We start from the raw sequence: 55,821 nt of genomic DNA, 5'->3' as shown, positions 1-55,821 counted from the left end.
GCCGACTTCTCCGGCTCGGATCTGCTGGCCCCGTTCGCAGAGCGCATCGGTCGCACCGTGCGGTTCGGCTTCGCGACCTCAGGCGACAGCAATGACGACGGACGGATCGGGGTCGGCTGGCGGCTGATCGCGGAGAACCTGGAGTCCCGCGCCAGCGGTGAGATCAGGCTCAAGGACCAGAGCAGTCCGGACGGGATCCGGCTCGCCATCACGACACCATCCCTCAGCCGGTTGACCGGACAGACGAGCGGAGCGGCGGCAGCCTATGCGGGGGTCTTCCGCGGCGATGCCTCGCGTTGGCGGCTGGACGGATCCGTGGACCTGATCGACGCCGAGCTGTTGAGCTATCGGGCCCAACGACTCAGCGGATCGCTCAACGTCCGGGTCCGACCGGGGCGCATGGATCTCGACGGAGACCTTCGCGCCCGTGGCGGCTCAACGGCCGGGATAGTCGGCAGCCTGATGGGAGCGACACCGCGCCTCTCGTTCGAGGCCCTGCGACCGGCCGACGGTGCTGTTCTTCTCGAGCGGGTCAGTCTGACCGGCCAGGCGGTGACCCTGACGGGGTCGGGCGGGCGCACGCTCGTCGGGGGGCTCGGCTTCCGCGGTCGTGCCGACATCACCGATGCCGCACGGCTCAACCCGAAAGCCGGGGGCCGGTTCGGCGGTGCCGTTTCGGCGTCCATGGCCCGCAATGGTGCCGCCTGGCAGCTCAGGTTCGACGGGCGTGGGCGCGGTCTGACGACCGGCATGGAGGAACTGGACCGTTTGCTGGGGTCCGTGCCGCGCCTGCAACTGACAGGGACACTGGATAAAGGTCAGGTCGCGGTTGAGCGGGCCCAGCTGACCGGAGCCCGGGCGACGGCTGCGGCCCGGGGTCTGATTGCGGGTGACGGGGTCATGCGGATCGCAATGGACTGGAACGCCACCGGACCTTTCGGCGTGGGCCCGGTCGCCATTGACGGAACAATGACGGGCGCGGGCACCCTGACCGGAACCCTGGCCGAACCGCGCGCGGACCTGAACGCCCGTTTCGCCAGGGTGAGCGCCGGCTCACTGATGCTGACTGACGCCGAGATGATCCTCAGCCTTCGGCGGGGAGACGACGGCTCGGACGGTCGCATCGCCCTGACCGCCGGTTCAAACTACGGCCCGGCAAGAGCCAGCGGGAATTTCTTCCTCGGGGGGGACAGTCTGCGGCTGACCGGGGTGAGTCTGGACGCCGGCGGAATCACCGCCGAGGGCGCGCTCGCCTTGTCGGGCAATATCCCGTCAAGCGCCGACCTCTCCTTCACGGCGCGCGCCGGAGCCTTCCTCACCTCGGGCACGGCAGATGGTCGAATCCGTCTGACAGATGGGACCGGAGCCGATACCGCGATCCTGGACGTCACCGGGCAAAACGTGCGGCTGGCGGGTTCTGACTGGGTCCTCCGCACCTTCGAACTCAACGGTCGCGGCAAGCTGGATCGCCTGCCGTTTGCGCTCAAGGCTGACGTCGGGGGGGACACACCGGTGTCATTCGAGGGAAGCGGAGTCTATTCCCGCAGCGGCCCCTCACAGACCGTCGTCCTCGAGGGCGGCGGACGTGTGCGTGAAATCGCCTTCAATACCCGTAATCCCGCCGTCATAGCCCTGTCGGGCGATGGCCGTATCGCGCGGCTCGATCTGGGCATCGGTGGCGGCGTGCTCCTGGCCGAACTTCGGCAGGATTCCCGGGCGGCCATCATCGAAGCCAATCTGACCAGCATCGACCTCGGCTCCCTGATTCAGGACATGCGCGGCCGGGTCACCGGCCGGCTGTCGCTGCGCGGGGCCGGCGATGACCTGTCCGGCTCGGCCAATGTGTCACTCGACGATATCCGCAGCATCGACGCACCCGGAGGCATCGCAGTCGACGGTACAATGAGCGCCCTGCTCGTCAACAACACCCTTCGCGTCCAGGCCAATGCGGCAGACGGGGACGCGGTGCGGGCCGTGGCGGACATCACCCTGCCTGTCGAGGCGTCCGCTGCGCCTCTCCGGTTGGCGATCGTTCGCACGCGCCCAATGTCCGGCGATGTCTCCATCGAGGGACAGATCCAGCCGATCTGGGACCTTCTGGCCGGTGGCGAGCGATCCCTCTCGGGGCAGATCAATGCCCGCGCCGCGATCGCCGGTTCAATCGCGGAGCCGCGCCTCAACGGCCGTCTGGATCTGCAACAGGGCAGTTTTCGCGACAGCGCGACGGGTGTTCGGCTGGACAATGTCACCTTCGCAAGCCGCTTCGACGATACGACGGGCCTGGTGGAGCGTTTCAGCGCCGTCGACGGCGCAGGAGGATCCGTCAGCGGCAACGGCAGGATCGGCCTGAAAGAGGGCTCGGGATCCAGCTTCCAGCTGCTGCTCAACCGGTTCCGCATCATCGACAACGATGTCGCCGAAGCCCGGGCCTCCGGGCTTCTGACCGTGACCCGCGGCACCGAGGGCAACATCACCCTGGCCGGCGAGATGGACATCGACCAGGCGCGGATAGAGGCCAATCCGCCCGGCTCGACCGGTATCGTGAGCATGGATGTCATCGAGATCAACCGCCCCGGCGGCGACGTCCCCGAGGCGGACCAGAACCAGCAGCGCGGCCTTCAATTCGGACTGGATATCGCCCTGCGATCCCCGGGGGGCGACGTGCGGGTCATCGGACGCGGGCTGAACGTCGAAATGAACGTCGACGCCCGCGTGACCGGGACCCTCGCCCGGCCGACCCTGAGCGGCACGGCCCGTGTGGTCCGGGGAGACTATGACTTCGCCGGCAAGCGATTCGTCTTCGACCAGCGCGGCGTAGTGACCCTTTCGACCAATCCGGAGCAGATCCGGTTGAACCTGACGGCGACCCGCGAAGACCCGGCCCTGACGGCTTCCATCCGGGTCACGGGGACGGCAGCGCGGCCGGATATCGTCCTGACCTCGACCCCGGCCCTGCCACAGGACGAAATCCTGTCCCGGGTCCTGTTCGGACGCTCGGCGTCCCAGCTGTCACCCCTCGAGGCCGCGCAACTGGCGGCCGGCGTCGCGGCCCTGGCCGGAGGCGGCGGATTCGATGTGATCGGAAACCTGAAGACCCTGGCCGGACTGGACCGGCTGTCGTTCGGCGGCCAGGCGTCAAGCCTGACGGTCGCCGGCGGACGCTACATCACCGACGACGTCTATCTGGAGATCATCGGCGGCGGCGAGACCGGTGCGGAGGTCAATGTCGAGTGGCAGGTGCGCCGGAACCTGACGGTGAGTTCAAAATTCGGCGGACAGGGCGAGGCCAGTCTTTCGATCCGCTGGCGCCGGCAGAGCCGCGAACCGGGCACCGGTCGCGAGGACCGACGCCCGGGTCTTTGATCCGGCCTTACTGGGCGGCTGCCAGGCGGATCCGGTCAAGCGCACGCGCGCCCCGGATGCCGGCGATGTGCAGGTCCAGCTGGATAACCAAAATCACGAGCCCGACATACAACTGCCAGCCCGGTGCAGCCGCTTCAGCCACGCCTTCCTGCCCCGACATCACCATGCTGAAAAGCCCGGAGAGCAGGCTGAACGCCACCAGGATCGCGAAGATGATCGGGATGACGACATTCGGCTTGGCCCATTGCACCAGACCCAACACCAGTTGGATGACGCACAGACCGATCGCGCTCCAGATGGCGATCTGCACTGCGATTTCTCCCATCCCTGCCATCTCGGGCGCATCGGCGGCCGCTGCGGCCATTGCGGCCTCCATCTCGGCGGAACCGCCGGACACCAGAAAATAGACGCCGACGGCGCCCCAGATCACACCGAGAAAGATCGCCAGCGCACTGGCACGCGAAGCGCCTATCGCCTCGGCCTCGGTCGTGATCGACGCCATCGGATTCACAGCCTTGATCCAGTCAGTCATTGGGTAGTCCCTCCTCAAAGTTGGGTTGAGCCTAGCTCGCTCGTCGCCGAGGGGAAACCCGCAGCTCGCCTTCACCTTTCATCTGCGGACCGCTAGGGTTGGGATGCATGCGTATTCTACCCCCCGACCAGATCGTGCTCGACCATGTCGCAGCGCGCGAGCCCGCCATCATCGGCCGCGCCGTCGACTGGGCGAATGTGAATTCCGGCAGCCGCAATGCGGATGGTCTGGCCCGGGTCCTGGCGCTGCTTGAGGTCGAGGCCCGGAACCTGCCGGCCGAGGTCGTGCGCATCCCGACACAGGCGTCCACGACCGTCACAGACGACGGTGCGGTGCGCAGCGAGGCCCATGCCGATGCGCTGAGGATCACCGCCCGCCCCGACGCGCCGATCCAGGTCGTGCTGACCGGCCACTATGACACCGTCTTCCCTGCCGGGAGCCCCTTCCAGACCGTGACGACCCGTTCCGATGGCGCCCTGAACGGCCCGGGCATCGCGGACATGAAGGGCGGGATTTCTGTCCTTCTGGCCGCACTGGAAGCGTTCGAGACCCATCCGGACCGGGCGCGTGTCGGCTGGACCGTCCTGTTGTCACCGGATGAGGAAATCGGCTCGCCCGCCTCGGCCGCCCTTCTGGCCGAACTGGGCGCGCGCGGTCATGTCGGCATGACCTATGAGCCGGCGCTGTCCGACGGGACCCTGGCCGGTGCGCGCAAGGGCAGCGGCAACTACCACCTGATCGTCACGGGCAAGGCCGCCCACGCCGGCCGGGCCTTCCACGAAGGGGCCAATGCAGTCGCCGGCGCGGCCATGATCGCCGCCCGCCTGCACGGTCTGAACGGCCAGCGTGAAGGCGTTACCGTCAACGTCGCGAAAATCAGCGGCGGCGGGGCCCTGAACGTCGTGGCTGACAATGCCGTCGTCCGCTTCAACGTCCGCGTCCCTGACGCCCAGTCATCGGCCTGGATCGCCGAAACGGTCCGCCAGATCGCAACCGAGCCCCCCTTCCCCGGCCTGACGCTGGACCTGCACGGCGGCATGACCCGCGCACCCAAACCGATGGACGCCAGCCAGACCGCCCTGTTCGAGGCCGTCCGCGAGACCGGTGCCCTGCTGGGCCAGCCGATCGCCTGGAAGCCCTCGGGCGGCGTCTGCGAAGGCAACAACCTGCACGCAGCAGGCCTGCCAAACATCGACACCCTCGGCGTCCTCGGCGGCGACATCCATTCGGATCAGGAGTTCGCCTGGCCCGCCAGCTTCGTCGAACGCGCCCAACTCAGCGCCCTGATCCTGTGCAAGATCGCCTCGGGCGAGATCGATGCGCTGAAACTCAAAGCCCTGCGTCTGGAGACGATGTAAGCCCATGCTCGTCGTCCGTCCCGCCGGCCCCGCCGACCTCGACTTCCTGCTGGAGCTGGCCATCCTGTCCGGGCCGGGCTTCACCAGCCTGCCAGAGGATCCCGACCAGCTGGCCGAGCGGCTGGACCTGAGCCGCGACAGCTTTGCCGGCAAGATCGGACCAAGCCATCGCTGGTACACCCTGATGCTGGAGGAGACCGAGACCGGCGATGTCGACGGCATCGGCTCGGTCAAGGCGGCCGTCGGGCTGAACCGGCCGTTCTTCTCCTTCCGGGTGGTGACCAACACCCAGTCGTCGCCGTCACTCGGCATCAAGCTGGAACAGAAGACCCTGGTGCTGGTCAACGAATGCACGGGCTGGAGCGAGGTCGGCTCGCTGTTCCTCAAGGCCGACCGGCGCAAGGGCGGCGCCGGACGACTGCTGAGCCAGTCACGCTATATGCTGATCGGGGCCGAGCCTGACTTGTTCGCCGACACGGTGCTGGCCGAGCTGCGCGGGGTCTTCACGCCGGACGGGGCCTGTCCGTTCTGGGACCATGTCGCGCACAAATTCTTCCCGATGGATTTCGACGAGGCCGACCGGATGACCGGCTCGACCGACAAACAGTTCATCCTCGATCTGGCCCCGCGCCACCCGATCTATATGGACCTGCTGCCCGAGCCCGCCCGCGCCGTGATCGGCAAGGTCCATCCGCAGGGCGTGCCCGCCATGGCCCTGCTGGAGAGCGAAGGCTTCCGCCCCAACGGCCTGATCGACATCTTCGACGCCGGCCCGACCGTGACCTGCGATCGCGACAACATTCGCACCGTCCGCGATGCCCGAAGCCTGAGGGTGGCGGTGGCGCAGGAGGTGGAGGCTGAACTGCCGGCCCTGATCTCCACCTCCAGCGTCGGCGGCTTCCGCTCGGTGCGCCAGCGCGCGGCGATCGAGGGGGATGTCGTAACCCTGACAGCCGAGACCGCGGACGTCCTGCGGGTGAAGACGGGCGACATCGTGCGGGTGAAGACGTGAGTGACCAAATGACGGCTTTCAAATCCATCGACCCCGCCACCGGCGAAACCGTCTGGGAGGGTGCCGCCGCCTCGGCTGCCGAGGCTCAGGCCGCCTCCGACCGCGCCCGCGCCGCCTTCCCCGACTGGGCGGACCGCTCGCGTCAGGACCGGATCGATGCGGTCAAACGCTATCAGACGGTGCTGAAGGCCCGCGCCCCGGCCATGGCTGAGGCGATCTCCAGAGAGACCGGAAAGGCCCTGTGGGAGACCACGGCCGAGCTCGGCGCCATGGCGGGCAAGGTCGACATCTCGATCCGCGCCTATGACGAGCGCACCGGCGAGCGCACGGCCGAGACCGGCTTCGGCCACGCAACCCTGCGCCACCGGCCGCATGGCGTGGCGGCGGTGCTGGGGCCGTTCAACTTCCCCGGCCACCTGCCCAACGGCCATATCGTCCCGGCCCTGCTGGCCGGCGACACGGTGGTGTTCAAGCCGTCGGAAGAGACGCCCCTCATCGGCCAGCTGATGGCCGAGGCCTTCGCCGAGGCGGACCTGCCGGCCGGCGTGGTCAATGTCGTCCAGGGCGGACGCGACACGGGCGCGGCCCTGCTGGACAGCGGCATCGACGCCCTGATGTTCACCGGCTCGGGCGCGGCGGGTGCCCATTTCCGGCGGAAATTCGCCGATGATCCGCATGTCATTCTCGCCCTCGAACTGGGCGGCAACAATCCGCTGGTGGTCTGGGATGCGGCGGATGCCGAGGCCGTGGCCGGGATCGTGGTCCAGTCCGCCTTTGTCACCACGGGCCAGCGCTGTTCCTGCGCCCGCCGCCTGATCGTGCCGGAAGGGCCGCAGGGCGATGCCATCGTCGAGGCGGTCAACGCCATGGTCGAGCGGCTGATCCTCGCTCCGTGGAATTCGACGCCCGAGCCTTACGCGGGACCGCTGATCTCGGCGAAGGCAGCGGAAGCCGCGCTGAAGGCCCTGCAGGACCGGATCGACACGGGCGCGAAGGTGATCCGCGCCTCCGGCCCCGTCGGCAACCTGCCCGGTGCCTTTGTTGCGCCCGCCATCATCGACGTCACCGGCGTGGATGTGCCCGACGAGGAGATGTTCGCCCCCTTCCTGTCGGTGACCCGGGTCGCCAGCTTCGACGCCGCGATCGCCGCGGCCAACGCCACCCGCTACGGCCTGTCCGCCGGTCTGGTCAGCGACGATCCGGCGAACTGGGACCGCTTCATCCGCCGCATCCGCGCGGGCGTCGTGAATTTCAACCGCCCGACCACGGGCGCCGCCGGCGACATGCCCTTCGGAGGCCTCGGCGCCAGCGGCAATCACCGCCCCAGCGCCTACTACGCCGCCGACTACTGCGCCTATCCGGTGGCCAGTTTCGAGGCCGGGGCGGTGAAGAATATTGAAGGTGAGATCAAGGGGTTGCGGGGATGAACCTCCAACTCCGCGACAAGCGCCGAATTGGTCCGGAGCCCCTTTCAGAACGTCTGAAGGATCCCCTTCGCTTTGTGGCTGTCTGGATCCCGATTTTTGTTGTCGCGTCGGCATTCATCACAGTTGTCAAAGCTTGGGGCGGCAACTGGAGCATGGGCACCTTGATCCTTGTTTGGTGCGCCATATTCGGCGGACTGGTCGCCGTCATCTCAATCTCAGGCCTCTTTGGCCCTGGACGAGAGCGTTCCCTAGCCTTCGGAGTTGCCGGCTTGGCGTTGGCGGCCCTGGTCTGGTTTTGGGGCCTCCCGATGCTGGTGACCCTCGGTCTCGTCAAAGTCCTGCCAATCACACCGATCGCGCCATGACCTCCACCCTCGAAGCCAATGCCGACGGCCTGATCGGCCCGACCCACTCCTATGCGGGTCTGTCGCCGGGCAACCTCGCCTCCAGCCTGAACAAGGGCGAGGCGTCCAACCCGCGCGCGGCGGTCCTGCAGGGCCTCGACAAGATGAAGACGCTGGCCGACCTCGGCCTGCCGCAATATGTCCTGCCGCCGCATGAGCGGCCCAACATCCCCTTCCTGCGCAGCCTCGGCTTCACCGGCTCCGACGCCCGGGTGCTGGAACAGGCCTGGAAGGACGCGCCGACCTTTGCCGCCGCCGCCTGTTCGGCCTCGCCCATGTGGGCTGCCAATGCAGCCACGGTGACGCCGTCCGCAGACGCCGCCGACGGACGGGTGCATTTCACCCCCGCCAATCTGGTCACCAACCTGCATCGCTCGCTGGAGCACGAACAGACGAAGCGGTCGCTGGACGCCCTCTTCCCCGACCCGGACCGGTTCGCCGTTCACGACGCCCTGGCCTCCGTCGCCCACCTCGCCGACGAGGGCGCGGCCAACCACGTGCGCCTGTGCGCCGACCACGGCGAGCCCGGCGTCAATCTGCTGGTCTGGGGTCGCGAGGCCTTCGAACCCTGGGCCGACGCCTTCCCCGCCCGCCAGACGCGTGAGGCCTCGCAGGCGGTGGCCAGCCGCCACGGCGCGTCCGGCGTTGTGCTGGCCCGCCAGTCCCGCGCCGCCATCGCCGGCGGGACCTTCCACAATGACGTGGTCTGCGTCGGGGCGCTGGAGACCCTGTTCTTCCACGACCTCGCCTTCGAGGACACGGCCGGCACCAAGGCCGCCATCCGCGCCGCCGCCGGGGACCGGTTCGAACCGGCCTTCGTCGAGGTCTCCTCCGCCGACCTGCCGCTGGCAGACGCCATCTCCAGCTATCTGTTCAACTCCATGCTTGTGCGGATCCCCGGCGAGGACCGCCTGACCCTGATCTGCCCGACCGAGACCCGCGACAACGCCCGCAGCCATGCCTTGGCCGAACGCCTCGCGGCTTCGAACGGCCCGATCGGCAGGGTCGAATACGTCGATGTGCGCCAGTCGATGCGCAACGGCGGCGGCCCCGCCTGCCTGCGTCTGCGCGTGGTGCTGACCGAGGCCGAACAGGCCGCGACCAACCCGGCCATGCGGTTGACCGACGAACTGCACGCCCGGCTGTCGGCCTGGGGTGCCAGACACTACCGTGACCGGCTGACGCCCGCCGACCTCGCCAGTCCCGACCTGCTGGAGGAGAGCCGCGTCGCGCTGGATGAACTGACCGGCCTGCTGGGTCTCGGCGGCGGCTTCTATCCGTTCCAGCGAAACTGAGGCGCACACGGTGGCGAGCAACCCGTTCCTGATCGCCGGCGGGGTCCTGAGTGCCCTCGCCGCCCCCGCTAACTGTCCGTACAGACTGTTGTCAGGGCCGTGACGGTCAGGACCGGCCTTACGCCGCGAAACGCCCACCCCGCGCCGCATAGGCCTGGGTGCCGCGGGTGAAGACCCGGTCGGACGGCAGTATGGCGTCGATCGCAATATCGTCCGCGCCCCTCAGACGACCGTATATCGGGCCAAAATCCTGCAGGGTCTCTCGCTTCAACTGTTCGATCGAATCGATGACGAAATAGACCTGCTGGAAGTCGTCGATCCGGTAGAGGGTCCGCATCACCCGCTCGAGATCAAAGCCGAGCCGGTTGGGGGACACGTCCTCCAGCGAGAAGACGCTCTCGGTCGCCGAGGAGACAATGCCCGCCCCGTAGATGCGCAGGCCGTCCGCGTCCTGCATCAGGCCGAACTCGACCGTATACCAGTACAGCCGGGCCAGGTTCTGCAGCACACCCAGCGAGGCCGCGCGCTGCCCGCCCTTGCCATAGGCCTCCATATAGGCGGCGAAATCGGGATCGCTGAGCATCGGCACGTGGCCGAAGACATCATGGAAAATGTCGGGCTCCTGCAGATAGTCCAGCTGATCCGGCTTGCGGATGAACTGGCCCGAGGGAAAGCGACGGTTGGCCAGGTGGTCGAAAAAGACATCATCCGGCACCAGGCCGGGCACACAGACCACGGTCCAGCCGGTCAGGGCCTGGAGCTTGGGGTTCATCACCGAGAAATCGGGAATACCGCCAGTGTTGAGATCCAGCGCCTTCAAGCCCTGAAGGAAGACATCGGCGGCGCGGCCGGGCAGGATCTTCATCTGCCGGGCATAGAGGACATCCCAGGTCTGATGCTCCACCTCGGTGTAGGACGCCCAGTCCTGGGGGATGGTCCAGTCGGCGGCCGCGCCCTCAGGAGGCTTGTCGAACACATGTTCGAAGTCGGACATGGACCTTCTCCTGCAGCCTGCGGGCTCTCACGGACCCTTGCAGGCAATCTAGGCCCCTGACATCGCCCGCGCCAGCGGCGGAGCGGCAGACGTTGATGATGAAAACGCAATGACCGGACCGCGCCGCTTCCATGCCCGGTCCGCCCGGGGCCCAAATCGCCACCGGTTCGAGGATCATGGCGAAGAATGCCTGGCCCCTCCCGGACCTTATCCGCTTCAAGCCTTCGTTTTCCTGACAGATGCGCTTGGCTTGGGGGTTTCCACAGTCCTAGAGTAGGCGGGACGGGCGCCGCTTCGGACCGCCCACCAGGAAAGTTCGGCCCATGCCGGAGACCGACCGCACGCCACCAGGGCGTGACGACCGGTCCCGGCCCCGACGGTCCGACGGGCAGCGCGCCAGGAACGGCGCCGCCGGCGACCCAGGGGCTTCAGGTCGGGATGCGCCTCTCTATGGCGCACTCGATCTCGGGACCAACAACTGCCGGCTGCTGATCGCAAAGCCGGCGCGAGACGGCTTTCGGGTCGTCGATTCCTTCAGTCGAATCGTCCGCCTTGGGGAAGGCCTGTCCCGCACGGGCCGTCTCGACGACAGGGCCATGGACCGGGCCTATGACGCCCTCGTGCTTTGCGGCGAACGGGTTGCCAAAAGGGGCGTCGACGCCTCGCGACTCATGGCGGTGGCCACCCAGGCCTGCCGCCAGGCCGAGAATGGCCCGGCCTTTATCGAGCGGGTGCGGGCCGGTACGGGTCTGCACCTGCGCATCATCGACCCGATGGAAGAGGCCCGGCTGGCGGTCAGGGGTTGTCTGAACCTGTTCGACCCGTCGGCGGATGCCGTCCTGGTGGTCGATGTCGGCGGCGGCTCGACCGAGCTGAACTGGCTGTCCAAACGCGAGGGCTCATTTGTGCTTGAGGGCTGGATGTCGGCACCGGTGGGGGTCGTTACCCTGGCCGAGCGGCATCCCGAGCCGACCAGCGGTCTCGACGACTGGTATGAGGCCATGGTCGCCGACATGAGCACGGCGATCGCTGGGGCACCGGTCGATCCGGCCCTGCGCCGTGTTTTCATGGCCGGCCGGGCCCATATGGTCGGTACCTCCGGCGCCATCACCAGTCTGGCGGGCATCCATCTCGGCTTGCGGCGCTATCAGCGCAGCCTGGTCGACGGCCTGTGGATGAGTCGCAGCGAATGCGAGGCCGCCGCCGAGACGCTCAAACGGCTGGGTGCAGCCGGACGCGCAGCGGAACCCTGTATCGGCCCCGACCGTGCTGACCTGGTTCTGGCCGGTGCGGCCATCATGGAAGCGGTCCAGCGGGCATGGCCCTCCGACCGGGTTCGGGTCGCCGACCGCGGCCTGCGCGAGGGCCTGCTGCTGCAGCAGATGCGCGAGGACAGAAAACCGACCCGCAGACGCCGACGCGGTCGCTCCTAGTTGCTCACCTCAACCGGCAGGGTGACGTCGCAGACCGAGAAATCAACAAACGCCGTAACTGTCTGCTTAAAAACGCTTTCTGGGCTCTCTTCAAATCTGGTTTCTACCGCGTTTCTCCACAAAGAAATGTCGGCATGCCAAAGAGGCTTTGGGCCTTCGAGATCGCAATCTTTCAGAGCGGCGGCGGGTCCCTGCCGCGTTCGCGAACTGGCAAATACGTTAGCACATTCACGCTTGGGCCAACCGTGACATTCTTGCCGTCAAGCAAAAACTAAAGCGAAATCAGTCGTCAAGCAAAAAATGATCGCGCTTGCCACGGCCCGACTCTTCGTAGAAATCGACGGTCGCCCTGAAACGAGGTGACCATGAAAGACCGCATTGAGTTCGTAGCCAGCATCCGCCCTGACAGCGGAGGCGGCTTCCCGATGACCCACATCGACCTCGATCCAAAATCCCTCGCGGACAAGGATCGGGGCTACGGTGCCGTGAGCGTCCCCATCAACGCTGACCTCCGACAATGGATCGCCCAGATGATGGTCGAATGGCTCGAAGAGACATCGAGGTCTGCTTTCTGACGGTCCCCCAAGGTTCGCCAGAAGGCGACCGAGTTTTGGTCTTTGACATCGTTGATTCACCTGGAGTGAGGCAGTCACGCGCCGCCGAAGATTGCCCTCCAGGCATTGTCATTACCGTTCGCCCGGCGGTCTCGATGCGGCGAACGGATGCCCCCATTCTATGTCTTCGGTCACTTGGAGATGATCTTGGAAACCGTGCTGTTCTCCGTCATTTGGATATTTCGTGCAGCTTCGGTTTGGACAACATCTTCACTATTCTCCATCATTTGGATATTTCGTGTGGCCTCCGTTGGACAATATCTTCCCTTTGCGGGGGGATCACTCCACCCACAAAGGTCTTCTCCAAATTCGAACGTCTGCGGTTTCGGTGCCAGCGAGGGCGCCCCTGAAACACCTCAGAGTCCGTCGCGGCTCTCGGCTGAGTGCCACTGGTCAGACCACACCATCTCCCGGTCGTCCGAGCGCATGTGCTGGCCCTTCATCATGTAATTCACCGCTTCGTGGTGATCATCGATCCTCGTCAAGCAATAACTCCCAGACGGCACGACCGCGTTCCAGATGCCGCCTCGCTCGCCTGGGAACAACGAGCCCAGGAGTTTGATCTTCTCCAAGCTTGGCATCCGCCACAGTCCATGGACGTGGATGTTCGTCTCGACCTTCTCGAAGACGAACATCGCCCGCGCCCGTTCGTTCGCGGGGTGCTGGTGAAATCGTCTGCCGAGAAACGCCGCATCGACGCGGGCAAGCAGCTTTCCGAGATGACCCTTCGCTGCACTCAGAGGAACATCGCGGTTCCAGGCGAGCGTGATGGCGTAGTTCATCCCGAGCTTGAACGCCCATTCGGCGTAGGCCGCCTTGAACTTCGTAAGGTTCGAAACCTGAAATTTTGTTTCGTCTTGGATGTTGCCCATATCTCTATTTAACACGACTGAACTGGCGGACGTTAATTCTATCTACTGTGCCGAATACTTGGCTTGACGGCACCTGTGGCCCGCGCCACAAGCAGCCCATGCAGCCATCCACGCCCCTCTCCAGCCGAACGTTAGCCGCGCTTTCGACAAGCGCACGGCACATCGGCACTCGGAGATCGCATGGACAACTTCCCGCTCAACATCGTCACGGACCACTCCACGCCGAGGGCTGAAACTCGCCGCTCCTTGTCTCCTTTCGACGGATGGTGCCTCGGCCTCGTCGGCGACATCGAGACCCTGGCACCTGGATTTCTTCTCCACGTTTTGAAGTCGTCGCCCAAGTGGCGCCAGAGCCTGTTTACGGCCTTGGCCTTCGGCATCCTTGATCGTCCGGACGACTTCGTTTTGAAGGCGACAGCCAGGACGTGCGAGGACTTGGACTGGCGAAGTGTCGTGCGTGTCCTTGCGGACGCGCTGCGCTCGATGTCCGCCCGAGACATAATCACAGCTACCCTGGGCGTAGCCCCGCACGCCCTGGCGGGGTCTCTCAGCAAGATCGGCATGCAGCCGCTCCGCTCTGCCGACTGTTACCGAAAGCTCGTCACAGTCCTGGTAGCATCAGACGCGGACTCACGCGCTCGGGCAAAGACGCTGATGCAGTTGAACCGGCTCGACTCCGAACTTCTGGAGGTCGTGCTGTTGATCGACAGCATCGCCCTGTTCCCCGAGATCATCATGCGTGTCCGCTGCCGCGCTGATGCGCGGTTTCTGACCGGCATCATCGCCGCGATCCGGGTTGTCAGCGACGTAACAGATGAGGCCATTCGTCAGTCGCTGGATGCCCGAAAGATCGGATTCCGTAGCCACGAATTTGCAGACGCTTGGTTGTCCAAAGCCCATCGATTGCCGCCGGTCAGCGATGCCTTGCAGCAGCACTCCGAGTTCACGCGCGTCACGCCCGCAAGTGCAGAAGAAGTCGGGCGGGCCTTCAACAACTGCATGCGGACTAAAATGAACCTGTTGGTGACGGGAGTTTGGTCTGCGTGGGTGTGGGCTCCCGGAGATGTCATCGCCGCCCTGACCAAATTCGACGAAGGAATCGTGCTGTCGGGCATCCATGGCCGGTCGAACGGTGACGTTCCCCCGGCAGTGGCCCACCGGCTTCGCGAGACTCTATCGGCCTTGGGTGTCCTGTGCTTGACACGATCCGAAGTGCCCGAAGTGCTTCGCCCCCTGACCATGGGTCGTTGGGACAGTTTCGAGTTGGATGAGCTTGAGTTCGGATAGCGAAGCCATGAGGGGTATTGCCGGTCGCGACCGTGACCCTCTTCAACCTATGGCTTGACCCGCCCCTGCTGTCGCTTCAACCAAGCGAACTACAGGGAGGCGATCAGTGGCTAAACTTACCCAGGCCGAACTTGAACGGCACCTCTGGCAAGCGGCGGACATCCTGCGCGGGACCGTCGATGCCGGGGACTACAAGCAATACATCTTCGCCCTGCTGTTCTACCGGCGCCTCTGCGACGTGTGGGACGAGGAGTTTGAGAAGCTCCTGGCCGAGACGGGCGACCGCGAGGAAGCCGCCGATCCCGACGAACATCGCTTCCACGTCCCGCCCGAGCACCGCTGGGATGCCCTGCGGAAACGCTCGACCCAGATCGGCCAGCATCTCAACAACGCCTTCGCCGCCATCGAAGACGCGAACCTGCGGCTGAAGGGAATCTTCGGCGACGTGGACTTCGCCAACCAGGAACGCTTCCCCGACGCACAACTCGAAAAGCTGCTCGCCCACTTCGAGAAGCACCGGCTGCGAAACGCCGACGTGCCCGCCGACATGTTGGGCGATGCCTACATGTATCTCATCAAGCAGTTTGCGGAAGGCTCGGGCAAGAAGGGCGGGGAGTTCTACACGCCCCGTCAAGTCGTCCGGCTGATCGTCGCCTGTCTCGATCCCCAGCCCGGCATGTCTATCTATGACCCGACCGGCGGGTCCGGGGGCATGCTGCTGGAGGCGGTCCAGCACCTGAAGGAAAGGGGCCAGGACCCCAAGAGCCTCGCTCTCTACGGCCAGGAGAAGAACCTCGGCACCTGGGCAATCGCCCAGATCAACCTGTTCCTGCACGACATCGACGACGCATTCATCGCCAAGGGCGACACGATCCTGAACCCCAAGCGATATGACCCCAAGGCACGGGAGTTCGTGGACGGCCTCGGTGCCTACGACCGAGTGATGGCCAACCCGCCGTTCTCGGAAAAGGTCTGGGGCTACGAGGTCTGGTCGAACGGCGACCACTATGGCCGCGACCAGTATGGCTGTCCGCCGAAGGGCTACGGCGATCTCGCCTTCGTCCAGCATATGATCGCCTCCCTCAAGGACGACGGTATGTTGGGCGTGGTGGTCCCGCACGGGGTGCTGTTCCGAGGTGGCGCCGAGGGCCGCATCCGCGAAGCCATGCTGCGGGCCGACATCATTGAGGCGGTGATCGGGCTGGCTCCCAACCTCTTCTACGGCGCGGGCATCCCGGCGGCGATCCTGGTGATTCGCAAAAAGAAGCCGCAGTCCCGCAAGGGCTCGGTCCTGGTGATCAACGGTGACGCGACCTACCAAGCAGGAAAGGCCCAGAATACGCTGACGGACCAGAACGTAGAGATCATGGCGGGTGCCTTCCACGGCTTCTCCGACATCGACAAGCTGGCCCGCGTCGTCCCGATTTCGGAGATCGAGGCCAACGGGTTCAACCTCAACATCAGCCGTTACGTCCAGACCGGTGCCGATGCCGAGAGTGTCGATGTCGCCGCAGAGGTCGCCAAGCTCCAGGACTTGATCGCGAAGCGGAATGAGGCCGAAGCGGTGATGTTTGGTCACCTGTCCAGGCTCGGCTATGTTTCGGAGTAATATCCCGCCGCAGCACCTGCCAGACGGGTGGCGGCCCGCACAGCTATCGGAAATTGCGACAGTCCATGGCGGCGGTCGCCTTAAACTAAACAAGAGCCACTATGCTGAGGCTGGGGCGAGGGCCTACAGCGCGGCTGGGCCAGACGGCTTCGTTGAACAGGTAGAGGGAGAAGCTCCCACTATCGTGCTTTCGTCTATCGGGGCACGCTGCGGCAAATCATTCCTAACTGATGGCCCTTGGACAACATTGGCCAACACCCAGGTAATCACTCCCCGTCCGGCGTTGGCGAGTGCAGCTTTCTTGCATGCAATTCTGGATGATGAAGACTACTGGAATCGATCCGGCTCAGCACAGCCATTCATCAAGCCTTCCGACGTGAAGGGAGCCTGGGTCACTCTTCCACCGCTCGACGAGCAGCGGCGAATTGCTCAGGTGCTGCGGTCGATGGATGAAGCCATTTCATCGGCCAAGTCCGCACATTCAAAGGCCGAAGCGGTCTTGTCCCAATCTCGCGAGGTGGCGACCGGACTGAGTATGGAACCTCCTGATTGGGAGCGAAGGCCGTTGCTGGACTTCTTCCAACTACAGCGCGGTCACGATCTCCCCGTCCAGGATCGAAAGGGCGGGGATGTTCCCGTCATCGCGTCGAACGGAACCGTTGGTTTTCACAACGTCTCTGCTGCGACAAGGCCAGCGGTTGTCACTGGCCGGTCGGGCACCATTGGCAAGGTCAACTATTTCGATGGCCCGTGCTGGCCTTTGAACACCACGCTTTACGTGAAGAATTTCAAGGGTTCATGTCCACGATATGTCTATCATTTCCTCTCTGCCTTCCCGCTCGCGGATTACGCCACGGGAACCGGCGTGCCGACGCTGAACAGAAATGATGTGCACGTGGTCGAGGTGCCTTGGCCTGAGGTTGCTGAACAAAGATCAATCGCTGCTGCACTCGATGCGATTGAGGAAACGGTTCGTGTGGCGGAGCGAGAAGTCCTGGCTCTAATCGCCCTCAAATCTAGTGTAGCCGACGACCTCCTCACAGGCCGCGTCCGTGTGCCCGCATGAGCGAATACCGTCTCGCCGAGAAGCCGACCGTCGAGGCTCTCGCCGCGATGGGCTACACGCCGCTGTCGCCCGAGGCGGCCCTGGCGATGCGGGGCGAAGAGAACCGGGTGATCCTGCGGCCAGTTATGGTCGCGGCGTTGCAGACCCTGAATGGGATCAGCGCGGCGGATGCCGAGGCGATCTGCAACGACCTGTCGATCTTGTCCGACAACGAGGAATGGCAGAGGCGGCTTCGCGGCGGCTACACCCGCAAGCTGGCCGGGGAGGCCCAGGGCCGGTCGATTGACCTGATCGACTTCCTGCATCCCGAGCGAAACAGCTTCCACGTTGTCCAGCAGTTCAAGGTCCAATCGCAGCGGTCGCGGATCGCAGACATCGTGGTGTTCGTGAACGGCATCCCGCTGGTCGTCATTGAGGCGAAATCGCCATTGAAGGCCAGCAATACCGCCGAGGAAGCATTCGAGCAGATCAAGCAATACGAGCGCGACATCCCGCGCCTGTTCGAGCCGAACGCCTTCAACATCGTCACCGATGGGGTCCAGACCCTCTATGGAGCGACGAAGGCCAAGGCCCAGTTCTTCGCCCCCTGGGCGGATGCGTGGCCACGCCAGCGTGACGAGTTCCCCAACGATCTGACCAAGGACCTGTGGTGTCTGTTGGAGCCGTCGCGGCTGCTCGATCTGCTGGCCCACTTCATCGTCTTCGAGGTCGATCCCGACACCAAGGCCAAGATCAAGAAGGTCTGCCGCTACCAGCAGTTCCGGGCGGTCAACAAGGCGGTCCAGCGGGTCGCGGACGGCAAGCTCAAGAAGGGGCTGATCTGGCACACCCAGGGTTCGGGCAAGAGCCTGACGATGGTGTTCCTGGCCCTGAAGCTGAAGACCCACCTGACGCTGGCCGCCGAGACGCTGGAGAACCCCAACATCCTGGTCCTGACCGACCGGATCGATCTCGACACCCAGATTTCCGGGACGTTCGTCGCATGCGGCCTACCGAACCCGACACAGGCCACCTCGGTCGCTGTGCTGCGCGATGCCGTCGCAAAGGGTGGCAATGGCCAGATTTTGCTCTCTACGATCTTCAAGTTTGCCGGGTCACAGACCCCGATCCCGAACTCGGACAACTGGATCGTCCTGGTCGATGAGTGCCACCGGACACAGGAAAAAGACCTCGGAGCCTACCTCCAGGCGACGCTGCCCGATGCCCGATTCTTCGGATTCACCGGCACACCGATCAAGAGCACCGATAAGGACACCTACGCCCGGTTCAGCGTCGAGGGCGAAGGCTATCTGGACAAATACGGCATCGACGACGCGGTGCGTGACGGTGCCACGGTCCCGATCCTCTACGAGGGCCGCAAGACCGACTGGTCGATCAATGAGGCCGAACTCGACATCCTGTTCGACCGCTGGTTCGTCGATCTGCCGGACGACAAGCTCCAGGACCTGAAGAGCAAGGGCCTGACCCTTGCGACCCTGGCCAAGCACCCCGAACGGGTCCGGCTGATCGCACTGGATATCTGGGAGCACTTCAAGCAGGTCTGCCAGCCGGACGGCTTCAAGGCCCAGATCGTGGTCGTGGACCGCGAGGCCATCGTGCTGATGCGGTCTGCCTTGGCGACCGTTATCGCCGCTGATCTGACCAAGCAGGGAATCGAGGATTCTCAGGCCCAGGCCGACGCGATGATCGCCTGTGTGTTCTCCAAGTCCCAGGAGGACGGCAAGCCATCTGAAGACGCACACGTCACCGAAGTTCGGGAGAATCTGGAAGCCTATTACGTCGATGACTCCGCCGAGAAGGCGGTCAAGGCCGCCTTCAAGAAGGTGGGCCAGCAGCCGAGTTTCCTGATCGTCTGCGACAAGCTGCTGACGGGGTTCGACGCGCCTATCGAGGCGGTGATGTATCTCGACAAGCCGCTGAAGGAACACAACCTCCTCCAGGCCATCGCCAGGACCAACCGAACCTGCTCGATCAAGAGCCCGGATGGCGGCGAGATCACGAAGCCGCATGGCCGCATCGTCGATTACATGGGGGTGACGAACCACCTCGACGAAGCCCTGAAATCCTATCGGGCCGAGGACGTGGCCAACGCCCTGAACGACATCTCGACCCTGCGGAATGACCTGCGCGAGGCCCACGCCCGTTACATGCGGCAGAAGCGCGACATGAAGCTGACCGGCCTGGACGAGAAGGCCGCCGCTTATCGAGTGAAGGACATCATCGCCGAAGGCCGAGAGGACGACTGGTTCGAACTCCAGCGGCTGACCCGTGGCTTCATCAAGGTCTATGGCGAGCTATCGCCCGATCCTGCGATTCTGGAGTTCACCGTAGAGGTCAAATGGGCGGCGGGATTCCTGAAGGTCGCCGCCCAGGTGATCGACAAGGACCAGAGCGTCGATCACCGCAGCTACACCGGCAAGATCAGGGACATGCTGGAAGAGCACGTCCACGCCACGGGTCTCTCAACGACCATCAAGCTGCGGTCGATCACCGACCCGGACTTCGCCGGGGATTTCCAGACCGAGGGCAAGGATGAGGCCGATCTCCAGGAAGCCTTCATCCGCAAGTCCGCCGAACTCAAGCGGGTCACCCGCGAACTCGTGGACAAGAACCCTGCCCAGTATGGCCGGTTCAGCGAAAGGGTCCTGGAGATCATCCGCCGGTTCGAGGAAGGCCAGATCGCCGCCGCCGAGGGCCTGAAGGAATACGAAGACCTGACCGGCGGCATCAACGCCGAACAGGGTGCCCATGCCGAACTCGGCATGGATGAGCGGGCCTTCTCGATTCTGCGGATCATGGAAGGCATCGTCGGCGAAGAGGTCGATCACCCGACACTCCAGAAGGCCGCTATCGCCGCTGGGGACCTCTATGGTGCCGCCCAGGCTTCCCAGCCCGCGTTCTTCTACATGGAGCAGTATCGGCGGGAACTGAAGCAGCGGGTCCGGCGAATTCTCAGTGACCTCGACATCCCCCAGGCCAAGGATATCCGCGACGCAATCGACGAGTTCGCCGCCCATGCCTATGCGGGCCATCATTGATGCCGGTGCTTCAGGTCGGCGAAACTGCCATCCCCTATGATCTGCGTCGCAGTGCGACGATCCGCGAGCGGCGGATCACTGTCACGCCGGGCGGCGTAGAGGTATTGGCACCGCTGAGCGACCAGGACGATGATCTCGCAGCCTTCCTCGACCGGAAACGTCAGTGGGTATTCGACAGCTTCCAGGAACTGAAGGAACTGGCCGCAAGCCGCCCGGTCGTTCCCCGGTTCATGACGGGATCAAAGGTGCCATTCAGGGGGCGGATGTCGCGACTGACGGTTCGCCGGACTGATGGCCCCCACATCGAGATTACGCACCGCAACGGCTTCCTGGTCGATCTTCCTGCTTGGGTCACCAAGGAGGGCGCCGAGGGAATCGTCGCCACTGAGATCAAGCTCTGGCTCAAGCGTCGCGTCCGCCGCGACGTGAGCGAAATCGCTACCGCCTACAGCAAGCGGTTCGGTTTGAAGGCACGAGCGATCAGGGTCGCGGACATGAAGTCTGGATGGGGCTCGTGCGGCGAGAATGGCACCGTCCTGATCAACTGGCACCTCATATTCGCACCCAAGAAGGTCCTCGAATACGTCGTCGTCCACGAACTCGCCCATCTCAAGATTCGATCTCACGGGCCGGAATTCTGGGCCTACCTCGAAACGCTGCTGCCCGACTACGAGAGGCCAAAGGGTTGGCTGAGCTTGAAGCAGAGTAGTCTCGACGCTTCATTTTTGGAGGGACCCAAGGGCCTATACCTCAACAAACCGTAATACGTTTGTATTGCGTTTTCGTCGATCCGCGCCATAACAATTTGCCATGACCAACGTCAACGCTAACCTGAAACGCCGATGCGTGGCCCTCTACAGGGTCTCGACGACCCGACAAGGGTTGAGCGGATTGGGGCTCGAAGCCCAACAAGACGCAGTTCGGACGTTTCTCGGAGAAGAGTGGAAACTTGTAGAAGAAGTTGTTGAAGTCGCCTCAGGGAGAAAGCAGCATCGCGAAGGGTTGGACCGTGCTCTCAGCCTGTGCAGGGCACACAACGCAGTCCTAATTATTGCTCGTTTGTGTCGTCTAAGTCGTGACCCAATCCTGTTGATGCAGCTTGAACGGTCCGGCATCGAGTTCGTCGCCGTGGACATGCCGACAGCCAACCAACTTACGATTCGACTCATGGCAGTGCTGGCCGCCGAAGAGGCACGGCTCATCTCGGAAAGGACCAAGGCATCGTTGGCGATGCGAAAGGACCGAGGTCTCACTATGGGTGGCAACAACCCCCGGATTGGGGATCACGCTCACCGCGCCGCAAGCAGGAGTGCCGTGGTTCGGCGAGAAAAAGCGTCATCCCGCGCAGCCGACCTTCATCCGATCCTGGCCTCCCTTAGAAGCGAAGGGTTCAGCAGCCTTGCCCAACTGGCCTCAGGTCTCAATGATCGGGGGGTTCGGAGACCGCGTGGCGGCCAGTGGTCACCTCAGGCCGTTTGGAACCTCCTCCAAGTCCAACAGACCGGGGCCGAATAGATGGCCAAATCGCCAATGGTGCCTGTGAACCTCAGGCTCCCCCTCGCTGTCCTGGCAGCCATCGACCGAGCCGGTGAGTTAGCTGGTGAAGACCGCAGCACTTGGATTCGGCGTGCGATTGAGGACCGCCTATCAGTCGAGGGTTCTGACGTTTGGACCAAGAAGGTAGCAGCCTTGGAGCGGCGCGTTGGTCGGCTTGAGAAAGCCCAAAAAGCCGATCCGACGAACGCTTGATCGTAGTCGGCCTCGCTTTCTCTGAGCACATGTTTCCGTGTTTTCGAGCGCACCATTCCAGTTGACCGCCGCTAACATAAAGAAAGTCGTCAAGTAAAAACTAAAACACCGTTATGCCACTTGCGCTTTGACACCGACTTCGGCAGAAGGCGGCGTAAGTTCAAGAGTTGTTCTAATGAAGCCTACTGATGACGACGTGTGGTGGCGCCGGGAAAGAGCCGCCCGTTACCTCGACCTGTCACCCAAAACCCTCGCCAACATGGCGTGTGCGGGTCGAGGCCCGCGTTGCCAGCGGTTCAGTGGCGGAAAGCGCGGTGGAAGTGTCCGCTACCGCAAGGAATGGCTTGATGCCTACGTGATGTCGTCGGGCTTGGACCGATAGACGGCCCCCCTCAGCATTCACTCTACGCGGTTAGGTGGTCGAACATGTCTCAACGCGGGCATCGAAGGTCGCGACTCGTTAAACTCCAAATAGCATTCCGGAGTTGACGTTACCGATCCGAGATATGTTAGCGTCGCCCAAGAGCTTCGAGGACCGCCCCCTCCACGGCCTCCCGATGCCACCAGAATGAGGGGACTCCGATGCCGATCACCCGACATGCCCTTGCGGCATCTCTCGCCCTCATCATGGCTGCTGGCGGGTCCGCTACTCCTGTCTGGGCTCAGGACGTTTCTGGCTTTCGCTTGGAAGCCCTGAACGGAATCTGCTCGGACGTTCGAACCGAAAACTACCAACGATATCAGAACAAAATCGTCGAGGCGGCGGGTGTTCAATCCGGCGATACCGAGGCTGAACGACGGGCACGAACAGCCGCCCTTTTTTCTCAGTTCATGCCTCACTGCGAAGGATTCAACGTCCGCCGAGGCAACATTCTCAAGTATGCGGTCAATCAGAATGCATCTGCATTCATTTACGCCGCCATTAACGATTGGGACGCGGACCTTGATCAGGTCGATGCGGCAGATGGACGAACGGTTTTAGACTACGTGATCAATGAGATCGTGAAGAATCGGGGCACTTCTCAGGAAGCGGTCTTTGACTTGTATCGAGCGGTGCTTGTTCGCGGAGGTGCAAGAACTCGCGCCCAAGCGGAAGCCGAAGGTCGCACCTATCCCGGCATCCCATCCATCGCAGAACTTGCCGCGCAGGTGAGGCAATGACGGTGAGAGCGTTCCACTTCGTCAGCGCGGCGACAGCCCTGCTTCTGACGACCGCCGTGTGTAGCTTCTCGCTTCCGGCACAGGCCCAAGACGCATCGGGTTTTCGGCTGGAAGCCCTGAACGGAATCTGCTCGGATGTTCGAGCGGCCAACGTCAGCAGATACGAGGCGAAAATTGCTGAGGCAGCGGGGGTTCGTCCCGACGATACGCCCGCTCAAAGACGTGCTCGGATCGCTGCGCTGTTTTCCCAGTTTATGCCCCACTGTGATGGCTTCAACGTCAGGCAAGGCAACATTCTCAAGTATGCGGTCAGCCAGAACGCTTCGAGCTTCATCTATGCCGCAATCCACACGTGGGGCGTGGACCTGAATCAGGTAGACGCTTCCGATGGGAGGACGGTTCTCGACTACGTCAATGCTGGGATCGCTCGGAACGTCGGCAGCATTCGCGACCGGCTCATCGGCTACGGAGACGAGTTGGTGAGGGGCGGTGCCAAGACCCGTGCCCAAGCGGAAGCCGAAGGTCGCACCTATCCCGGCATCCCATCCATCGCAGAAATTGAAGCACAGGCGAGGCCCCAACAGTGAGAGCGTTTCACCTCGTCAGCGCGGCAGCGGCCTTGGTGCTGATGACCGCCGTGAGCGGCTTTCCGACAACCGGTCAAGCCCAGGACGCTTCTGGCTTTCGGCTGGAAGCCCTGAACGGCATCTGCGGCGACGTTCGAACCGGGAATTCTAACCGGTGGGAAGCGAAGGTCTACGCAGCAGCAGGTGTCTCTCCCAGTGATCCGCCCGAGCAGATTCAGGTGCGCGTCCGTGCGCTGTTCGATCAACATATGCCGCACTGCGATGGCTTCGATGTTCGTCGAGGTAATTTGCTCAAATATGCGATCAACCAGGGAACGACCGCCTTCATATACACTGCCACTTGGGTTTGGCGGATTGACCTAAATCAGGTGGACGTGTCTGACGGTAAAACGGTTCTCGATTACGCCTACGCGGGTATCCAAAGATGGCGTGGCACCCCAGAAGAGAGCCTCTATCAAAACTACTTTGATGAGCTTAGCCGTGGGGGAGCCAAGACCCGCGTCCAGCTAGAAGCCGAGGGCCGCCGCTTCCCCGGCATCCCGATGCCCGCGCAATGAGGGGACTCCAATGACGATCACCCGCCATGCCCTCATGGCATCCCTCGCCCTCATCATGGCTGCTGGCGGGTTCGGTGCTCCTGCTTGGGCTCAGGACGCTTCCGGCTTTCGACCCGAGGCCCTGAACGGCGTTTGCACGGACGTGAGAACGGGAAATTCCCAGCGTTATGAAGCGAAGGTCTTGGCAGCGGCAGGTGTAAGCCCCGAAGACTCCCCCGAGGTTATGCGATCCAAAGTGCGTGCATTGTTCGACCAACATAGGCCCTACTGCGAAGGCTTCGACGTTCGTAGAGGCAGCTTGCTCAAATATGCCGTAAATCACGGCACGTCGGCCTTCATCTATTCGGCGATAAACGTTTGGAATATCGACCTAAATCAGGTCGATGTGTCCGATGGGCAAACTGTCCTAGATTATCTCAATGCGGCAATCGGACGGAACGCGGGCAATCCGGGCCGCCGCTCACTTTATGAGAGCTATCATGCGGAGCTAGTTCGGGGCGGAGCCAAAACTCGCGCCGAGCTTGAAGCCGAGGGCCGCCGCTTCCCCGGCATCCCGATCCCCGCACAATAGGTGGCTCACCACGAGGGTGCGTTTGTCCGGTTGGTGTTCGCCCCCTCACAGGACGATGGCTCCGCGAGTTCAGGGAGAAATGGTTTCGGATTGGCCGCTGATCGGGTGGCCTGATAATACCGGTCGAAGGCCGCATCGGTGACCAACACGCTCTGGGCCACCTGGGTCCCTTTGGCCTTGATGTAGTGGGCAAGGGTGATCTGGGGCCGCGCATGGCCAACGTTCTCACTGACCATCTGGAGCGTCGCATTGAACGCGGCGGAGCCCTGTCCCTCAGCGGCTTCTAGGCTGTGGTTGATGTAGGCGGAGCGGAAGTTGTAGGGCCGGACTTCAAAACCGATCTTCTTCGAAAGACGGCGGCAGAAGGTGTTCATGCAGCGGACGGGCTTGCCTCGGCGAGCCGGTTGCGGCGACGGGAAGACCCATGGGCCGGTGTAGCCCGTCGCGTCGCGAAGAGCTTGGGCTCGGTCCAGAATCGCGATGCCACGCGGCCCTACGGTGATGATGCGGGGGCGACCGGTGCGGAGCCACATCTTGTGGCGGTCTTTGGTGACGCGGCGGACCCCAGGTTGGCCCGCCACGGTCTCTATTTCGTCCCAACGCAGTGTCGTGATCTCAGACGGGCGGGCACCCGTCAGAAGGCAAAGGTTCGATGCCATGGCGTTCGCCAGTCCGTTCTTCGCCTTGGGCTGTTCGTAGGTCCACTCGATTGCTCTCAGGATTTGGCGGAACTGGTCGTCTTCCCAGTTCACCGCATGACCAGTCTGGGTGCGGTCCCGGATAGCGTCGATGCGACTGGCAAGCCCATGGCAAGCATTCTTGTAGCCGGGTGGGAGGATGATCCCCGTGTCTTCCCGCAAGGCCCAGTTGATGACCGCGTTGAGGTTTAAGAGCATCCCCTTACAGGCACCACCTCGGTTCGGCCTGTCGTCGGTCGCCGCATACTCCTCTTCACACCACGCCTTGAGAGCGAAGCGGGTCAGGTCACCCAGGTTGGTTTTTCCGAACTTCGCCTTCAACGGCTTAACGTTCGCTTTGACGGTCGCGGTGTTTCGGTTCGGGTGGGCGGTCAGCCAAGCGTCTATGGCCTCAGTCACCGTGGTCGCCGTCTTGGGCTGATAGGCGACCATCCTGGGGTCGCGTTTATCGACCTTCACCATCCGCTGGAGACGGGCGGCTTCCACCTTGGCTTCTTCGTAGCCGATCAGCGGGAACTCGCCGATAGTCATCAAGTTGTTGCGGCGGTGGCCATGGTCGAAGCGGAATTTCCAGAACCGGCGCCCGGAAGATGAAACCGAAAGGCAGAGACCGTTGCCGGTCTTGTCAGGGAAAAGATGCGTCTTCTTCCCCTCCGGGCAAGCCAGAGTTGCTGCAACGCGATCCGAAATTTTCTGTGTCGATTTGGCCAAAGAGTCGGCTCCCAAGGGGGTCTCCGACTCGCCGTAGACGGGTCCGTTCGCTTCTACAACGCTTCTACAGCCGGGAGGGAAACTCGGGTCTAAGCGGGAAAACGGGGGATGGCCCTACGAGGGTCCGTCAAGCAAAAACTCTTTTGCCAGAACAGCTTAGTCCGCCATCCATGGCTTACCCCGTCACCTGAACCGGCAGGTTAATGTCGCAGACCGAGAAATCAGCCCCGCGAGAAACCCGCAACGCGTCCACCATGGCCCTGAAGCGGGACGAGTTGGTCGCCAGCACCCGAACCGCCGGCCGTTCGGCCTCTGCGATGTCGGAGGCGACACGGACCCGGGTCATGCGATCCGGCTCGCCTGTAACCATTCCATTGGCACCCTCGCCGACTCGCAGGCTTCGGACGACATCGAGGCCGGACACCGTCATCCCCCAGACCGTGTAACGCTTGTCCAGAGCGGGATAGGCCTGACGCATCAGGAAGAACTGGCTGTTGGCGGTATCATTGCCATCGTCCCGGGCCATACCGGCCACGCCCGGGCAATAGACGCCCCAGCCGTGCACCTTGCCGTCGCCGGTCAGGGCGAAGGCCGCGTCAGGCTGGGTCTGGATCGGCAGGGAGCGAACAAAGCCCAGGCGCGCGCCGGCGGGCTCGGCCACGACGGTGAAGGGCATGGTCGGATCGCGGCGGAAGGTGAACTCGGCTTCCAGGTCCGGGAAAGGGCTCTGACCCTCACCATTGCCCAGCGGATCGCCGGTCTGGGCCATGAACCAGTCGATGACCCTGTGCCAGGGCACATTGTCGTAGAACCCCCGGCGCGCCAGAAGCTTGATCCGCTCCACGTGCAGCGGAGCCACCTCCGGCGTCAGTTCGATGAGAATACGCCCCCTGGTGGTGTCGATCACGAGCAGGTTCTCAGCGGGCACCGCCCGCCATTCCGACATATCGGCGGTCGTCCGGGACGCAGGCGGGGGCGCCGGGGGCGGCGGGCCGCCGACGTCCTGAGCCAAGGCGGGACCCGCAAGCAGGACGGACAGGGCCGCCAGACCGGCTATCGCGTTCATGGCATTATCCCCCTGTGACTTCGACGATCGGCTGAAGATCGCAAACCGTGAACCGGGCCCCACGCTCGGCCCGCACCTGCTCCACCATGGCAGCGAAAGCCGGGCTGGAGGGAGGCCTGACCCGGACGACCGGACGCTGCCGCTCAGGCAGGGCGGCGGCCGTGCGCGCCCGCGTCATCACATCAGGGTCATCAACCTGGCCGTTGGCCGCCTCGGCGCCCGGCTTGAGCGTCCGGACCACATCAAGCCCGGCAAGAACCCGGCCGAACGGCGCATACAGGCCGTTCAGACCTTCATTGACCCCGGTCATGATGAAGAACTGGCTGTTGGCGCTGTGGGGGTTCTGGTTCCGGGCCATGCCCACGACACCCGGGCAGAAGAGAGCCTGGGCCGCCGTCTTGAAATCCGCCGTCACCATCATTTGCGCGTCCGGCTGGGTGAAGACCGGCATGGACCCTGCAAAGCCAAGCAGACCGGCCTGGCCGGTGGCAATGTTGAAGAACCCCAGATCGCGCCCCCGGCGGAACTGGAACTCGCCCTCAATGTCGGGCAGTTCGCTGCCCCCCTCTCCGGTACCCTGGGGATCACCGGTCTGGGCCATGAAATTCGTCAGCACACGATGGAATTTCAGCCCGTCATAAAAGCCCTGGTCGGCCAGGGTTCGAACGCGTTCCACGGACAGAGGTGCCATCCGCGGCTCCAGCTCAACGAGGATGCGCCCCTTGGCCGTGTCGATAACCAGCAGGTTTTCCGGTGCGACGGTACGCCATTCCGGGGTTGTCGACTGGGCCAGGGCAGGCCCGGACACGGCAAGAAGCCCCAAGGAAAGCGCCCCGGCGATGATGGTATTGAGGTTCATGCTAGACCTTGACCTTGGCCCGCACCATCTCGGCGACGGCGGGGCTGACGAAACTGTCGATCGCGCCGTCCAGACGGGCGATCTCCTTGACCAGACGCGAGGCGATGGCCTGGTGCCGCGGATCGGCCATCAGAAAGACCGTCTCGATGTCGGCATTGAGGCGCTGGTTCATCGCCGTCATCTGGAACTCATATTCAAAGTCAGCGACGGCGCGGAGGCCCCGAACGATGATGCCGGCCTCCATCTCCTCGGCAAAATGCATCAACAGGGTTGAGAACGGCCGCACTTCAACCTTCGACCCCAGATGGGCGACTTCGGCGCGGACCATTTCAACCCTCTGGTCCGTCGTGAACATCGGACCCTTTTCATCATTGCGGGCGACGCCGATGATCAGCCGGTCGACCAGCTTCACCGCACGTCCGATGATGTCCATATGCCCGTTGGTGACGGGGTCGAACGTGCCCGGATACAGGCCGATACGCATCGCTTTCCTCCCTGTCGCTCCAGTGGTTTAGCAGGTGCGAAACCGCCGGCCTAGATCGGCTGCACCGGGTTCGAGACCCAGGCCCCCCGCAGGCGTTCGATCAGACCCGGCCTCATCGCAAAGCTGTGCTCGCCAATCGCCGCAATGGCGCAGGCGGGGGTTGCGCTGTTGCAGAGGAAAGCCGCGTCGAACCGCGCAAGGTCAGCGACCCGGAGCGGCTCTGTTCGCCCGGTCAGACCGGCATCGGCCAGCCCTCGCTGCAAAAGGGCCTGGGCCACTCCGGCAAGCATCGGGGACTGGGGCCAGACCACTTGATCGCCCCTGACGAAGCCGACGTTCCAGAGGCTGCCTTCCGAAATCAGGCCCTCGCCATCCACGAACAAGGCATCGTCGAAACCGGCCAGACGCGCCATGCGGCGGGCGCGGATCAGGCCGAAGGTTGCCACATGTTTCAGATGGGCCGCCTCGCGGACATAGGTCTGGATTTGCAGGCGCGGCGTATCGGCGAGGGCCACAGGCGGCGGCGAGACGGCGATCATCACCCGGGGCACGCCTTGCCAGTCCGGCGTCCTTGGGCTGATTTCGGACGCGAACAGGCTGACCCGCAGCCAGCAGGCCTCCCGCCCCCCCACTGCGCTACGCATCAGACCACGCAGGTGGCTGTCGCCCGGCGCCGCGCCGAACAGTTCGACCGCCTCGGCCTCCAGCCTTGCCAGATGCAGGTCGAGCCCGCGCACGCCGCCCTGCTCCACCCGAAACGAGGTGTAGGCCCCGTAGTTGACCAGGGCCACATGGGTCAGGTCGTCGAGCGTGGCCGGAGCGCCGTCGATGCTGACTTCAACGGCACCCGACATGAATCAGGCTTCGCCGCTCCCGGCGTCAGATCCGGTGCCTGCACCGTCTCCGTCCACCACCGCCTCATCGCCTCCGCCGCTGTCCGGCAGACGCTCGACCGAGACGACCTTTTCGCCGTCGGCCGTGCGGAAGATGGTCACGCCCTGGCTGGACCGGCCGACGATGCGGACCTGGTCGACCGGGGTACGGATCATCTGGCCGCCCGAGGTCACCAGCAGGAGTTCGTCACCGTCCTCGACCGGGAAAGAGGCCGTCAGTCGGTCGCCGGCACGGCCACCCAGACCATGCGCGGTCAGCCCCTGCCCGCCCCGGCCCGTTCGCCGGTATTCATAGGCCGAGGAGCGTTTGCCGAAGCCGGTCTCCGTGACGGTGAGGATGAATTGCTCGGCCGCGCCCAGTTCCGCGATTCGCTCAACGCTGAGGACCGCGTCACCGGCGATGTCTTCCTCGGCATCGACGGCGACCACTTCCTCTTCGCTCTCGCCGGTCGCCCGACGCATGGCGGTTGCGTGTTTGACATAGGCAGCGCGCTCGTCCGGCGTGGCATCGACCCGGCCCAGTACGGCCATGGAGATGACCGCGTCATCCTTCTGCAGGCGAACGCCGCGGACGCCGGTCGAATCCCGGCCCTTGAAGACCCGGACATCATCGGCCTTGAAGCGGATGGCGCGGCCCAGGGCGGTCGTCAGCATGACGTCGTCCTCGGCGGTGCACAGGGCGACCCCCACCATGTGGTCACCGTCCTCCAGCTTCATGGCGATCTTGCCGGCCCGGTTGACGGTCGCGAAATCGCTGAGCTTGTTCCGCCGCACGTCGCCCGAGCGGGTCGCGAACATGATGTCGTAATTGCCCCACTCCGCCTCGTTCTCGGGCAGGGGCAGGACGTTCATGATCGAATCGCCCGGCTCGATCGGCAGCAGATTGACGAAGGCCTTGCCGCGCGACTGCGGATTGCCCAGCGGCAGGCGCCAGGTCTTGAGCTTGTAGGCCTTGCCGTTGGTGGCGAAGAACAGCACCGGCGTGTGGGTCGAGGCCGAGAAGACCCCGACGACGGCGTCATCCTCCTTCATCGCCACGCCTGAGCGGCCCTTGCCGCCGCGATGCTGGGTCCGGTAGGCGTTGAGGGCCACGCGCTTGACGTAACCGCCGTGGGTAACGGTGACGACCATGTCCTCGCGCGGGATCAGGTCCTCGTCTTCCAGCTCATAGTCGCCCTCGCCGATCAGGGTCCGGCGTGGCACGGCAAACTCCCCGCGCACGACCAGCAGGTCCTCGCGGATCACAGCGAGGATGTTGGCGCGATCGCTGAGCAGGGTCAGATGGCCCTGGATGGTGTCCGCCAGGCCGCGCGCCTCCCCGAAGATGTCGTCGCGGCCGAGGCCGGTCAGACGGCTCAGGGTCAGGCCGAGGATGGCGCGGGCCTGTTCGTCGGTCAGGTTCAGCTTGTCGCCGTCGACCAGCATGGAGCGCGGGTCGGCGATCAGCTCGATCAGGGCGATCATGTCGCCGACGGGCCAGCTCTTGGCCTGCAGCCGCTCGCGCGCCTCGGCCGGATCGGCCGAACTGCGGATGATGTGGATGACCTCGTCGATATTGGCCACGGCCACAGCGAGACCGACCAGCACATGGCCGCGGTCGCGGGCCTTGGCCAGTTCGAATTTGATGCGGCGGACGACCACTTCCTCACGGAACTCGAGGAAGGCTTCCAGCAGCTGGCGCAGGCCCATCTGGACCGGACGGCCATGGTTCAACGCCAGCATGTTGACGCCGAACGAGCTCTGCATCGCCGTGAAGCGCCACAGCTGGTTCAGCACCACATCGGCCGAGGCGTCGCGCTTCAGCTCGATCACCATCCGCATGCCGTCGCGGTCGGATTCGTCGCGGACGTCGGAGATGCCCTCGATCCGCTTTTCGCGGACCATTTCGACGATGCGCTCGATCAGGGTCTGTTTGTTGACCTGATAGGGCAGCTGGGTGACGACGATGGCCTCGCGATCCTTGCGGATCGTCTCGATGGTGGCCTGGCCGCGCACGATGACCGAGCCGCGACCGTCGCGCAGGGCGTTGCGGGGCGCCGTGCGGCCCATGATCTCGCCGCCGGTCGGAAAGTCGGGACCGGGAACGATGTCCAGCAGGGCGTCGTCGCTGATGTCCGGGTCGTCCAGCAGGGCGACACAGGCATCGATGATCTCGCCCAGATTATGAGGCGGGATGTTGGTGGCCATGCCGACGGCAATGCCGCCCGCACCATTGACCAGCAGGTTCGGGATCCGCGCCGGAAGGACGACGGGCTCCAGTTCCTTCTCGTCGTAGTTCGGCTGGAAATCGACGGTGTCCTTGTCGATATCGGTCAGCAGGGCCGAAGCGGCCGGGGCCATCCGGGCCTCGGTGTATCGCATCGAGGCCGGCATATCGCCGTCGACCGAGCCGAAATTGCCCTGTCCGTCGACCAGCATCAGCCCCATCGAAAAGGGCTGGGCCATGCGCACCAAGGCCATATAGACCGAGGCGTCACCGTGCGGGTGAAAACGGCCCAGCACATCGCCCACGACCCGCGCACATTTCGAATAGGCCCGATCCGGCGTCATCTTCAGGTCGTGCATCGAGTAGAGGATGCGACGATGCACCGGCTTCAGCCCGTCGCGCGCATCCGGCAAGGCCCGGGACACGATCACGCTCATGGCGTAGTCGAGATACGAGCGCCTCAGCTCGTCCTCGATGGTGATGGTAGAGATGTCGCCGCCGCCGCCGCCCGGGATCGGGGGAAGCGCGTCGTTATGGCTGTCGTCAGTCAAGGAAATCAGGCTTTAAATGGCCGGAATCGGAACGTGATCCGCGAACGTGTTTTCTAGCATCCGGGGACGTCGGTGGCAAAGAAAAGCCCCCCCGGAATCCCTCTGTCCACATAAGGATATCTCATCATGCGCCCGAGCCGTTTCCTCGCTTGCCTAGCCATACCTCTCACCGTCGCATTCACGACGGCACAGGCGCAGACGCCACCGCCTTCCGCGCCCGCTCCGGCACCCGTGGCCACCGCGGTGCTGAAGGCGACCGACGGATCTGATGCGGGGATCGTTACCGCCTATCGCGGCCCATTGGGCATTTTGCTCAGGGTGGAGGGCCGGGGCTGGCCCGCAGGCTGGCACGGCGTCCACCTTCACGCGGTGGGCCGCTGCGACACGCCCGGGTTCACTTCCGCTGGAGCCCATGTAAACCACGCCGAAGCCCGGCCGCACGGCCTCCTGAATCACGCCGGTGGCCCCGACCTCGGCGACCTCCAGAACATCTGGGCAGGTCCCGACGGCACAGCCAATGCCGAGGTTTATCTGGCAGGGTCGGGCCTCGGGATGCACGGCATGGATCTGCTGGACAGCGACGGCCTGTCCTTCCTGGTCCACGCCAATGCTGACGACCATATAACCCAGCCCATAGGCGGTGCAGGCGCACGCATCGCCTGTGGCGTGTTCGAAGCCGCCGCCAGGTCTACTCCGCCTGAGTGAGCGGCCGGGTCAGGTCGAACTCAACCCGCAGATATCGGTTCGGACGGCGAAGCTCATAGGCGTAGAGCCGACCCGGATGCACCTCGACGGCCCAGACGTTCGTGGTCGAGACCGAGGCGTTTCCGGCGTTGAACAGTTCGATCGAGAAATCATCGACCGGGAACGTCTGACGGTTCGCCGTCCCGGCCGAGGTCGTGTCGCCGCCATACCAGTGCAGGCCGTCGGGATTTCCCTGCGGGTCGCGGTGGTCGTGCTTCAGCGTCAGCCCGCCGTCCTCATTGCGGCTGATGACCCAGGTGCGCGACCTGTCCTCCCCGACCCAGAAAGGAATGCGAACCTCGTCGGCCGAGCAGTCGCGCACATGCATGACCAGGCGCGCGGCGGCGAAATCGGCATCGGCGGCGTCGGTCGTCACAACCCGGCCGAGGAAGCGTTGGCCGCACAGGGCGTTGAGATTGGCCATGAAGGCGTCCTGTTGCGGTGCCGGTGCCGGGACGGTGGCACAGGCGGACAGGGCAAGAACGGCGGCGGCGAGAGCGGCAATGGGTTTCATGGGCAGAGCCTAGCCCGAAGTCCCGGCCTCGCCTAATGTGCCGCCATGGTCGCAACCGTGACGCTTCGCCTCATCATCGACGACCCCGTCCCGGGCGTGCGCTACAGCCTGCAGAAGGACGATATGCCGTTCGAGCCCTGCACAGCGGGCGACGGACCGCTCGCCTTCGAACTGCCTGTTACCCTGCATCCGGACGGTCGCATGACGGGACCCTTCGTCCGTCGGGAAGGACCGCGGCGACGCTTTGTCTATATCCGCATCGGCACCTCGGCAGGCGATCACGCCAGCGCCTGGAGCCGGCGCGCCAAGGTCGACATCCACACGATTCCGGCGGCGCTCTTGGTTCCGGGTGCCCTGCTGGAAGTGCATCTGCCGGGGCGAGCCAGGGACGGATCCCCCGCCTGCGCAACGGTTCGCCCGGTCATGGAATGGCGGCCTGTCTGACCGGCGTTGACTTTGGAGCGCGCCTGAGTATGTTCCGCGCCTCTCATTTCAGCGGCTTTCGCCGTCGCAAAGGTAATTCCGATGGCCAAGCCGGCTTCAATCAAGATCCGCCTGAACTCGTCCGCTGACACCGGCTTCTTCTATGTGACCAAGAAGAACGCCCGGACCATGACCGAGAAGATGGTCGTCAAGAAGTACGACCCGGTCGTTCGCAAGCACGTCGAGTTCAAGGAAGGCAAGATCAAGTAGGATCTCGCTCCTGACCGTTTTTTGAAACGCCCGGCCGAAAGGTCGGGCGTTTTGCTTTGGAGCCCGGAGGCCGCTTCGCGGGCCCGGTGAATCCGGCTGACGCCAGCGCGCAGGGCCGCCATAATCCTTCGCGGGCCGTCAGAGGGCCTGTTGACGGCTCCGTCCATGTTGAACTGGTTGAAGACACAGACCGCACGCCGCACCGCCGGGCAACAGGGGTCGCGAAACGCCGCGGATGAGTCTTTCGAGGAGGCGATGGCGGTCTGCCCGCCACAGGCCGCGGCCCGACTGATGTCCGCAATCCGGAGTACCGCCTCCGCCCTTGGGTCAGAGCCCTGGCAAGGCCCGCTCCGCCGCCATCGCGGCCGGATCATCGTCATTCTGGCCCGGCAGCTCGCAGACGCCGATCAACGGCTGGGTTCCAGCTACTGGACCGGTGCCGACGGGCACAACGTCGGTCGGGATGTCTATCAGGCCTATGGCATCGCCCTGGGTGTCGCCCGCAGGGCCAGGTCGCTCGAAGACCTGATGGCGACCCTCATCGCGGCCTCGGCGACCTACCGCAGCGGTCCGGGCGATCCGGACGGCTACGGCTCGGCGACCCTCGGAGAGATCGAACGCGATTTGAAGGCGCTGTCGGACCAGATCGCCTGAAGCCGCTCTTTGCCCGCACAGCCGCCTTGCGGGCGTGCTAACCTGCCCGGATGAGTGTCCCGACCGACGGCCCGCCGATCCCGCCCGAAAGCCCGGTTCAACGGGCGCTCCGTCTCAAGCAGGAAGCCATCGCCGCACGGGAAAAGCCGCCTCGCGGTGGCCGTTTCCAGCGTGAACAGGCGGCCCGCATCGCGACCGGCAAGTCCAAGCCATGGATGAGCCGTTAGCCGGCTTCAGGCCGCCCGCGCGATGACCTGGTTCCGGCCGCGCGCCTTGGCCTCATAGACACCTTCGTCGGCCCGCTTCAGCAGGGCGTCCGGCGTATCGGAGGCTCCGGTACTGGCGGCGACGCCCACCGAAACGGTTACGGTCAGGGCCTCAGTGCCCCCCATGATCGGAAACGGCTGGGCCCCGACGTCGCGCCGGATCCGGTCGGCGACCTGGGCCGCGTCTTCCAGGCTAGCCCCCGGCATGACGACGACGAACTCCTCACCGCCCAGGCGACACGGCAGGTCTATGGCGCGGACATTGGTCGCCAGGCGCACCGCAAACTCCCGCAGCACCTCATCCCCGGCGTCGTGACCGAACCCGTCATTGACCAGTTTGAAGTGATCGATATCGAGGACCAGAACAGCCACCGGATCCCCCCCGTGCCCGGCCCGGCTCATCAGAGCCTGAAGCTGGCCCGCCATGTAGCGACGGTTGTGCAGGCCGGTCAGGGCATCGGTGACGGCCATCTCCAGGCTGTAGTCCAGCTTTTGCTTGAGGAAGTCTGCGTAGCGCTTCCGCTTGATCTGGGTTCGGGCGCGCGCCTCGAGCTCCTCGGAGTCAACCGGGCGCAGCAGGATATCATTGACGCCCAGTTCCAGTGCCTTCAGCAACCGGCCGCGATCGGCCGGGTCGACCACGGCGAGGATCGGAATGCGTCGGGCCGCCTCGGTCGATCGCGTCTGGGCGACAAAACGCAGGCCGTCGAACTCGGCGCTGGAAACATTGACGATCATGAGATCGATGGGTCCGCGCGCGGCGATCATCGCCGCCGCCGGGTTGCCCTCGACCATTGGTCGATGCTCGCCCGACAGATGATCGACCATCTTCTGCACCTGACGCGCATTGTCGTCCACAATCAGAATACGTCCGCCCGAGCCGCGCAGACGTCCGGCGCCGTCGGTCTCGACGCCGAGCCGACGGCCACTTTCCTCGCGCTCGCGCAACTCATCCATCACCGACTTCAACCGCAGCAGGGAGCGCACCCGGGCGAACAGGATGACGTCGTCAATCGGCTTGGTCACGAAGTCGTCGGCCCCCGCATCGAGGCCCTTCAGCTTGTCCTCACGCCCGTCGAGTGCCGTCACCAGCACGACCGGGATGTGACGCGTCACCGGATCCGCCTTTAGCCGGCGGCAGGTCTCGAACCCGTCCATACCCGGCATCATGACGTCGAGCAGGATGATGTCCGGGCGCTCTTCATAAGCGACCTGCAGGGCCGAGGAGCCGTCCCCGGCGGTCAGCACTTCATAATACTCGAGCGTCAGCTTGGCCTCGAGCAGGCGGACGTTCGCTTCGACGTCATCAACGACAAGAATACGAGCGGTCATTCGGTCCCTAACCCAGATGTTCCCGCACGACGTCGAGGAAATGCATCACTGAGATGGGCTTGGAGATATAGGCTTCACATCCGCCGCTGCGGATCCGCTCCTCGTCGCCCTTCATTGCGAAGGCGGTGACCGCGACGACAGGAATATGGCTCAGTTCCTCGTCGTCCTTCAGCCATTTTGTGACTTCCAGACCACTGATCTCGGGCAGCTGGATGTCCATCAGGATCAGGTCGGGCTTGTGGAGCCGCGCGAGCGCCAGAGCCTGCAAGCCCTCGCGGGTCTGCAGCGTTTCGTAGCCCTGCGAGTCGAGCAGATCATGAAAGAGCTTCATGTTCAGCTCGTTATCCTCGACGATGAGGACTTTCTTGGACATCATCACCCTGGCCTGATCGTCTCCCGGTGCGGCTGCCCGGAGGCTCGGCACCTTCTTCGTGCACATTGACCGGACGGGTCTTAAGTTGGGGTGAAGCCAGCCTTGGAACTCCCGTGTCGATCCGCGCTATCTGCCGTGACTGCCTCCATACCGGCGACCAAGGGGTCGAACGGTGCCCGGCCTGCGGCTCGCGCCGGCTTGTCTGCCACGACGAGCTGGACCAGCTGACCATCGCCCATCTGGACTGCGACGCCTTCTATGCCTCGGTGGAAAAGCGCGACCGGCCCGAGCTGCGGGACCGGCCCGTCATCGTCGGTGGCGGCAAAAGGGGCGTGGTCTCGACCTGCTGCTACATCGCCCGCCAGTATGGCGTTCACTCGGCCATGCCGATGTTCAAGGCGCTGAAGGCCTGCCCCGAGGCCGTGGTCATCAAGCCGGACTTCCGCAAATACATGGCGGCCAGCGAGGCCATATTCGGCGCGGTCGGCAAACTGACCCCCCTCGTCCAGACCCTGTCGCTGGATGAGGCCTGGATCGGCCTCGCCGGCACCGAGAGGTTGAACGGCGGCTCGCCGGCCTTTCAGCTGATCCGGCTGCAGAAGCAGATTGAGGCAGACACCGGCCTGACCGTCTCGATCGGCCTGGCTCCAAATCGCTTTCTCGCCAAGGTGGCGTCCGAACTGGACAAGCCGCGCGGCTTCTCGGTGCTGGGATCCGAGGCACCGGCCGTGCTCGCGCCGCGCCCGGTCTCCATCCTTCCCGGCGTCGGTCCGGTGTTCCGCAAGACGCTGCAGAGCGACGGCTACGCGACCGTCGGCGATCTGGCCGCAGCCGATGTCCGGGATCTGGTGCGGCGCTATGGCGAGACCGGTCTGCGCCTGCATGATCTCGCTCATGGTCGTGATGCCCGCGCCGTCAATCCCGGCCATGAGCGCAAGGGAATGAGTGCCGAAACGACCTTCGATACAGACCTGACAACGGCCGGGGATCTTGAGGCCGAGCTTTGGCCCCTGTGCGAAAAGCTGGCCTCCAAGGCCCGGCAAGACGGCGTCGCCAGCCGGGTCCTGGTGCTCAAGCTCCGTCGTACCGACTTCAAGATCGTGACCCGGCGAATCAGCCTGCCCGAGCCGGTGCAGACCGCCCGCGCCCTGTTCGCCGCCGGGCGGACGCTCATGGCCCCCGAACTGGGCCGCCCCTACCGTCTGATCGGCATCGGCATGGGTGAAGTCATCGATGCCCCCGATTCCCATGCCCTGTTTGAGACGGCCGAGACCCGGGCCCTCAGAACCGAAACGGCGATCGATGTCCTGCGCGCGAAATTCGGAGCGAAGGCGGTGGTAGCTGGACGCGCGCTGAGGAACGGACAGACCGCGAGATGAACAGGCGGCGTCACAGAACCATGATGACCGCGGCCGCCGCGCCGGTCATAAGCGCCGAAGCATTATCGGAGCCTCCCATGCGCCCCCATCGTCGTGACCTGATCGCCGGCTCCGCCGCCGCCTTTGCCTTTACCGGCCTGGCCCACAGTGTTTCGGCCCAGGCGGCCTCCTCGGAAGAGACCTATGTCAATGAGGTCCACGGCTATGGCCCGCTGATCCCGGACCCCAACCGCCTGCTCGATCTGCCGGAGGGCTTTTCCTACGAGGTCATCTCCCAGAGCGGCGACACCATGGACGATGGTCTCTTCGTGCCGGGTCAGTTCGACGGCATGGGGTGTTTCCAGCTTGACGGCACGCGCGTCGCCCTGGTGCGCAATCACGAACTCAAGGGGTCAAGCGGCCTGCACCGCAATCTCGGCCCCGGTGGGTTCCATCAGGAGCGTATCGCACTGCTGGACCCGGCCAAGGGCTATGACACTTACAAGAATGGTCGGCCGCTGCCGGGCGGCACGACGACCCTGGTTTACGATCTCGAGACCCGTCAGGTCGTCCGACAGTTCCTGTCCCTGTCGGGCACCAGCACCAACTGCTGCGGTGGGCAAACCCCGTGGGGCAGCTGGCTGACCTGCGAGGAGACCGAAGAGACCTCGGCTTCGGCGGACGTCACCAAGGACCATGGCTATGTCTTCGAGGTCCCGGCGAACGCCACCGGCCTGGCCGACCCGGTCCCGCTGAAGGCCATGGGCCGTTTTGAGCACGAGGCGGTCTGCGTCGATCCCCGTACCGGCATTGTCTATCTGACCGAGGACAAGTCCGACGGCCTGTTCTACCGCTTTATCCCTACGACACCGGGTAAACTGGTCGAGGGCGGCCGACTGCAGGCGATGGCCTTCCGCGACGCCCGCGGGTCGGACAGTTCAAACACCAGAAATCGTATCTGGTCCGTCGGCGACTGGCGGGAGGTCGTCTGGATCGACATGGAGGATGTCGAGAGCCCGGCCGGCGACCTGCGCAAACGCGGTCACGCCGCCGGCGCGACCCTGGTCGCCCGGGGTGAAGGGATCTTCTGGGGTGACGAAGAACTGTATCTGACCGCGACCTCCGGCGGTCCGATCGAGCGGGGGCAAATCCTGCGTTATGTCCCGTCCCGCTTCGAAGGCTCGGCAGGAGAACGGCTGAGCCCGGGTCGAATTCAGCTTTTTGTCGAGAGCACGGACGAGAAAACCATCAATATGGGCGACAATCTGTGTGTCGCGCCCTGGGGCCATCTGGTCGTTTGCGAGGACAACTATTCCTCATCCATCCGCAACCATGTGAAGGGCGTCACGCCGGACGGTAAGCTCTATACGATCGCCCGGAATGTCTTCACCGGTAACAGCGAATTCGCAGGATCCGTGTTTTCGCCGGACGGGGAAGTCCTTTTCGTCAACATCCAGTATCCCGGGATCACCTTCGCGATCAGAGGCCCCTGGCTCTCGATCCGGACGTAAACAGCCTGGCCTGGGAGCGGCGCACAAGCCACAGGTTGAGCGTCGACGTGGCCAGCACCAGCGCCGCTCCGGCCTGGTGCAGGGCCCCCAGCCAAAGGGGTGTGGCGCTCATGAGCGTCGCAATCCCCAGCAAGGCCTGCAGCCAGAGGGCCCCCGCGACCGCAAAGGCTGCCGCCCCGAGTCCCTCGGCCAGCCGCCAGCGCCAGGCCTGTACCGCATAGAGGGTTCCACCGATCAGCAGCACATAGGCCCAGATGCGGTGATTGAACTGCACCAGCGCCTGGTCATGCAGGAAGGCCAGACCGCCCAGGCCCCAATCCACCGGTGCCAGCACCGCCCCGTTCATCAGGGGCCAGTCCGTATAGATGAACCCGGCCTTGGCCCCGGCGACCAGTCCGCCCAGCAGACACTGGAAGAAGACGGCGCCGAGGAGCACCGCCGCGCTGCGACTCCAGACCACCGGCGGACGGCTGTGCGATGCGCCGTTCCATGCCTCCATACCGGTCCAGATCAGACCCATGAAGATCAGCAGGGCCAGACCGAGATGGGTCGCCAGCCGCTCGGGGGCGACATCGACCCGCTCGGACAGGCCGCTGGACACCATCCACCAGCCGATCAGGCCCTGCAGGCCGCCGAGGGCCAACAGGATGGTGCAGCGCAAGACCAGCCGTCGCGGGATCTGGCGCAAGATCAGGAAAACAGCGAACGGCAGGGCGAAAGCCGCACCAATCACCCGCCCCAGCAACCGATGGGCCCATTCCCACCAGAAGATTTCCTTGAACTCAGCCAGACTCATGCCGGCGTTGACCTGGGTGTACTGCGGAATGGCCCGGTATTTCTCGAAAGCCTCTTGCCAGTCGGCCGCGTTCATCGGCGGCAGCGCCCCCATGATCGGCTTCCACTCGGTGATCGACAGGCCTGATCCGGTCAGGCGGGTAATGCCCCCGACCACGACCATGATGAACACCAGGGCGGCACAGCCGAAAAGCCATATCGCGACCGCGCGGTTTTGTTCGCTACCGATGAAACGCTTCATTCGACGTCTGCCGTCCTGACCGTTACAGTGCCCCTGCGATCCTGGATCACGTTGGCCCCGCGGGTATGCCCCCGCTGTGCCGCGATATCGAGTCGCTTTACGGCGTCCGATCGCCGCAAGTCTGGAGAGGCGGGTTGCCCTACGTCGAAATCATCCTCGCTGCCCTCGGGGCATTCGCCCTGTCATGGCTGGCCGACCTGGTCAGCGGCCGCCGGGGTCTGTTTGCCACATCCCTGGTCTCGGCGGTCGCCGCCGTGGCGGGCTGGTTCCTGGCGGTTCGTGTATTCGGCGTCAGCACGATGAACGAATGGACCTGGGTCCTCTGGTCACTGGCCGCCGCGACCCTTGCCCTCGGAGCCTTCTTCCTTTTTCGGAGCAAGCGCTGAAATGGGCCCCCGGACCCGCCGTTTCATCGCCGCCATCGGTGCTGTCGGTTTCCTCGCATTCTACGTCTGGGCCGTGATTGCGATCGGCGACCGCCTGCCCGACTCGGTATGGCTCGACATGGTCTTCTACGGAGTCGCGGGGATCGCCTGGGGCATTCCCCTGCTTCCCCTGCTCAGCTGGGCGGAAGGTCCGAAGAAATAGACGCCGGAATTGCAAAGGGGCCGCCCGAAAGCGGCCCCCTGACCAACCGTCTTCAATAGGGAAGATGGTCGGAGCGACAGGATTCGAACCTGCGACCCCTTGACCCCCAGTCAAGTGCGCTACCAGGCTGCGCCACGCTCCGAGAGGCGCTCCGTATAGACGGGGTTCGCGGTGCCGCAAACCGAAAAAGCAGTCGGCGAAGACCGATCGGTCGAGACGGCACGCTCCACGATTCCATCGACACCGCGAATCGGGCTCCCGCATGAAGCTGAAGCGAAATCGGGGTCGTGCCGGAGCGCGGCCGGCAAGGCCGACCTTGCTCTAGGCGCTTCTCGACAGGACGACCTCAAGCCGGGCCCGTGCGCCTTCCAGTTCGGCCAATACCTGACGCAGGCGGATCGACGACAGGCCTGCCGCCGCCGGAGGCGCAGTCGGTGCCGGATCGGAACCCTCAGGATCGAACGTCACCGTACCGTCAGGGTCGCCATAGTGGGCCAGACGCCTGGTCCCCTGGTCCTTGTGCAGCCGCAGGACGCCCTTGATGGTCAGACCGTCCTCATGCAACAGCCGTCTCACCGCCTTCAACAGGACCACATCCTGCGGTCGGTAGAAGCGGCGCCCGCCCGCTCTTTTCAGGGGCGTCAGAAAGGGAAATTTCGTTTCCCAGAAGCGCAACACATGCTGCGGCACACCGACCTCTGTGGCCGCTTCTGAAATGGTCCGGAAGGCGTTGGGGCTCTTGGCCACAGGCGTCAGACGCTCACGACCGCATCGTGAACCCGGCCCTTCATGATCTGCGAGGCGCGGAAGCTGATGACGCGACGGGGATGGATGGCCGCAGGCTGGCCGGTCTTGGGATTTCGGCCCATGCGGGCGCGCTTTTCGCGGACCTGAAAGACGCCGAAGCCGGACAGTTTTACCGTCTCGCCCCGTTCCAGGGATTCAATGATCAGCTCGAGCGTGCGCTCGACCAGGGTCGAGCACTCCTGGCGGGACAGCCCCACCTCCTCGTGCACGGCTTCGCAAAGGTCCGCGCGCGTCAGGGTCTGGTGTTCGGCCAAAGGTCCACTCCCCTCAAAGGTCGGTTGCCCCACATAAAAGGCCAAGCGTCGTCAAATGGAAAGCCGGAAATCGTCCTAAAGGCGAAACGCGCAGGCCCCCCAGGTCAACCCGCCGCCCATGGCTTCCAGCAGGACGAGATCCCCGCGCTTGATCCGACCGTCCTGAATCGCCGCATCAAGGGCCAGCGGAATCGAGGCCGCTGAAGTATTGGCATGCAGGGCCACAGTCGAGATGACCTTGTTTTCGTCCAGGCCGAGGCGATCGCCGACGCCCTTGATGATCCGCTGATTGGCCTGATGCGGTACGAACCAGTCGACATCCGCCACCTCGATATTCGAGGCGACGCAGGCCGCGGTGACAGCCTCTGCAATATTGACCACGGCGTGGCGGAAGACCTGGTTCCCGGCCATGCGAAGATGGCCGACGGTTCCGGTCGTTGCGGGGCCGCCATCAACATAAAGCAGGTCGGTCTTGGTGCCGTCGCAGCGCAGGGCGAACCCCAGCACGCCCTGATCAGCCTTGGTCCCCTGCCCTTCGCGCGGTTCGACCACCACACAACCGGCCCCGTCTCCGAACAGGACGCAGGTGGACCGGTCAGTCCAGTCCATCAGCCGGGTCATCTCCTCGGCCCCGATGACCAGTGCGCATCTCGCCTGCCCACGGGCAACGAAGCCGTCAGCGATGCTCAGGGCATAGACAAAACCCGAGCAGACCGCCTGGACGTCAAAGGCAATACAGACCGGCACGCCCAGCTTGCGCTGAACAATCGAGGCGACCGACGGGAAGGTCATGTCGGGCGTCGTGGTCGCCACAATGATCAGATCGACATCAGCCTCGGTCCGGCCGGCGTCGACGAGAGCCCTTCTGGCAGCTTCCGTGGCCAGATCGCTGGTCGGCTGGTCGTCGTGCGCGCGATGCCGCTGTTTGATGCCGGTCCGTTCCTGGATCCACGCGTCCGATGTGTCGACGATTTCTGCGAGATCGGCGTTGGTGACGACCTGTTCCGGCAGAAAGGAGCCGACGCCGGTCACGGCGCTTCTGACGACGCTCACTGGGTATTCTCCCCGACGGGCTCTTCCGCCGAACTGACATCGGGCCGCGCAAGCAGGGCGGTCAGCCGCTGCAGATTGGCCCCTACCTGTTCCATATAGTCGCTACGCCCCAGTTCGACGGCGACCCGGATGGCGGCACCGAAACCGCCCGGGGTGGCCCCGCCGTGGCTTTTCACCACCACACCGTTCAGTCCGAGCAGAGGGCCGCCGTTGATGGCGTTGGGGTCGATCTTCTGGCTCATCCTCTTCAAGGCCGACATGGCCAGCAGGGCACCCAGTTTTGCGATGAGGCTGGAAGTCAGGGCCTCCTTCATCAGCGCGGCAATGAATTTGGCCAGCCCCTCAGCCGTCTTGAGCGCGATATTGCCGGTGAAGCCGTCGGTCACAACCACATCCACCGTGCCCTTGGAGATGTCTGTGCCCTCGACGAATCCGTAGTAGTCCAGCCCGAAGCCACCCTCGCGCATCAGACGGGCTGCCTCGCGCACCGCCTCATGGCCCTTCATGTCCTCGGAACCGACGTTCAGAATGCCGATGGTCGGGTTCGCAACCCCGTGCACGGCGGTCATGAAGGCCTCGCCCATGATGGCGAACTCGACCAGCTGGGCAGCGTCGCTCTCGATATTGGCACCGACGTCGAGCACGGCCGTATAGCCCTTCGGGGTGGGCCAACTGGCGACGATGGCCGGACGCTCAAGCCCCGGCGCGGACATGCGCAACAGCAGTTTGGAAATGGCCATGAGGGCGCCGGTGTTGCCCGCGGAGACCACGGCAGCGGCCTCGCCCGACTTGACCGCCTCAATGGCATTCCAGAGGCTGGACCCCTTGCCCCTGCGCATGGCCTGGGCGGGCTTTTCGTCCATGGCCACGACCTTTTCGGTGTGGCGCACGATACAGACCGCATCAGTCAGGCCGGCCTTGGCCATTTCGGCGCGGATCGCTGTCTCGTTGCCGTGCAGGATGAAGCGCACACCCTCGCCGCCATGACGGTTTCGGTAATCACGTACACCGGGGACTACGACAGACGGACCGTAGTCGCCGCCCATGGCATCGAGCGAAATCAGGATTGGGGATGACAAGTCGTTTCGACTCCGTCGCGCCGTCAGCCCGGCGCTTGTCAGTTTTGGCGACGATAGCGCCGCATCGGGGGGATGCAACCACGCCGCCCTTACGTCAACCTTCGTCAGAAGCCCGCAGTTGCTTCAATACCGCGAACGGCGAAATTTCAGCAGGTTCGGGAGGTTGGACGAACTCGGCACCCGGTTTGCGCGGGAAGGGATCGAGCCGGAGCGCCAATTGTTCAACGGCATACTGGCCCAGATCGATTTGACCGTTCTCGATCAGGTCGGGCGATTCGTCGTCGAGGGTGATGATGATCTCTTCAGAGTCCTCCTCCACCGACTCGGCCAGGGTCAGGGCGAACGGCGCATCGATCTCGATCGGAAGCGGCTCAAGTGTGATGCCGCAAGTCTGGGCGAGGCTGGCCCGAATCCGGCCCGAAAGGCGCCAGCCCGCCGCCGTCGGCACCAGTTCCATCTCCGCTGTAAAGGCCTCCAGTGAGGCAAGATCCAGTGCCCTGACAATCCTCGCCCGGGTCGAAGCATCGGGCTCCAGGGTCCGCTTCACCCCGCTGCCCAGCTGGTGCAGGCGGACAGGCTCGCTGTAAGGCAGGTCGGGAAGGGTCATGCGGTTATCTCCGCCCAGGCCGGGGCCCTGACGACGGCGTCAAGGGTCTGTTCCGCCAGTCGGGCGCGGCTGGACAGGGCGAAGGCAGCCAGCGCCGTTCCGGTCGTGGCGATCTCGCTCTCATAGACATTGCGGGCCAGGCTTGCGGCCAGGGCCTCCGCATCGCCATCGCGCAGGGCGGGCTCATAGATCGCCATCCGACCATACAGGGCCTCGCCCAGCTTGCGCATCTTCTTGCCCACCGAGACATCCCCCACGCCCAGTTCGCGCAGCGCATGGTCCAGGGCCGAAACATAGACGTTGAAAAGATCCTGTCCGATCTCGGCACCGTGGTCGCCCTCGTCACGCAGGCGCATGATCAGGAGCAGGACATGCAGGGTATAGAGCTCGAAACGCGCGTCGATCCGATCGGCCACGCCCAGCCGGGTGTAGAAGGCCGGATCGCGCGCCTGACGCACCGCCGCCTCATACAGCGGCTGGCCCAGACGCTCGCGGAGACGGGTTCGGAACAGATTCTGAAGCATGATCAAACGGCCCCTTTTCCGCCGTGCCGTTGAACTAAGGCTCGGGTCCGGTTAGGTCAAAGACCTTGTTGAAGTCGCAGGCACCGCAAATGCTCCGTACCAACCTCCTGATCACCGCCGCAGCGGCCCTCGCCCTGACCAGCGCCTGCGCGCCGGTCGTGGGACAGAACGGTTTTCAGGCGATCGACGCCAAGCCCACGGACATCGTCGCCGGCACGGACACCAAACAGACGGTCCTGACCCGTCTGGGAACCCCCTCCACGACCTCGACCTTCGAACGCGACAACGTCTGGTACTACATCAGCCAGGTCACCGAGAAATACACCTACAACCGGGCACAGGTGACCCAGCGATCGGTGACGGAAATCACCTTCAATGACGCGGGTCTTGTGTCCGAAGTCCGCACCCTGGGCCTCGATGACGGCCAGCGTGTGGCCATGAACGAGCGCGAGACCCCGACCCGCGGGCGTCAGCTGACGATCCTCGAGCAGCTGCTCGGCAACGTCGGCCGCGGCCAACTGCCCCGCACGGACGAGGACGTCCCGGGCCAGCAGCGCCGGGAATAGGTCCGGCCGCCCGCTCCGTTCGGGAGACAGCAACAGAAAAAGGCCCCGGAGATCGCTCTCCGGGGCCTTCTTCATTCCGGGCCGTGTCACCTCCCGGCCGGAGCCGGGAGGCTTGGAACGCCGTTCTAGAACACCTTGCCGCTGGCCAGGACTGCGAGCAGCAGCAGGGCCACGATGTTGGTGATCTTGATCATCGGGTTCACCGCCGGACCGGAGGTATCCTTGTAGGGATCGCCGACCGTGTCGCCGGTCACCGCGGCCTTGTGCGCCTCGGAGCCCTTGCCGTGGACGACACCGTTATTGTCAGTGAAGCCCTCTTCAATGACCTTCTTGGCATTGTCCCAGGCACCGCCGCCCGAGGTCATCGAAATGGCCACGAACAGGCCGGTCACAATGACACCCATCAGCATGGCACCGAGGGCGGCGAAGGCCGTGGCCTTGTCCGAGATCGAAAGCACCGCAACGAACAGGACGATCGGCGACAGCACCGGCAGCAGCGACGGCACGATCATCTCGCGGATCGCCGCCTTGGTCAGGATGTCCACCGCCTTGCCGTACTCGGGCTTGACCTCATAGGTCATGATGCCCGGGTTCTCGCGGAACTGGCGACGCACCTCGGCCACGACCGACTCGGCCGCGCGGCCGACCGCCATCATCGACATGCCGCCGAACAGGAAGGGCAGCAGCCCCCCGAACAGCAGGCCAACCACGACGTAGGGGTTGGTCAGGCCGAAATCGATCTCGGTCATGCCCGCGAAGAACGGATACAGGTCCGGATTGGCAGCGAAATAGTCCAGGTCGGACGTATAGGCCGCGAACAGCACCAGGGCACCGAGGCCGGCCGAACCGATGGCATAGCCCTTGGTAACGGCCTTGGTGGTGTTGCCGACCGCATCGAGGGCGTCGGTCGAATGACGCACCTCGGCCGGCAGACCCGCCATTTCAGCGATGCCACCGGCGTTGTCGGTGACCGGACCGAAGGCGTCCAGCGCCACGATCATCCCCGCCACACCGAGCATGGTGGTGGTGGCGATGGCGATGCCGAACAGACCGGCCAGCTGATAGGAGGCCACGATGCCGACGATGATGGTGATCGCCGGCAGGGCGGTCGACTCGAGCGAGACGGCCAGACCCTGGATGACGTTGGTGCCGTGGCCTGAAACCGAGGCGTTGGCGACCGAGCGCACCGGGCGGAAGTTCGAGCCGGTGTAGTATTCGGTAATCACCACGATGGCAGCGGTGACCAGCAGGCCGACCATGCCGGACCAGAACAGGTTGATGGCCTTGATCTGCAGGCCGTCCGACGCGGTGACGACCGCATTGCCCGGCAGCAGGGCATCGATGACGAAATAGACGGCGATCGCCGACAGTACGCCGGTGACGATCAGGCCCTGATACAGGGCGCCCATGATGTTCTGGCTCTTGCCCAGACGGACGAAGAAGCTGCCGATGATCGAGGTCACCACGCAGATGCCGCAGATGGCCAGCGGCAACAGCATCATGGTTTCGACATAGGGCTGGTCACGGAAGAAGATCGCCGCCAGCACCATGGTGGCGACCGTGGTCACCGCATAGGTCTCGAACAGGTCTGCGGCCATGCCGGCGCAGTCGCCGACGTTGTCGCCAACGTTGTCTGCAATGGTGGCGGCGTTGCGGGGGTCATCCTCGGGGATACCGGCCTCGACCTTGCCGACCATGTCGCCGCCGACGTCCGCACCCTTGGTGAAGATGCCGCCGCCCAGACGGGCAAAGATGGAGATCAGCGAGGCACCGAAGCCGAGGGCCACGAGGCCGTCGATGACTTCGCGGCTGGTCGCCGCAAAGCCCAGGCCCGCCGTCAGGATGGCGTAATAGCCGGCCACGCCGAGCAGCGCGCCGCCCGCCACGAACATGCCGGTGATGGCACCCGAGCGGAACGCCAGGTCCAGACCCTTGCCGAGGCTCTCCGACGCCGCCTGCGCGGTGCGCACATTGGCGCGTACCGAGATCAGCATACCGGCGAAACCGGCCAGGCCTGACAGGACCGCGCCGATGACGAAGCCGATCGCGGCCCATTCACCGATCAGGAAATAGGCGGCGACCAGGATCACCACGCCGACCATGGCGATGGTGGTGTACTGCCGCCGCAGATAGGCCGAGGCGCCTTCCTGGATCGCCGCGGCGATCTCGCGCATCTTGTCGTTGCCGGTACTGGCCTTCATCAGCGAGGCGGTCTGGACCAGTCCGTAAAGGACCCCCAGCGCGCCTGCGGCGATGACCAGCCACAGATAGTTGCTCATAACGTTTCCAAATCCTGTGATCTTCAAACGCCCGGTCCCTTGGCGCGGTGGGCGTTAGACGCCTCTTTCCGCCTTCCGGTCCCCCCGTGCGTACCGGACGCATGTTGCGTCCTTGGGGAATTGCGGCGGAAACGTGCCAAATCCCGGCTGGCGACGCAACAGGCGATATTGATCAGTCGGCCACAACGCGGATCCGCTGGCGCGGGGCCTGGGTGACAACCTCGACCCGCGTGACCAGACCGCGCCCGGCAATGGTCGCCGCCGAACGCATCAGGCTGGCTGAGACAGCCGCCGTATCGATTCGGTTCCAGTCGTCCGCCACCACGAACGGCGTCCGGTGAGCCGCCCGGACCAGGGCGTCGCGCAGGAAGGCCTCCTTGGCCCGCATCGTCTGCGGCGTCGCTGCGCCGCCGAGATGCAGTCGAAGTGAGACAAAGACATAGTTGCGCAGTCTTCCGCCCACGATAACCGGCAGGCCGATACCCGGCATGTTGAGGTTCAGGTTCTGGCCGGCCGCAGGGGCCTCTTCCGCCAGCACCGGGCGGGCGACAGCAGCAAGGACGGCGGCGGTGGCAACAAGATCACGACGGCGCATGATGACAGGATGACGCCGACGCCTTGAGAAATGGTTGTCAGCCGTGCCTGAAACCCCCGCGGACGAATGTGACCGACTGGCCGCCGAAGCAGGCGGCAACGCCCTGGCCGCTCGTGACCCGGCCAATCCGGGTCAGGCGCAGATGTCGAAGTGCCGCTTCGCGCTGAAGCCCGGCCTCGGCGCCCACCGGGGCGGTGAAGGCGATTTCGTAATCATCGCCGCCCGTGACCAGCGTCTCCAGCGCCGCCTGCGCATCAGCCCGGCCGTTGAGCCAGGCCTGGGCGGCTGCGGAAAGGGGGACCGTCTCGAGGTCGATCTCAACGCGAACGCCGCTGGCCACGGCCAGATGTTCAAGGTCAGCGATCAGGCCGTCCGAAACGTCAACGGCGGCGGTGGCCAGGTCCCGTATCGGCAGGGCAAAGTCGACGCGCGGCGTCGGCGTCCGGTAATGGGCCGACAAGGCGCTGATCTGCCCGGCAGCCAGCGACAACCGGCCCTGCAAGCCCTCCAGACCCAGCCAGCCGTCGCCGATCGAACCGGTGACGAAGACCAGATCACCGGGCCGGGCACCGGCCCGACCCACCGTTCGCCCGGTCGGGACCCAGCCGAGCAGGGTCATCGAAAAACTGGCCGGCCCCGGCGTATTGACCGTGTCGCCCCCCAACAGGGAGACGCCGAACCCCGCCTGGTCCGCCCGCAGACCGTCCGCAAAGGCCATGCGTTCGGGCCAGCCGCAGCGCGACGACCAATGACAGGCCAGCAGATAGCCAAAAGGATCGGCCCCCTTGGCCGCGAGATCGGACAGGTTCACCCGCATCAGCTTCCGGGCCACCGTATCGAGCGGGTCCGTGGCCAGGAAATGCACGCCTTCGACGATCGCGTCCTTGGTCAGAACCAGATCATGGCCTGTCCTGGACGGCACCACGGCGACATCGTCCGCCAGGCCCCGCCCCCACTCCGGATGGGCCAGCGGCGCGAAAAGGCGCTGGATGGTCTCGAACTCGCCGGCGACATCGACCGCGGGCATGGGTTCACCTCAGTCTTTCGGCCGGACGTCCCGGGCGACACCGTCCAGCGCCGCATTGACGAATTTGGCCTCGGCATCATCGAAGAAGGCCTTGGCCAGTTCGACATACTCATCGATGACGATCTCGCGCGGCACGTCCTGGCAGTCGCGCAGCTCCCATGCCCCGGCCCGCAACAGGGCCCGCAGGGTGGAATCGAGCCGCTCCAGCCGCCAGTTCGACGCCAGCCTCGCCTTTACGGCCGCGTCAATCTCACGCTGGCTCCCGACCACGCCCCGCACAATGCCCGCAAACCAGGCCTCATCGGCCTCGGCCAGGGGTTCGCCTTCCATGTCTGCGTCAAAGCGATGGTTGGCGAACTCGGTGATGACCGTGTCCACGCCCTCGCCGGCCAGTTCCATCTGGTACAGGGCCTGGACGGCGGCGAGACGCGCCACTGTGCGGGCGCGCCGCTGACGACTGGTCAGCTGCGGCTCGGCCCGTTGCTTTTCGGCCTCGGCGAGTTGTTCGAGCACGGACTGGAGGCTGGCGGGTTCGGTCACGCCCCAAGTCCTACGCGCAGCCGCTTGCGCAAGGCAATGAGGTCCAGACAGGCCCGCGCAGCACCGCCGCCCTTGTCGCCTTCGCTGATCCGGGCCCGGGCCCAGGCCTGGGCCTCGTCCTCCGTGGTCAGGATGCCGTTGCCGATGATCACGCCGTCCAGCCCCAGCCGGCGGAGGCCGGCCGCCGACTGATCCGAGACGATCTCGAAATGATAGGTCTCGCCCCGGATCACACAGCCAAGGGCGACAAAGCCGTCATAGCGCGGGGCGGTCGGATAGCGACCGGCCTCCACCGCCAGGGCGATGGCCGTCGGCACCTCCAGCGCGCCGGGCACGGTGACCACGTCGAACGAGACATTCTGCGCGCGCAGGGCATCCTTCGCCCCGTCCAGCAGGGCGTCGGCCAGCTCATCATAGTAGCGCGCCTCGACGATGAGGACGCGGGGGGGATCGGTCAGGATTGGTCTTCTCCGTCCATGTCGCGCCAGCCGACAATCCGCAGGCCATAGCCTTCAAGCGCGGCAGGGTTGGGGCGTGTCGAGCTCATCACGATCATGTCGCGCACGCCGAGGTCCAGCAGGATCTGAGCCCCGACCCCATAGTTGCGGATCGAGCGATCAACGGCCGCAGGCTTTTCGACCCCGGCCAGACGTTCCGCCAGGCCCTGCAGATCGGGATCGCGCAGGAAGACGGTGACGCCGGCACCGTCATGCCCGCTGATCGCCTGCAGCGCCCGGGGCACATAGTTCTGGCGCGCCTCGACATGGCCCAGAATATCCGCTGCGAAATCGACCTGGTGCATGCGGACCAGCGTCGGCTTGCCCGGCTCGACCTTGCCCTTAACGAGGGCGATGTGCTCGGCCCCCTCGATGGTGTTCCGGTACAGCATCAGCCGGAAGGGACCGCCGTGAACGCTGTCGAACGGCGTATCCATGACCCGCTCGACATAGCGTTCGGTGCGGCGGCGATAGGCGATCAGGTCGGCGATGGTGCCGATTTTCAGTCCGTGCAACTGGGCGAAGGCGATCAGATCGGGCATCCGCGCCATGGAGCCGTCGTCATTCATGATCTCGCAGATCACGCCCGCCGGAGTCAGCCCGGCCATCCGCGAGATGTCGACCGCCGCCTCCGTGTGGCCGGTGCGGACCAGCACGCCGCCGTCACGGGCGACCAGGGGGAAGACATGGCCCGGCGAGACGATGTCGTCGGCACCCTTGGTCGGATCCGCCGCCACCTGAACGGTACGCGCCCGGTCGGCGGCGGATATGCCGGTGGTGACCCCCTCGCGCGCCTCGATCGAGACGGTAAAGGCCGTGCCCATACTCTCGCGGTTCTCGGCGGCCATGGGCGGCAGGCGCAGCTGGCGGGCGCGGTCGGCGGTTATGGCGAGGCAGATCAGCCCCCGGGCGTGCCGGGCCATGAAATTGATCTGGTCCGGCGTGGCGAACTGGGCCGGAATGATGATGTCGCCTTCGTTCTCCCGGTCCTCGGCGTCGACGAGGATGTAGGGCTTGCCGTTGCGGGCGTCCTCGAGGATGGCCTCGATGGGGCTGATCGGACTGTCGTTCATGTTGGCGGCCAGTTGCATCATGCCGTCTCCTGCCACCGCGCGAGGTATCGCGCCAGCATGTCGATTTCGAGATTCACCGCATCGCCGGCTTTCAGCCCGCCGAGCGTCGTGGCCTGCCAGGTGTGGGGGATGATGTTGAGCCCGAAGACCGGCCCCTCGACGGCATTGACCGTCAGAGACACCCCGTCGACCGTGATCGAGCCCTTGGCGGCGATATAGCGGTGCAGCGGGGCCGGGGCCTCAATGTCGATCCGGTGGGACCCGCCCTCGGGCGTCACCGAGGCGACCCGGCCCAGTCCGTCGACATGGCCCGAGACGATGTGGCCGCCCAGCTCATCGCCCAGTTTGGCGGCGCGCTCGAGATTTACGCGGTGCCCCTCGCGCCAGTCGCCGAGCGTCGTCTTCGACAGGGTCTCGCCCGAGACCTCGACGGCGAACCAGCCGGGGCCCTTTTCGGTCACTGTCAGGCAGCAGCCCGCGTGGCTTATGGAAGCACCGAGGTCGATGCCCGTCGTGTCCCAGGCAGTCTCGATCTCATAGCGCCGGTCGCGCTCGGTCTGGCGGACCGAACGGACCCGGCCGATGTCAGTGACGATACCGGTGAACATGGGCTCAGAAGTCTCTCTCGTAGCGTTCCCACAGGTCGTCACCGCAGGGCTCGACCGCAAGGCACCGGAACCGCGGGGCATCGGAAAGCCGCGACAGGGCCAGCGCCGCAACACACGGCCGCCCTTCCCCGCCGATCAGGATCGGCGCGCGAAACCATTCCAGGCGGTCGACCAGGCCGGCCCGGAGGAAGCTCGCCGCTACCTCTCCGCCGCCCTCGATCATGACAGATGTGATGCCGTGACGCTTCATCGCCGCCAGACTGGCGGCCACGGACGGACGGGCCCCGTCTGACTCGACCCGTTCGACCCGGGCACTGCCGACGGGCCTGGGCTCGGCGACCGTCAGGATCAGACTGTCGCCGCCGCTCGCCACTTTCGCGCTGGAAGGCGTCCGCAAGCGGCTGTCCAGCACGACACGAAGCGGCTGATCGACCGGGCGACCGGGCAGCCGCACCGTCAGTTCGGGATCGTCAGCCAACACCGTCCCGACGCCGACAAGGACGGCATCATGCGCCGCACGCAGACGATGGACTTCGAGCCGCGCCACCTCGCCGGTGATCCATTGGCTTTCACCGGACGCGGTCGCAATCCGGCCGTCCAGTGACGTCGCCAGCTTCAGGGTGACGGCGATCCCGTCGGGGTCGGGATGCATCAGTTTTCGTCCAGACCCTCGTCGCCGAGGAACCGGGCGAAATCACCGGTGTGGCGGAAGTCCTTGTAGACCGAGGCGTACCGGACATAGGCCACCTCATCGACCGACTTCAGCGCCTTCATGATGAAGTCGCCGACGGTCGAGGACGGGATTTCGGTCTCGCCCAGACTTTCCAGCTGGCGGGTGATGCGGCTGACCAATTGTTCGATCTGCTCTGCCTGGACCGGGCGTTTGCGCAGGGCGACGTTGAGCGACCGTTCCAGCTTGTCCCGGTCAAACGGCGCGCGCCGGCCATTCCGCTTCAGGATCATCAGCTCACGCAGCTGAACCCGCTCGAAGGTGGTGAAGCGCCCGCTGCACTGCGGACAGGATCGCCGGCGACGGATGGCCGCGCCGTCATCTGACGGGCGGCTGTCCTTCACCTGGGTATCCTGGTGTCCGCAGAAAGGGCATTTCATCAGAGGTTCATCCGTAGATTGGGAAACGACGCGTGAGGTCCCGCACCTCGTCTGCGACCCGTTTCGACACGCCGGCGTCCGCTTCGTCCGTACCCTTCATCGAGTCGATCACATCGGCGATCCAGTGGCCGACCTGCTGGAACTCGCCCACACCGAAGCCGCGGGTGGTCCCCGCCGGGGTCCCCAGACGGACACCCGAGGTCACCGTGAAGGGGGCGGGATCGAACGGAACACCGTTCTTGTTGCAGGTCATCAGGGCGTGTTCGAGGGCCGCCTCAGTGGCCTTGCCCGTCACGCCCTTGGGCCGCAGGTCGACGAGCATCAGATGGCTATCGGTGCCACCCGAGACGATGGCCGTCCCACGCTCGACCAGAACCGCCGCCATGGCCCGGGCATTGTCCACGACCTGCTGCGCATAGAGTTTGAACCCGGGCTTCAGCGCCTCGCCGAAGGCCACGGCCTTGGCGGCGATGACGTGTTCCAGCGGCCCGCCCTGCAGGCCCGGGAAGACAGCGGAGTTGAATTTCTTGCCCAGCTCCAGGTCGTTGGAGAGAATGATGCCGCCGCGCGGTCCGCGCAGGGTCTTGTGGGTCGTACTGGTCACCACATGGGCGTGGGGCAGCGGATCGGGATAGACACCGCCGGCGATCAGTCCCGAATAATGGGCCATGTCGACCATCAGATAGGCCCCGACGCTGTCGGCGATTTCGCGGAAACGGGCAAAATCGATATGCCGGCTGTAGGCGCTGCCGCCGGCGATGATCAGCCTGGGCTTTTCCCGTTCGGCCATCTCGGCGACGTTGTCATAATCGATCAGATGATCGTCCTGCCGCACCGTATAGGTCACGGGCCGGAACCATTTGCCGGACTGGTTGGCAGGGGATCCGTGGGTCAGATGGCCGCCGGCCGCAAGGTCCATGCCCAGGAAGGTATCGCCGGGCGTCAGCAGGGCGAGGAAGACCGCCTGGTTGGCCTGGGCCCCCGAGTGCGGCTGGACGTTGGCGAAGGCACAACCGAACAGCTGTTTGGCCCGCTCGCGGGCGATGGTCTCGGTCACATCGACATATTCGCAGCCGCCATAATAGCGTCGGCCCGGATAGCCCTCGGCGTATTTGTTGGTCAGGACGGAGCCTTGCGCCTCCAGCACCGCCTTCGAGACGATGTTTTCTGAGGCGATCAGCTCGATCTGCTCCCTCTGGCGGCCCAGTTCGCCCTGGATCCCGGCAAAGATGTCGGGATCAGCCTCGGCGAGGCTCTTCGAGAAATAGGCGTCGTGGGTGAAGGCGGTCACGAAGGAGCCCCGATACTAGAGTTGCGCCGAAACAGGCGACTTCTCTACGCCCACGGCCGACCGACCACAACATCTGGTGGGTCAGCGCGACGCCAGCGCCCTTTTCAGCTTGGCGATGGCGATCCGCTCCAGGCCCTTGGGCTCGTTGACCGGACCGACGGCCGAGGCCTCGATACCGGTCGCCACATGGATCGCCGAGCATTTCAGGTACGGCCCATTACGGGTCAGTTCGACGATGACCTCGCCGGGATCAGGCTCAGGCGACGGCAGGGAGTCGCGCCACATTGCAGTGAGTCCACAGGGCGTCCATGGCGCGGACGAGGTCGTCCATCATGGCGTCGGTGTGGTTGGGAGACGGGGTGAAGCGCAGCCGTTCGGTGCCCTTGGGCACGGTCGGATAGTTGATCGGCTGGACGTAGACGCCATGCTCTTCCAGCAGCATGTC

The 55,821-nt window shown here is 64.7% G+C and carries 60 protein-coding genes and 1 tRNA gene (1 of these 61 only partly in view); 29 read left to right on the top strand and 32 right to left on the bottom strand.

Annotated features, from left to right (window positions below; all coding sequences use genetic code 11):
• A protein-coding gene (locus Q0053_RS03265; RefSeq protein WP_298095954.1) for a translocation/assembly module TamB domain-containing protein crosses the window boundary here: on the top strand, positions 1-3,363 show its 3' portion. It extends 864 nt beyond the left edge of the window; 3,363 of the gene's 4,227 nt are visible here — the last part of the coding sequence; the start codon falls outside the window, past its left edge; its stop codon occupies positions 3,361-3,363.
• A 7-nt stretch (positions 3,364-3,370) separates the two neighbouring features.
• Here Q0053_RS03265 and Q0053_RS03260 read toward each other — a convergent pair whose 3' ends face one another.
• Positions 3,371-3,895 carry a hypothetical protein gene (locus tag Q0053_RS03260; RefSeq protein ID WP_298095952.1) on the bottom strand — a complete coding sequence of 175 codons (525 nt, stop codon included), beginning with the start codon at positions 3,893-3,895 and terminating at the stop codon, positions 3,371-3,373.
• Positions 3,896-4,002: 107 nt separating this feature from the next.
• Here Q0053_RS03260 and Q0053_RS03255 point away from each other — a divergent pair, with 107 nt between their 5' ends.
• Genes Q0053_RS03255 through astB form a run of 5 tightly spaced genes read left to right on the top strand, consistent with a single transcriptional unit; the run spans position 4,003 to position 9,391 of the window.
• A complete protein-coding gene (locus tag Q0053_RS03255) occupies positions 4,003-5,253 on the top strand; it encodes a hydrolase (RefSeq protein ID WP_298095950.1) in 1,251 nt (416 codons plus the stop codon).
• A 4-nt stretch (positions 5,254-5,257) separates the two neighbouring features.
• Entirely contained in the window at positions 5,258-6,265 is a 1,008-nt protein-coding gene (locus Q0053_RS03250) for an arginine N-succinyltransferase (protein WP_298095949.1), read from the top strand.
• 8 nt (positions 6,266-6,273) lie between these two features.
• A complete protein-coding gene (gene astD / locus Q0053_RS03245; RefSeq protein ID WP_298095947.1) occupies positions 6,274-7,692 on the top strand; it encodes a succinylglutamate-semialdehyde dehydrogenase in 1,419 nt (472 codons plus the stop codon).
• Complete coding sequence (locus Q0053_RS03240; protein WP_298095945.1) at positions 7,689-8,057, top strand: hypothetical protein; 369 nt, start codon at positions 7,689-7,691, stop codon at positions 8,055-8,057. Before astD ends, Q0053_RS03240 begins: the two co-directional genes overlap by 4 nt.
• The gene (gene astB, locus Q0053_RS03235; RefSeq protein ID WP_298095943.1) at positions 8,054-9,391 is read left to right on the top strand and encodes an N-succinylarginine dihydrolase; all 1,338 of its coding nucleotides are present in this window, start codon (positions 8,054-8,056) and stop codon (positions 9,389-9,391) included. Before Q0053_RS03240 ends, astB begins: the two co-directional genes overlap by 4 nt.
• Before the next feature lie 118 nt (positions 9,392-9,509).
• On the opposite strand, the gene phhA is transcribed toward astB, so the two are convergent.
• Positions 9,510-10,385, bottom strand: coding sequence for a phenylalanine 4-monooxygenase (phhA, locus tag Q0053_RS03230; RefSeq protein WP_298095941.1), 876 nt, complete (start codon positions 10,383-10,385; stop codon positions 9,510-9,512).
• Positions 10,386-10,708: 323 nt separating this feature from the next.
• Between phhA and Q0053_RS03225 the strand changes: the two genes are divergently transcribed.
• On the top strand, positions 10,709-11,818 hold the full coding sequence (locus Q0053_RS03225) for a Ppx/GppA phosphatase family protein (RefSeq protein WP_298095939.1): 1,110 nt from the start codon (positions 10,709-10,711) through the stop codon (positions 11,816-11,818).
• A 365-nt stretch (positions 11,819-12,183) separates the two neighbouring features.
• Positions 12,184-12,393, top strand: a complete 210-nt coding sequence (locus Q0053_RS03220; protein WP_298095937.1) for a hypothetical protein — start codon at positions 12,184-12,186, stop codon at positions 12,391-12,393.
• Between the two features lie 395 nt (positions 12,394-12,788).
• Here Q0053_RS03220 and Q0053_RS03215 read toward each other — a convergent pair whose 3' ends face one another.
• Positions 12,789-13,304, bottom strand: a complete 516-nt coding sequence (locus Q0053_RS03215; RefSeq protein WP_298095935.1) for a hypothetical protein — start codon at positions 13,302-13,304, stop codon at positions 12,789-12,791.
• A 180-nt stretch (positions 13,305-13,484) separates the two neighbouring features.
• Between Q0053_RS03215 and Q0053_RS03210 the strand changes: the two genes are divergently transcribed.
• The 11 genes from Q0053_RS03210 to Q0053_RS03170 all read left to right on the top strand — a co-directional run bounded on the left by Q0053_RS03210 (position 13,485) and on the right by Q0053_RS03170 (position 24,929).
• Positions 13,485-14,591 (top strand): hypothetical protein, encoded by a 1,107-nt coding sequence (locus tag Q0053_RS03210; RefSeq protein ID WP_298095933.1) that lies wholly within the window; start codon positions 13,485-13,487, stop codon positions 14,589-14,591.
• Between the two features lie 106 nt (positions 14,592-14,697).
• A complete protein-coding gene (locus Q0053_RS03205; RefSeq protein ID WP_298095931.1) occupies positions 14,698-16,200 on the top strand; it encodes a class I SAM-dependent DNA methyltransferase in 1,503 nt (500 codons plus the stop codon).
• Positions 16,187-17,266 (top strand): restriction endonuclease subunit S, encoded by a 1,080-nt coding sequence (locus Q0053_RS03200; protein ID WP_298095928.1) that lies wholly within the window; start codon positions 16,187-16,189, stop codon positions 17,264-17,266. The genes Q0053_RS03205 and Q0053_RS03200 overlap by 14 nt, the downstream gene beginning before the upstream one ends.
• Positions 17,263-20,304 (top strand): type I restriction endonuclease subunit R, encoded by a 3,042-nt coding sequence (locus Q0053_RS03195; RefSeq protein ID WP_298095925.1) that lies wholly within the window; start codon positions 17,263-17,265, stop codon positions 20,302-20,304. The genes Q0053_RS03200 and Q0053_RS03195 overlap by 4 nt, the downstream gene beginning before the upstream one ends.
• Positions 20,304-21,068, top strand: coding sequence for a M48 family metallopeptidase (locus Q0053_RS03190; RefSeq protein WP_298095923.1), 765 nt, complete (start codon positions 20,304-20,306; stop codon positions 21,066-21,068). The genes Q0053_RS03195 and Q0053_RS03190 overlap by 1 nt, the downstream gene beginning before the upstream one ends.
• Before the next feature lie 46 nt (positions 21,069-21,114).
• Positions 21,115-21,819, top strand: a complete 705-nt coding sequence (locus Q0053_RS13275; protein ID WP_367276672.1) for a recombinase family protein — start codon at positions 21,115-21,117, stop codon at positions 21,817-21,819.
• A gap of 409 nt (positions 21,820-22,228) precedes the next feature.
• Positions 22,229-22,435 (top strand): helix-turn-helix domain-containing protein, encoded by a 207-nt coding sequence (locus Q0053_RS13270; RefSeq protein WP_367276671.1) that lies wholly within the window; start codon positions 22,229-22,231, stop codon positions 22,433-22,435.
• Between the two features lie 200 nt (positions 22,436-22,635).
• Positions 22,636-23,214 carry a hypothetical protein gene (locus Q0053_RS03185; RefSeq protein WP_298095920.1) on the top strand — a complete coding sequence of 193 codons (579 nt, stop codon included), beginning with the start codon at positions 22,636-22,638 and terminating at the stop codon, positions 23,212-23,214.
• A complete protein-coding gene (locus Q0053_RS03180) occupies positions 23,211-23,801 on the top strand; it encodes a hypothetical protein (RefSeq protein WP_298095917.1) in 591 nt (196 codons plus the stop codon). The genes Q0053_RS03185 and Q0053_RS03180 overlap by 4 nt, the downstream gene beginning before the upstream one ends.
• A 32-nt stretch (positions 23,802-23,833) precedes the next feature.
• Positions 23,834-24,358, top strand: coding sequence for a hypothetical protein (locus Q0053_RS03175; RefSeq protein WP_298095915.1), 525 nt, complete (start codon positions 23,834-23,836; stop codon positions 24,356-24,358).
• A 10-nt stretch (positions 24,359-24,368) separates the two neighbouring features.
• Entirely contained in the window at positions 24,369-24,929 is a 561-nt protein-coding gene (locus Q0053_RS03170) for a hypothetical protein (RefSeq protein WP_298095912.1), read from the top strand.
• 5 nt (positions 24,930-24,934) lie between these two features.
• Here Q0053_RS03170 and Q0053_RS03165 read toward each other — a convergent pair whose 3' ends face one another.
• The 6 genes from Q0053_RS03165 to gyrA form a co-directional block, all read right to left on the bottom strand.
• The gene (locus Q0053_RS03165; RefSeq protein WP_298095909.1) at positions 24,935-26,338 is read right to left on the bottom strand and encodes an integrase family protein; all 1,404 of its coding nucleotides are present in this window, start codon (positions 26,336-26,338) and stop codon (positions 24,935-24,937) included.
• A gap of 175 nt (positions 26,339-26,513) precedes the next feature.
• Positions 26,514-27,404, bottom strand: a complete 891-nt coding sequence (locus tag Q0053_RS03160) for a peptidylprolyl isomerase (RefSeq protein ID WP_298095906.1) — start codon at positions 27,402-27,404, stop codon at positions 26,514-26,516.
• A gap of 4 nt (positions 27,405-27,408) precedes the next feature.
• Positions 27,409-28,263: a peptidylprolyl isomerase gene (locus Q0053_RS03155; RefSeq protein ID WP_298095904.1), complete on the bottom strand. Its 855-nt coding sequence runs from the start codon at positions 28,261-28,263 to the stop codon at positions 27,409-27,411.
• A gap of 1 nt (position 28,264) precedes the next feature.
• Positions 28,265-28,747: a pantetheine-phosphate adenylyltransferase gene (coaD, locus tag Q0053_RS03150; RefSeq protein ID WP_298095900.1), complete on the bottom strand. Its 483-nt coding sequence runs from the start codon at positions 28,745-28,747 to the stop codon at positions 28,265-28,267.
• A 50-nt stretch (positions 28,748-28,797) separates the two neighbouring features.
• Complete coding sequence (locus tag Q0053_RS03145) at positions 28,798-29,601, bottom strand: aminotransferase class IV (RefSeq protein WP_298095897.1); 804 nt, start codon at positions 29,599-29,601, stop codon at positions 28,798-28,800.
• 3 nt (positions 29,602-29,604) lie between these two features.
• Positions 29,605-32,397, bottom strand: coding sequence for a DNA gyrase subunit A (gene gyrA, locus Q0053_RS03140; RefSeq protein ID WP_298095894.1), 2,793 nt, complete (start codon positions 32,395-32,397; stop codon positions 29,605-29,607).
• Between the two features lie 126 nt (positions 32,398-32,523).
• Here gyrA and Q0053_RS03135 point away from each other — a divergent pair, with 126 nt between their 5' ends.
• Positions 32,524-33,102 carry a superoxide dismutase family protein gene (locus Q0053_RS03135; protein WP_298095891.1) on the top strand — a complete coding sequence of 193 codons (579 nt, stop codon included), beginning with the start codon at positions 32,524-32,526 and terminating at the stop codon, positions 33,100-33,102.
• Here Q0053_RS03135 and Q0053_RS03130 read toward each other — a convergent pair.
• Positions 33,086-33,655 carry a hypothetical protein gene (locus tag Q0053_RS03130; RefSeq protein ID WP_298095888.1) on the bottom strand — a complete coding sequence of 190 codons (570 nt, stop codon included), beginning with the start codon at positions 33,653-33,655 and terminating at the stop codon, positions 33,086-33,088. The two genes, Q0053_RS03135 and Q0053_RS03130, sit on opposite strands and share 17 nt — an antisense overlap.
• A 57-nt stretch (positions 33,656-33,712) precedes the next feature.
• Between Q0053_RS03130 and Q0053_RS03125 the strand changes: the two genes are divergently transcribed.
• The 4 genes from Q0053_RS03125 (at position 33,713) to Q0053_RS03110 (ending at position 35,229) form a co-directional block, all read left to right on the top strand.
• Positions 33,713-34,099, top strand: a complete 387-nt coding sequence (locus Q0053_RS03125; RefSeq protein ID WP_298095885.1) for a DUF5990 family protein — start codon at positions 33,713-33,715, stop codon at positions 34,097-34,099.
• An 81-nt stretch (positions 34,100-34,180) separates the two neighbouring features.
• The gene (gene rpmG, locus Q0053_RS03120; protein ID WP_055830646.1) at positions 34,181-34,348 is read left to right on the top strand and encodes a 50S ribosomal protein L33; all 168 of its coding nucleotides are present in this window, start codon (positions 34,181-34,183) and stop codon (positions 34,346-34,348) included.
• 165 nt (positions 34,349-34,513) lie between these two features.
• Positions 34,514-35,002 (top strand): hypothetical protein, encoded by a 489-nt coding sequence (locus tag Q0053_RS03115; protein ID WP_298095883.1) that lies wholly within the window; start codon positions 34,514-34,516, stop codon positions 35,000-35,002.
• A gap of 50 nt (positions 35,003-35,052) precedes the next feature.
• Positions 35,053-35,229, top strand: coding sequence for a hypothetical protein (locus Q0053_RS03110; protein ID WP_298095880.1), 177 nt, complete (start codon positions 35,053-35,055; stop codon positions 35,227-35,229).
• Positions 35,230-35,235: 6 nt separating this feature from the next.
• Here the strand turns inward: Q0053_RS03110 and Q0053_RS03105 are convergent, their stop codons facing one another.
• Complete coding sequence (locus tag Q0053_RS03105) at positions 35,236-36,600, bottom strand: PleD family two-component system response regulator (RefSeq protein ID WP_298095878.1); 1,365 nt, start codon at positions 36,598-36,600, stop codon at positions 35,236-35,238.
• A gap of 7 nt (positions 36,601-36,607) precedes the next feature.
• Positions 36,608-36,973 (bottom strand): response regulator, encoded by a 366-nt coding sequence (locus Q0053_RS03100; protein ID WP_298095990.1) that lies wholly within the window; start codon positions 36,971-36,973, stop codon positions 36,608-36,610.
• Between the two features lie 113 nt (positions 36,974-37,086).
• Between Q0053_RS03100 and Q0053_RS03095 the strand changes: the two genes are divergently transcribed.
• Together Q0053_RS03095 and Q0053_RS03090 are read left to right on the top strand one after the other, a co-directional pair.
• Positions 37,087-38,352, top strand: a complete 1,266-nt coding sequence (locus Q0053_RS03095) for a DNA polymerase IV (RefSeq protein ID WP_298095875.1) — start codon at positions 37,087-37,089, stop codon at positions 38,350-38,352.
• 77 nt (positions 38,353-38,429) lie between these two features.
• Positions 38,430-39,842 (top strand): alkaline phosphatase PhoX, encoded by a 1,413-nt coding sequence (locus tag Q0053_RS03090; protein WP_298095872.1) that lies wholly within the window; start codon positions 38,430-38,432, stop codon positions 39,840-39,842.
• Here the strand turns inward: Q0053_RS03090 and Q0053_RS03085 are convergent.
• The gene (locus Q0053_RS03085; protein ID WP_298095869.1) at positions 39,811-40,878 is read right to left on the bottom strand and encodes a COX15/CtaA family protein; all 1,068 of its coding nucleotides are present in this window, start codon (positions 40,876-40,878) and stop codon (positions 39,811-39,813) included. The two genes, Q0053_RS03090 and Q0053_RS03085, sit on opposite strands and share 32 nt — an antisense overlap.
• A gap of 134 nt (positions 40,879-41,012) precedes the next feature.
• On the opposite strand from Q0053_RS03085, the gene Q0053_RS03080 reads away from it, so the two are divergent.
• Together Q0053_RS03080 and Q0053_RS03075 are read left to right on the top strand one after the other, a co-directional pair.
• On the top strand, positions 41,013-41,264 hold the full coding sequence (locus Q0053_RS03080; RefSeq protein ID WP_298095866.1) for a transglycosylase: 252 nt from the start codon (positions 41,013-41,015) through the stop codon (positions 41,262-41,264).
• A gap of 1 nt (position 41,265) precedes the next feature.
• The gene (locus tag Q0053_RS03075; protein WP_298095863.1) at positions 41,266-41,466 is read left to right on the top strand and encodes a DUF2842 domain-containing protein; all 201 of its coding nucleotides are present in this window, start codon (positions 41,266-41,268) and stop codon (positions 41,464-41,466) included.
• 65 nt (positions 41,467-41,531) lie between these two features.
• On the opposite strand, the gene Q0053_RS03070 is transcribed toward Q0053_RS03075, so the two are convergent.
• From Q0053_RS03070 to Q0053_RS03040, 7 genes are all read right to left on the bottom strand, one after another.
• Positions 41,532-41,608 (bottom strand) — tRNA-Pro (locus tag Q0053_RS03070).
• Positions 41,609-41,787: 179 nt separating this feature from the next.
• Positions 41,788-42,213 (bottom strand): MerR family transcriptional regulator, encoded by a 426-nt coding sequence (locus tag Q0053_RS03065; protein WP_298095860.1) that lies wholly within the window; start codon positions 42,211-42,213, stop codon positions 41,788-41,790.
• Positions 42,214-42,218: 5 nt separating this feature from the next.
• Positions 42,219-42,527, bottom strand: a complete 309-nt coding sequence (locus Q0053_RS03060) for an integration host factor subunit alpha (protein WP_298095857.1) — start codon at positions 42,525-42,527, stop codon at positions 42,219-42,221.
• 75 nt (positions 42,528-42,602) lie between these two features.
• Positions 42,603-43,580 (bottom strand): beta-ketoacyl-ACP synthase III, encoded by a 978-nt coding sequence (locus tag Q0053_RS03055; protein WP_298095854.1) that lies wholly within the window; start codon positions 43,578-43,580, stop codon positions 42,603-42,605.
• A complete protein-coding gene (plsX, locus tag Q0053_RS03050; protein WP_298095852.1) occupies positions 43,577-44,659 on the bottom strand; it encodes a phosphate acyltransferase PlsX in 1,083 nt (360 codons plus the stop codon). The genes Q0053_RS03055 and plsX overlap by 4 nt, the downstream gene beginning before the upstream one ends.
• 94 nt (positions 44,660-44,753) lie before the next feature.
• Positions 44,754-45,266 (bottom strand): DUF177 domain-containing protein, encoded by a 513-nt coding sequence (locus tag Q0053_RS03045; protein ID WP_298095849.1) that lies wholly within the window; start codon positions 45,264-45,266, stop codon positions 44,754-44,756.
• The gene (locus Q0053_RS03040; RefSeq protein ID WP_298095846.1) at positions 45,263-45,790 is read right to left on the bottom strand and encodes a ubiquinol-cytochrome C chaperone family protein; all 528 of its coding nucleotides are present in this window, start codon (positions 45,788-45,790) and stop codon (positions 45,263-45,265) included. Before Q0053_RS03040 ends, Q0053_RS03045 begins: the two co-directional genes overlap by 4 nt.
• A gap of 89 nt (positions 45,791-45,879) precedes the next feature.
• Here Q0053_RS03040 and Q0053_RS03035 point away from each other — a divergent pair, with 89 nt between their 5' ends.
• On the top strand, positions 45,880-46,356 hold the full coding sequence (locus tag Q0053_RS03035; protein WP_298095843.1) for an outer membrane protein assembly factor BamE: 477 nt from the start codon (positions 45,880-45,882) through the stop codon (positions 46,354-46,356).
• A gap of 125 nt (positions 46,357-46,481) precedes the next feature.
• Here the strand turns inward: Q0053_RS03035 and Q0053_RS03030 are convergent, their stop codons facing one another.
• From Q0053_RS03030 to Q0053_RS02975, 12 genes are all read right to left on the bottom strand, one after another.
• Complete coding sequence (locus Q0053_RS03030; protein WP_298095839.1) at positions 46,482-48,635, bottom strand: sodium-translocating pyrophosphatase; 2,154 nt, start codon at positions 48,633-48,635, stop codon at positions 46,482-46,484.
• Positions 48,636-48,807: 172 nt separating this feature from the next.
• Entirely contained in the window at positions 48,808-49,230 is a 423-nt protein-coding gene (locus Q0053_RS03025; protein ID WP_298095837.1) for a hypothetical protein, read from the bottom strand.
• Between the two features lie 37 nt (positions 49,231-49,267).
• A complete protein-coding gene (gene thiL, locus Q0053_RS03020) occupies positions 49,268-50,257 on the bottom strand; it encodes a thiamine-phosphate kinase (RefSeq protein ID WP_298095834.1) in 990 nt (329 codons plus the stop codon).
• Between the two features lie 9 nt (positions 50,258-50,266).
• A complete protein-coding gene (gene nusB / locus Q0053_RS03015) occupies positions 50,267-50,797 on the bottom strand; it encodes a transcription antitermination factor NusB (protein ID WP_298095831.1) in 531 nt (176 codons plus the stop codon).
• Positions 50,794-51,255 carry a 6,7-dimethyl-8-ribityllumazine synthase gene (ribH, locus tag Q0053_RS03010; RefSeq protein WP_298095987.1) on the bottom strand — a complete coding sequence of 154 codons (462 nt, stop codon included), beginning with the start codon at positions 51,253-51,255 and terminating at the stop codon, positions 50,794-50,796. Before ribH ends, nusB begins: the two co-directional genes overlap by 4 nt.
• Positions 51,252-52,388 carry a 3,4-dihydroxy-2-butanone-4-phosphate synthase gene (gene ribB, locus Q0053_RS03005; protein ID WP_298095828.1) on the bottom strand — a complete coding sequence of 379 codons (1,137 nt, stop codon included), beginning with the start codon at positions 52,386-52,388 and terminating at the stop codon, positions 51,252-51,254. The genes ribH and ribB overlap by 4 nt, the downstream gene beginning before the upstream one ends.
• A complete protein-coding gene (locus tag Q0053_RS03000; protein ID WP_298095825.1) occupies positions 52,385-52,975 on the bottom strand; it encodes a riboflavin synthase in 591 nt (196 codons plus the stop codon). The genes ribB and Q0053_RS03000 overlap by 4 nt, the downstream gene beginning before the upstream one ends.
• Before the next feature lie 4 nt (positions 52,976-52,979).
• Positions 52,980-53,627 carry a RibD family protein gene (locus tag Q0053_RS02995; protein ID WP_298095822.1) on the bottom strand — a complete coding sequence of 216 codons (648 nt, stop codon included), beginning with the start codon at positions 53,625-53,627 and terminating at the stop codon, positions 52,980-52,982.
• The gene (nrdR, locus tag Q0053_RS02990; RefSeq protein ID WP_298095819.1) at positions 53,627-54,085 is read right to left on the bottom strand and encodes a transcriptional regulator NrdR; all 459 of its coding nucleotides are present in this window, start codon (positions 54,083-54,085) and stop codon (positions 53,627-53,629) included. The genes Q0053_RS02995 and nrdR overlap by 1 nt, the downstream gene beginning before the upstream one ends.
• A 7-nt stretch (positions 54,086-54,092) precedes the next feature.
• Positions 54,093-55,376, bottom strand: coding sequence for a serine hydroxymethyltransferase (gene glyA, locus Q0053_RS02985; protein WP_298095816.1), 1,284 nt, complete (start codon positions 55,374-55,376; stop codon positions 54,093-54,095).
• An 81-nt stretch (positions 55,377-55,457) separates the two neighbouring features.
• Positions 55,458-55,661, bottom strand: a complete 204-nt coding sequence (locus Q0053_RS02980; RefSeq protein WP_298095813.1) for a hypothetical protein — start codon at positions 55,659-55,661, stop codon at positions 55,458-55,460.
• Positions 55,633-55,821 (bottom strand): aminotransferase class I/II-fold pyridoxal phosphate-dependent enzyme (locus tag Q0053_RS02975; protein ID WP_298095810.1); only part of this gene is annotated, 189 nt, incomplete at its 5' end. The genes Q0053_RS02980 and Q0053_RS02975, both read right to left, overlap by 29 nt.

The sequence above is a fragment of the Brevundimonas sp. genome (genome assembly GCF_027487935.1).
GTDB lineage: Bacteria > Pseudomonadota > Alphaproteobacteria > Caulobacterales > Caulobacteraceae > Brevundimonas.
The sequence above is the reverse complement of the archived record's forward strand: the minus strand, read 5'-3'. Positions and strand labels throughout refer to the sequence as shown.

Excerpts from the sequence above, each read along its gene's own strand:
- Q0053_RS03040 (WP_298095846.1), bottom strand. The coding sequence starts at position 45,790 with ATGCTTCAGAATCTGTTCCGAACCCGTCTCCGCGAGCGTCTGGGCCAG.
- Q0053_RS03135 (WP_298095891.1), top strand. The coding sequence starts at position 32,524 with ATGCGCCCGAGCCGTTTCCTCGCTTGCCTAGCCATACCTCTCACCGTC.
- Q0053_RS03215 (WP_298095935.1), bottom strand. The coding sequence starts at position 13,304 with ATGGGCAACATCCAAGACGAAACAAAATTTCAGGTTTCGAACCTTACG.
- Q0053_RS03145 (WP_298095897.1), bottom strand. The coding sequence starts at position 29,601 with ATGTCGGGTGCCGTTGAAGTCAGCATCGACGGCGCTCCGGCCACGCTC.
- Q0053_RS03190 (WP_298095923.1), top strand. The coding sequence starts at position 20,304 with ATGCCGGTGCTTCAGGTCGGCGAAACTGCCATCCCCTATGATCTGCGT.
- Q0053_RS03160 (WP_298095906.1), bottom strand. The coding sequence starts at position 27,404 with ATGAACGCGATAGCCGGTCTGGCGGCCCTGTCCGTCCTGCTTGCGGGT.
- rpmG (WP_055830646.1), top strand. The coding sequence starts at position 34,181 with ATGGCCAAGCCGGCTTCAATCAAGATCCGCCTGAACTCGTCCGCTGAC.
- Q0053_RS13270 (WP_367276671.1), top strand. The coding sequence starts at position 22,229 with ATGAAGCCTACTGATGACGACGTGTGGTGGCGCCGGGAAAGAGCCGCC.
- Q0053_RS03035 (WP_298095843.1), top strand. The coding sequence starts at position 45,880 with ATGCTCCGTACCAACCTCCTGATCACCGCCGCAGCGGCCCTCGCCCTG.
- Q0053_RS02995 (WP_298095822.1), bottom strand. The coding sequence starts at position 53,627 with ATGCATCCCGACCCCGACGGGATCGCCGTCACCCTGAAGCTGGCGACG.
- Q0053_RS03170 (WP_298095912.1), top strand. The coding sequence starts at position 24,369 with ATGACGATCACCCGCCATGCCCTCATGGCATCCCTCGCCCTCATCATG.
- nrdR (WP_298095819.1), bottom strand. The coding sequence starts at position 54,085 with ATGAAATGCCCTTTCTGCGGACACCAGGATACCCAGGTGAAGGACAGC.
- Q0053_RS03115 (WP_298095883.1), top strand. The coding sequence starts at position 34,514 with ATGTTGAACTGGTTGAAGACACAGACCGCACGCCGCACCGCCGGGCAA.
- Q0053_RS03025 (WP_298095837.1), bottom strand. The coding sequence starts at position 49,230 with ATGCGCCGTCGTGATCTTGTTGCCACCGCCGCCGTCCTTGCTGCTGTC.
- Q0053_RS03210 (WP_298095933.1), top strand. The coding sequence starts at position 13,485 with ATGGACAACTTCCCGCTCAACATCGTCACGGACCACTCCACGCCGAGG.
- Q0053_RS03000 (WP_298095825.1), bottom strand. The coding sequence starts at position 52,975 with ATGTTCACCGGTATCGTCACTGACATCGGCCGGGTCCGTTCGGTCCGC.
- phhA (WP_298095941.1), bottom strand. The coding sequence starts at position 10,385 with ATGTCCGACTTCGAACATGTGTTCGACAAGCCTCCTGAGGGCGCGGCC.
- thiL (WP_298095834.1), bottom strand. The coding sequence starts at position 50,257 with ATGCCCGCGGTCGATGTCGCCGGCGAGTTCGAGACCATCCAGCGCCTT.
- astD (WP_298095947.1), top strand. The coding sequence starts at position 6,274 with ATGACGGCTTTCAAATCCATCGACCCCGCCACCGGCGAAACCGTCTGG.
- Q0053_RS03185 (WP_298095920.1), top strand. The coding sequence starts at position 22,636 with ATGCCGATCACCCGACATGCCCTTGCGGCATCTCTCGCCCTCATCATG.
- Q0053_RS03195 (WP_298095925.1), top strand. The coding sequence starts at position 17,263 with ATGAGCGAATACCGTCTCGCCGAGAAGCCGACCGTCGAGGCTCTCGCC.
- Q0053_RS03220 (WP_298095937.1), top strand. The coding sequence starts at position 12,184 with ATGAAAGACCGCATTGAGTTCGTAGCCAGCATCCGCCCTGACAGCGGA.
- Q0053_RS03030 (WP_298095839.1), bottom strand. The coding sequence starts at position 48,635 with ATGAGCAACTATCTGTGGCTGGTCATCGCCGCAGGCGCGCTGGGGGTC.
- coaD (WP_298095900.1), bottom strand. The coding sequence starts at position 28,747 with ATGCGTATCGGCCTGTATCCGGGCACGTTCGACCCCGTCACCAACGGG.
- Q0053_RS03045 (WP_298095849.1), bottom strand. The coding sequence starts at position 45,266 with ATGACCCTTCCCGACCTGCCTTACAGCGAGCCTGTCCGCCTGCACCAG.
- Q0053_RS02980 (WP_298095813.1), bottom strand. The coding sequence starts at position 55,661 with ATGTGGCGCGACTCCCTGCCGTCGCCTGAGCCTGATCCCGGCGAGGTC.
- Q0053_RS03075 (WP_298095863.1), top strand. The coding sequence starts at position 41,266 with ATGGGCCCCCGGACCCGCCGTTTCATCGCCGCCATCGGTGCTGTCGGT.
- Q0053_RS03085 (WP_298095869.1), bottom strand. The coding sequence starts at position 40,878 with ATGAAGCGTTTCATCGGTAGCGAACAAAACCGCGCGGTCGCGATATGG.
- Q0053_RS03200 (WP_298095928.1), top strand. The coding sequence starts at position 16,187 with ATGTTTCGGAGTAATATCCCGCCGCAGCACCTGCCAGACGGGTGGCGG.
- astB (WP_298095943.1), top strand. The coding sequence starts at position 8,054 with ATGACCTCCACCCTCGAAGCCAATGCCGACGGCCTGATCGGCCCGACC.
- Q0053_RS03260 (WP_298095952.1), bottom strand. The coding sequence starts at position 3,895 with ATGACTGACTGGATCAAGGCTGTGAATCCGATGGCGTCGATCACGACC.
- Q0053_RS13275 (WP_367276672.1), top strand. The coding sequence starts at position 21,115 with ATGACCAACGTCAACGCTAACCTGAAACGCCGATGCGTGGCCCTCTAC.
- ribB (WP_298095828.1), bottom strand. The coding sequence starts at position 52,388 with ATGATGCAACTGGCCGCCAACATGAACGACAGTCCGATCAGCCCCATC.
- Q0053_RS03180 (WP_298095917.1), top strand. The coding sequence starts at position 23,211 with ATGACGGTGAGAGCGTTCCACTTCGTCAGCGCGGCGACAGCCCTGCTT.
- Q0053_RS03130 (WP_298095888.1), bottom strand. The coding sequence starts at position 33,655 with ATGAAACCCATTGCCGCTCTCGCCGCCGCCGTTCTTGCCCTGTCCGCC.
- Q0053_RS03100 (WP_298095990.1), bottom strand. The coding sequence starts at position 36,973 with ATGTCCAAGAAAGTCCTCATCGTCGAGGATAACGAGCTGAACATGAAG.
- Q0053_RS03105 (WP_298095878.1), bottom strand. The coding sequence starts at position 36,600 with ATGACCGCTCGTATTCTTGTCGTTGATGACGTCGAAGCGAACGTCCGC.
- Q0053_RS03110 (WP_298095880.1), top strand. The coding sequence starts at position 35,053 with ATGAGTGTCCCGACCGACGGCCCGCCGATCCCGCCCGAAAGCCCGGTT.
- Q0053_RS03225 (WP_298095939.1), top strand. The coding sequence starts at position 10,709 with ATGCCGGAGACCGACCGCACGCCACCAGGGCGTGACGACCGGTCCCGG.
- Q0053_RS03250 (WP_298095949.1), top strand. The coding sequence starts at position 5,258 with ATGCTCGTCGTCCGTCCCGCCGGCCCCGCCGACCTCGACTTCCTGCTG.
- Q0053_RS03090 (WP_298095872.1), top strand. The coding sequence starts at position 38,430 with ATGCGCCCCCATCGTCGTGACCTGATCGCCGGCTCCGCCGCCGCCTTT.
- Q0053_RS03155 (WP_298095904.1), bottom strand. The coding sequence starts at position 28,263 with ATGAACCTCAATACCATCATCGCCGGGGCGCTTTCCTTGGGGCTTCTT.
- Q0053_RS03240 (WP_298095945.1), top strand. The coding sequence starts at position 7,689 with ATGAACCTCCAACTCCGCGACAAGCGCCGAATTGGTCCGGAGCCCCTT.
- Q0053_RS03255 (WP_298095950.1), top strand. The coding sequence starts at position 4,003 with ATGCGTATTCTACCCCCCGACCAGATCGTGCTCGACCATGTCGCAGCG.